The sequence below is a fragment of the Anaeromassilibacillus sp. Marseille-P3371 genome, assembly GCF_900169665.1.
Lineage (GTDB): Bacteria > Bacillota > Clostridia > Oscillospirales > Acutalibacteraceae > Anaeromassilibacillus.
In genome coordinates, this window is the sequence record NZ_LT835157.1 from 1,287,478 (window position 1) to 1,345,148 (window position 57,671).

The window sequence follows — 57,671 nt, forward strand, 5'->3', positions numbered from 1 at the left end:
GCAAGCCAGAGTGCAGCGGCAAGTGTGCGCAGTGATGCGGCAAATGCCATCACGCTGAACAGAGGAAGCATGTACACCTTCAAGATGACCGTGGTCAATGGAAACGGACTGGCGCCGAGCTTCACAGTGGGCAACGGAAGCGTTCTGAAGACGCAGTTTGTGTCCCAGATCGGCAATGACTGCTACTACAGAGTTTATGCAGTTGGCACACCGGGCCAGAGCACAGGCGTTTACACCACACTTCCGGGCCAGAATGCAAAACTGCATTGCACGGTAATGGTAGCTTGAACGATTTTTGAGTGAATACCATAGTTACATAGTAAATGGTAGCTATGTGGAAACTTCTCGCGGGGGAGGTTTCCGGCAAAAGTTGAATAGCAAGTAAAAAGCGCCTCCTGCCGCAGGATTGCCCTGAGGCAGAAGGCGCTTCTTTCTTTCACGACCGGTTACGAAGTAAAATCTGCATAAATATACTCATATTCCGCATTGATATAATAAGTTTCAAAGTTGATTAATTTAGGATTTTTTAGTAAGGCGCTTTGGCGTATTTGAAGAGGTATCAAGGCGGCGTCTTCTAACAAGATCGTTTCAGCTTGTGCAAGTAGACTCATCCGGCTCTGCGGGTCCATTTGGCGATTAGCCGTTTGAAAACATTCGTCGTATTCTTCACTTGAATAACTGGCACAGTTATAGGAGGAATCCGATGTCCAAAGTTCCAGATAGGTTGCCGGGTCCGCGTATTCAGGAATCCAACCGGAGAGTGACATTTCAAATTTATGAATGGTATCCAAATTCATATGTGTGTTGTAGGGAACAGACAAGATATCAATTTGAATCCCGAGCGTTTCTTCCAACTGCTTTTCAATAATTTGTGCTTCTGTTACGGACCAATAATCGTCTGTAACCAATAATTCCAATTGAATATCCTCTGCTCTTTCAAGATCCAGTTCTTGTAGAGCCGTTTTTAGATAATTTCGTGCCTTTTGTGTATCTCCATTCAATGGAAATGCTTCCAAGGGGTATTCTTCTCCAAAGGTTTTGTGAGCGCCAGGGAGAATAGGGAGAACATAGCGTGCGCTGGCAGTTACATCGTCAGAACCAAGAGAATCAACGTAGTCGTTTCGATTAAGTGCATAGTTGAGAGCTAAACGTAGATTTTTGTTGTTTAAGGGGCAGCTTCCGTCCATATTTAAGCGAATAAAATCATTCGCACCATTAAAGTAGTAATGAATATAAGGGGTCATATCTGGGGATACGTCGGTGGTAGCGACAGGCATAACGTCCAGTTTTTGATCGAGAAACATCTGATAAAGCTTGTTAAAGTCAGTGGAAATAACAATCTCGACTTGATCCAATTGAATCTTATCGGCATCCCAATAATAAGGATTCTTTTCCAAAAGGATAGAATCATTTTGCTTCCACTCCTTTAGGCGGAATGGTCCATTGGAAAGAGAGTATTTGCCTATTTCAGAGCTCTCTTTTTCAGAAGGAATCGGACTGAACGTTGGCAATGCCAAAAGTTGTAGGAAATAAGGGGTGGGATTTTCTAAAATAAATTGTAATGTTGCATCATCAATTGCGCGAACTCCTAAATATTCCTCTGAGAGTTCCTTTTTATGAACCTCTGCCGCGTTTTTGATAGGATATGCCATAAAGGGGCGGGTTGAGTTCTCATCTGCCAACATACGTTGAATTGCATAGACAAAATCCTGTGCGCGTACGGGTGTTCCATCGCAGTAAAATGCGTCCCGCAGGTGGAAGGTATATACCAATCCATCTGTGGAGATTTCATAAGATTTTGCAATTCCATAAAGAAGCTGATCTCCGTAAGTGCGCATCAATCCCTCATAAATGTGGTACGCAATGGTTGCTTCAGAAGTGGCGTCCACCTTTTGTGGGTCTAAAGTACTTGGCTCTTGTAATAGCGCATATCGCAAAACTTTGGGATGTGTATTGTCCACAGAAAGGGGTTGTGGAGAGGAACAAGAGGTTAAACCCAAGAGTAAACAGAGAAGTACGGCAAAATAATTCGTTTTTTTCACATATATCACCTGAAATAAATAACACAAATTTGTATATTTTTTAGCATATCATAAACTATTTTTAATAACAAGGCACCTACGAGATATAAAAAAATAAATTCTTAAGAAATTATTGGAAATGATTATTCAGTAGAATTTTGAACTTTACAAACTACGTTAGACTAAAAATAGGGAGGTCCCGTTGAAAAGAGGCACGCACATGAAAGTTTTACGAAGAGAAAATCGAAGGTTTATCTGGACAGCTTGTCTGTGTTTTCTGACCATCGGCGCGATGTTTGTTTTCCATGTCTTGGAACTATCGCGTGGACAAGATGTGCCCCACATCGAAAATAGCACCGTGGACTTGCGCGGAGTCGATTTTAACACGGGAGAACCTATTTTTTTAGATGGCGAATGGGAGTTTTTTTGGCAGAAGCTTTTGGTGACCGATCATTTAGAGGGAGAGGAACCCGATGGTTTGATGTCCGTTCCATCCTATTGGACACAACAAAAACAAGATGGACATTATTTGCCTTCAAAAGGATATGCCAGCTATCGGTTGCGGATGATAAACTGTCCCCCCGAAGCAGATGTGTTAGTGGTTGTCCCAAATCTTCCATCGGCTTACCGAGTGTTTTTAAATGGGGAACCGTTTTCTGGAAGCGGAACTGTTTTGAAAAATCTGCGGAATATTGAAGTTTTTCCAAGTTTAAAGGAAGAAACCACTCTTCCTTTGCGCTCTTCTGAATGTGAATTGGTGATCGAGGTATCAAGCCGGGTGTATCCTGGATTGTGTTTGACCCCTATTTTGATTGATCGTTCTACGTATGAACGAAACGCAGAGCGGGACATGATCTTTAGCTCTCTGCTAATGGGAATTGCGATTGTTTTTATTATTTTCTATGCAATGGATCTCATTCTAAAGCCGCGAAGCGGCTACTCTATATCCATCCTTCTTCTGATGCTATTATTTCTAATAAAGAGTTTTTCCAGGGGACCTATCTTTTCCGCGCTGTGTTCGTGGTCTCCTGTGCCGTTTGATTATATGCTGTTTCCTTTTCACATCTTTGGCGCAGCAGCCTGGGTGATTTTGATTTGTGCCGCCCCCAGGGCGTCAACAGCCCGAAAAAGGAGGCGGCGTGTGTTCTGCGTATCTATGTTGGTTCTTACAGATTATTTCATTACGATCAGTGTTGGATTAATTTTCCACATTACCTGGTGGTGGGTGATATTCGATTTACTATTAGCGCCGATCTTTTTCGCTGTAATGGTGGTGCCAATTCTTCAGGAGGACCGCTCCGCCAATCCTTATTTTTTCCCGTATTATATTGGTTGCCTCTGTGTGTATGTGGGAAGTTTCCTGGGAGATATGGCTTTGTCAGGGCTCTTTTTGATCGACGACAGCTTTGCATTTCCCATCGGGTTAGTCTGCTTAACAATCGCGATCAAATATATGGATGGAAAACGTTTGAACGCCATCCAAAATGAGGCATTAAAGGTAGCCGAGATGCGTGTTGAGTTGCAAAAGGCTCAGATCAACCTTGCTTTGCATCAAATACAGCCCCACTTTCTCTATAATGCGCTTCTGGCAATCAAGGTGCTCTGTCGAAAAGAACCGGAAAAGGCAGAAAAGGCGGTTTATGATTTTTCGACCTATTTGCGTGGCAACATGGATTCCATTGAAAGTACCGAACCGATTTTATTTGAAGAGGAATTACAGAATATACGCGCTTATCTAAATATTGAACAAATGCGCTTTGGTGAACGTTTGCACGTTCATTGGGATATTCGATGCAGCAATTTTATGGTGCCGCCGTTGACAGTCCAACCCTTGGTAGAAAATGCAGTGCGGCATGGAATCTGTAAAAAAGTAGAGGGGGGAACCGTTTCGCTGATTACCTATCAAAAGGATGGCTTTATCTGGATTGAAATTCTGGACGATGGGGTGGGATTTGAGATGGAACACCTACAATCGCCTTCTTTTGGTGGAATTGGGATTAAGAACCTTCGTTATCGTTTGAAAACCTTATTGAATGCGGAGCTGGACATTCAAAGTGTGGTGAATCAAGGGACAAGGCAGGTCATTCAAATACCAGAACAGGAGGCGCGGCTCTTTGATGAGGACGATGATTGTTGATGATGAACCGTTGGCAGTGGAAGAACTGGCAGATACCTGCGAGCAATTTGAGGATGTACAGATTGTTGGACGTTTTTTGCATGCAGCGGAGGCTTTAGCGTATGCAGAAAGTCATCCAATCGATTTGGCATTTTTGGATATCGAGATGCCGGGGATTCGAGGTCTGGATCTGGCTCATCGGCTGCATGCGATCAACGATCGGATTGCCGTCGTTTTTGTGACGGGTTATAAGCAGTATGCATTAGATGCTTTCAATGAGGATGCTTATGGTTACATCTTGAAACCCTTTGAGCCCAAAGCGGTGAGAAAGGCGATTGACAAAGTGAGCCGAATCGTGAGACCTGTTGAAAAGAAAAAGGCCTTTATTCGCACGTTTGGACGTTTTGGTTTGTTTGTTGATGACAAGCCGGTGGACTTTCGAAGCAGTAAGGCAAAGGAACTTTTTGCTTTTTTGGTGAGCCAGGATGGGGCGCTGGTGGATATGGATTCAATTATAGGGACCCTGTGGGAAGAAGAACAGTACGACAGTAAGGTCAAAGCAAAATATCGGAAAGCGTGTATGTACCTGCGACAGGCATTGGAGAAAGTCGGACTGGGAGAAGCGCTTATATCCGTTCGAGGAAAAATTGGTATCAATTGTGAGCGATTTGACTGCGATTATTTTCGATTGGTAGATGGAGATCTTCAAACCGCAGCATCTTTTGCAGGAGAGTATTTGTTTGAGTACTCGTGGGCGGAAGAGATGTTACCGAGTGTGCAGAGAATGGCTGAAACCGTCTTGGCTTCAGGCCAGAAACAGGACTCTTCGTATAAATGATTTAAGCAGAAAAGAGGACAGTCTTGTTCTTTTGCTTCTAAATTCTGCTTGAAAGGAGCAGCGCATGCAGACAAATCGACTCTTTACGATTTTATATCTGTTGATGGAACATAAAAGCATGACGGCGGCCCAATTGGCAGAACGATTTGAAGTTTCTCCAAGAACGATTTATCGTGATATTGATTTATTGTCTGGCGCGGGGATTCCGATCTATGCCAGTAAGGGTAGGGGCGGTGGAATTCGCTTGCTACCCCATTTTGTATTAGAGCGTTCCCTTTTATCCTCTGAAGAGCAGGATGAGATTTTATTTGCCTTACAAAGCCTGCGGGCTGCCAATATGCAAGACACACAGGTTTTAACGCGCCTAAATGGCTTGTTTCAAAAACATGGGACGGACTGGATCGATGTAGATTTTTCAACATGGAATGGGGGACCGGCAGAACGGGAAATTTTTAGCCAGATCAAGACGGGAATCCTGGAGCACCGAGAATTGGAGTTTTGTTATTCAAATAGCTTGGGCGAGACAACACAGCGTTGTGTTGAGCCCTTAAAACTGCATTTTCGAAATAGCAGCTGGTACTTGCAGGCATTTTGTCTGAGCAAAAATAATTTCCGGACATTTAAGATTTCTCGAATGCGTCAAGTTCGCTTAACCGACCGTCGCTTTGTAAGGGAACGAACGGTACTCCCGGAGATTGCTGTTCCTTCTTATGAACCAGGAGCGCAGATTTCTTTGACGCTAAGGTTTTCTCCAGCGATGGCGTTTCGTGTATACGATGAATTTCTGCCGGAACAAATTTGTCGGGATAAAGATGGCTTTTTCTTGGTAAATCTACAGCATCCGGAAGACCCCTGGCTTTGTGGGTATCTGTTATCTTTTGGTGCTCATGTCGAGGTTCTCTCTCCAACGAGACTGCGAGAGCAGATGGCGAATATCGCTCACAAGGTTGCAGAATTGTATCAAAAATAATTGCTGACCGCTTTTTAATATGACATACTCCTGTCCTATTTTGTTGGATATACTGATTCCAACAAAAACGGGGGATTCCCCGAGAAAGAAGGATATTGTCATGAAATATGAGGTTGTGGCCCTACAGGAAAAGATCATCGCTGGAATTGCGACACGGACCAGTAACGCCGATCCGGAAATGAAGCAAAAAATCGGAAATCTTTGGGAGCGTTATTATCAGGAGATTGATACTTCTCTTGCCGAAAAGAAGAATCAAACGGTCTATGGCCTATATACCCATTACGAAAATGGTGTAAGTGGATCTTATGAAGCTTGGGTGGGCAAACAAGTCCAAGACGGCGACTCAATGCAGGAGGGAACTCGATATGTGACCATTCCTGCCGGGCAGTATGCAAAGTTTTCTTTTCATGGGTGTGCAGAAAAAGATGTAGAACGCTTTTGGCAAGAGATTTGGAAGGAAGGACTCCCGCGTAAATTTACGTGTGATTTTGAGGAATACGCTTTTGTGGAGGGAAGCGATTGCCACGAAGCGGATATTGCTATTTATGTAGCGTTGGCCGATTTTTGTCAAAGCTGTGGGATGCCAATGACAGAGGATAGCCACCGAGGGACAAATGCGGATGGAAGCAAAAGCAAAGAGTATTGTTGCTACTGTTATGCAAACGGCGCTTTCGTTGCAGATTGTACAATGGAGCAAATGATTGATTTTTGCTTGGATATAGAAAAGGATGCAGGGAGGTATCAAGATCGTGCGGAAGCCAAAAGAGCGATGATGGCGTATTTTCCTCTGTTGAAGCGGTGGAGCCAGAGATGACAGGGGGATTGCCTTTTCCACGATGAGTATGATAAGATGGAAAAAACGTGAAAAGAGGCATGAACAATGAAATCTTATCGGAAAGAGCTGTGGTTCCATGTCCCGAGGCGCAGAGGGCTGGTAAATATCACGCCACAAGTGGAGGAAGCACTACGCGAGAGTGGAATTCAAGAGGGTTTGATTCTTGTGAACGCAATGAACATTACAGCAAGCGTTTTTATCAATGACGATGAAGCGGGGCTCCACCACGATTATGAGGTTTGGTTGGAAAAGCTTGCTCCAGAGAAGCCGTATGACCAATATCAACACAACGGTTTTGAGGACAATGCGGATGCCCATTTAAAGAGAACCGTTATGGGACGCGAGGTGGTGGTAGCTGTTACAAATGGCCGCTTGGATTTTGGAACGTGGGAGCAAATTTTCTATTTTGAGTTTGATGGAAAGCGCGATAAACATGCTTTGATTAAAATCATTGGAGAATGAATTTGAGAAAAAGGAGGACCGCCCCAAAGATTTCTTTGGGGCGGTCCTCCTTTTTGAACTTATCTGCGTTTTACATGGCGAACTTCATTGGGAGATTCACCAAAGTGCTTCTTAAAGCAGAAGCTGAAATAATGGGGATCGGTATAGCCGACCGCATGTGCGATTTCCAAGATCTTTTTATTGCTGGATAAGAGAAGTTCTTTCGCATGCTCCATTCGAATTTGATTCAGCACATTGGTGAAAGAATCCCCCATAGCTTTTTTAAAAATACTGCTAAAGTAATTGGAACTGATATGTAAGTGCTCGCTGACTGTTTTTAAGGATAGATCCGGATCTGCATAATGCTTCTTCAGATAGTTATATCCGCGGGAGGAGAGAGAGGCATCGTTATCACAGAGCTGATAGGCGACATAATCCATCACATTGTGGCAGAGCCGCCGGAGCCACGCCTGAATTTCTTCGGGCGATTCTTCACTGAAGATCTGCATAATTAGAGTCAAATTGCGTTCAACATTTAGATCAAACTCTGGAATTAATTTTTTAGCCGTGCGCGCAATGATAAAGTACAGCTGAATCACCTGCATTTGACATTCTGATAAAGAGACGCCCGGCGCAGACATATTTAAAAAGATCTCATCAATAAAGGCAGAGGCTGCTGCTTTATCGCCCGAACGAATGATGGAGTAAAGCGCTTCATCGCGCTGTCCGTTAAAGAGGGAGTTGAGAATCTCCCGACGGCTTAAAGGGCGTGCATCCAGCGATTCTCGGACCTTGCGCATGGTTTCTTCCAGTTCTCCTGCTTGGACAGGTTTTAATAAATAGCGTTCTACATGGTAAGTAATGGCCTCTTGTGCATAACGAAAGTCGTGTTCGGCGGTTAAAATGATAAGCTTTGTCAGTGGATTTCCTTCTCGAAGCGCTTTTGCCAGAGAGAGGCCATCCAAAGAAGGGAGGTGTATGTCTGTGATGAGTACATCCGGTTTTAAGATTGCTGCCGCTTCGCGCGCTTCTTGCCCATCGGTAATACTGCTGATGATTTCAAAACCAAGATCTTTCCAAGGGAGGAGCTGTTGAAGTGTTTTACTGAAATTGCGGTCAGCGTCTACGATCATGAGAGAATACATGCTGGTTTCCTCCTTGATGTGATGAATAAGATAGAAAATAGAGGATTTTTTTGATAAATATTGTGTATAAAATACATTATATCACTTTATTAAAATCAGTCAATTATAAAACAAAAAGTATCAAAGGAATGTAGGTTATTGCAAATATAGCCTCTATAATGCGACTCTCGAATCGATTCGGCAATAACTGTTCCAATAAAGGAGCGGATGACTGCTTGCTTTTGCCCTTAAACGCGTTATAATAAACAAGAGATGGAATGGGGAGAGGATGACGATTGCCAAAGTTATATTTCAAGTATGGAGCGATGAATAGTTCGAAGTCCGCCAATGCCCTAATGGTAAAATTCAATTATGAAGAACAAGGGTACCGTGTCGCGTTATTGAAGCCCAGCTTAGACGACCGCGATGGGGTAGATATTGTTAAATCACGCATAGGACTGGAACAAAAGTGTTATGTGATTGATCGGACGGTCAACCTGTTGGAGTGGTATAGAGCGCATCGTGATTATCAAGTGATGATTGTGGATGAGGCACAGTTTCTCACGCCAGAGCAGGTTGAACAGCTGAAGGATCTTGCCGTGGATGCTATTCCTGTGTTGTGCTTTGGATTAAAGACCGATTTCCAGACAAAAATGTTTCCAGCAAGTAAACGCTTATTTGAACTAGCGGATTCTCTTTCTGAGATCAAATCAGTGTGCCGCTGTGGCAGAAAGGCTGAAGTGAATGCCCGTATCCACAATGGAAAAATTGTCAAGGAAGGGGAACAAATTTTTATTGGCGGAAATGAGAGCTATATCGGCATGTGTTATAAGTGTTGGAGAGATAACCAGCTGTCTGTACTTATGGATTCGCAAAATTCATCTAGCTTGTAAAAGAGAAACCCCGCAGAATCCACTGGGATTCTTGCGGGGTTTTTGTTCACACAAATACGGAAATCCTTCAAAACGCAATAGAGTCAGTAGGATTTCAAACAAAACAGCAAACATTATCGATCCTGAGGACATTCCTCATCTGTTTCAAGAGAAGTTGTTTTTGGGGTATGGTCAGAGCGCTTTTCCAGAGAACCACGAAATTGCATCTGTTCCTTTGTAAAACCCTTTTTATACAGACGTCTGCGGACCGATTCGCGCAGAAGCGTGTACAGGACGGAAAAGGTCGGAATTCCTAAAAGGATACCGACGATCCCAAACAAATTGCCACATAGAATAATTGAAAGCAGAACCCAGATGGGCGGCAGGCCAATCGAAGTACCTACCACGCGGGGATAAATCAAATTGCCCTCGATCTGTTGAAGAATCAGGAAAAAGACAATATAGGTAACAGTGTACCAGGGATTCACCAACAGGAGAATAAAACCAGCAGTAAACATGGAAATATAAGGACCAATGATGGGGATTAAGCTGCACAGAGCAACGATTGAACTAATCAATATGGCATAGGGGAGACGTAGAATGCTCAAACCAATATACACCAGGAAAAACCAAATGCAGGCCTCTGTAAGCTGTCCTCGCACAAAATTGGAAAAAATACGATTGGCCATACTGGATATTTCGATGGTACGCCTGGCGGCGCGGTTGGGAAGGAAAGCATATAAAAGTCGTTTTAAGTGTGTCGTAAGCTTTTCCTTGCCAAACAGCATATACATACAGAATATGAAACTCATTGCCATAGTGAAAATGCCATTCGCTACACTGGCCGTAATATTGAAGATCGACCCCATAAAGTTCGAGGTGACCTCCGTTGCCTTGGATAAAAGGGAGGCCCAATCGATGGAGATGGAATTAATCTGTTCCTGTGTAACATTGTACTTTTGCAGCAGGCGAATAATCTCGTTGGAAAGGCGATTGATATATGTCGGAGCATTTTTCACGAGGACTTCCAGAGATGATACGAGCTCCGGAACCACAAATAGGATAATTGCCCCGAGAATGACGATTAATGTTAAAAAAGAGAGCACGACACATACTGCGCGGCGGCATTTGTTCCACAGTTTCAGATCTTTTTTGTTTAAAAATAGAAAGACCTTTTCTTCGTAGAACTTTAGAATAACATTGACCACAAAGGCAATTGCAATACCAATAAAAAATGGGGATGCAAGCGAAAAGATCGAGAGGATAAAGCCAAAAAGCTTGTCCAAATGGAACAGCGCGAAGATCAATAAAACGGTATAGGTAACGACCAAAATGACTCGCTTGGTCAATTTAGAATCTTCTACGAGCTGTTTGAAATTCATATCGTTCACTCCTCAAGCCCATTATAATACGCGCCGCGAGCGAAGTAAAGAAAAGACCGTTTTGTTTTATCTATCATTTAACCGAACAAACGCCGGATGCCATAGGATGCCCATGGTATCCGGCGTTATACACTTGTTCTAATAAATTTATTGGAACAAGGAGCATATGGATTGCCACAATTGCTTAAAAATGTTTACCACGCGGTCCCAAAAGTTGGTGGGCTGCTCATCTGGATCGAGGTCTTCGATGGATTCTTCTGTATCATCGACGGAGATCTCTTCCGTCCGCAAAATCACTTGGATGCTCGAGGGCGTGGGATTTTTACGGGAGGTGAAGGAGATCATTTCTTCTTCTGCATCCAAATTTAGGAATTTGCTGTCATTTTCGTACTGATCTAACTGATCATCCACAGCTTCCTTGATTGAACCATTTGCATTACGAAGGTCGGTGGTGCTGTCCGAGGCATTCAATGCTTGGGAAAGTGCGCCGATTAATCCATCCAGAGTCTGTTGCGTTCCGGAATTCAAATGTTCTCCACTTTCTTTCATCAAGGTTTTCAGATCCTGTAGGAACGCAGAGGTGCTGGTCAGTGTTGAACTGAGCTGTGCCGTCAGTTCGGAACAGTCCGATAGAAGAGAGCGCGTTCCTTCCTTGTATTGATTCAGCGTCTCATTTAAAGTCGCAACCGTAGAAAGAAAAGAGGAGCAAGTATCAATGGCTGCTTTTAATGAAGTGCCAGAACGGTTGAGTTCACCGATGACATCGGCAGCAGAATCCAAGTCAGATAGCCCTTTTAAGTCCTCCAAAAGATCGTCTATAGAACGGCCGAGTCCATCTAAAGAACCAATTGTGTTACGGATATTTTCAAAAAGATCGCTCAGCTTCTTACGGGTTTGATCTAGCTTTGCGATATTTTGTCCCAATTGGTCGCGATACTTTTTCAGCGGAGCCAAAAGCGTATCGGAAACTCCTTGTTGCGTGAGATCTTCGATTACCTGATTCAGTTGATCGTAAGCGCCTTGAAGGCTGGCTTGAAGCTTTCCAAGGGGGTCCTCCTGTTGATCGATGGCATCCTGTAAGTCATTCAGATCATCTTCAAATGGGAGAACCGAACCCGTTACATCTTCAATGGCATCCTGGAGGTTAGAAAGGTGCTTACGGCTGATGGTAGCGTTGTTCAATGCCTCCTGTAAGTCTTCCATGCGGTTTTGTAACTGGGAGAGTGATTGGTATAGACTGTCTAGGTCGGTGCGAAGGAAGTCCGTGGTTTTTACCATGGAATTGATGTCTGCATTGACATCGTTGACCAGCTGTTCCCCGTTTTGTAAATGGGGGACTAACGCTACGATTTTTTGAGAGAGTGCGTCCAAATTGTTTAAAGAGGCGTCCGCTTCCTCATATAGATCCCCTTTGGCGGACTGGATGGATGCACGGGCCTGTTGAAGCGATTGCAAACCCTCCTGTGTCATTTTTAAGCTGCCAGACATATCATCCAGGACTTCCAATATGCGATCCAGGCTGGTATAGATGGAATCGGCCGAATCGCCGATGGTGTCTTTGGCTTCCTTTAATGTCTTAATCTCCTTCATTTGCTCTAGGGTTCCGGGAATCATCAACATGACTATGCCGGGGGTTTCAAAACAATCTGTACCAATACGAATGGTAAAAGTGGTATGCTCACCGGGAAGCGCTGCGAACAGGATAGCCTTATACGTACCAATGGATTGGGTTTGCGAACCCGGCGCCTCTATACTGAGAACATCTTCGACGTTGACCATCGTAGCAGCTTGCAGGAGCATGTTATTTTGATAGTAAGCTTCCGCACTGCCGTTAGGGATACACTCAACGTTAATTTCAACGAGTCCGGATGCGCCAGCCAGCTTGGGTGCTTCCGTGGGGACGCCATTGAGCTTATACGAGACTTTGAACGTCCACGGAAGGACGATGCTGTTCTGTTTCGGCGTACATTCATAGAAGAAGTGTTCCTTTGTGTCTGGAGACAACTTCCAAACAACGCCGTCATCTGTCAATTCCGGTTGATCATACCCCGACATGTTCGTAACCTTTGTATAAGAACCATAGTCGGTGAATTCCCGATTGCCATTGAGACTACATCCTTTGACAACACTCGTTCCAGTGATAGCACCATAGTAGTCCATGTTGACATAGACAGCTTCGTCCGTTGTGACCGGTATATTGGCCGCATGTGCAGGAACCGTTGCAATGGGAAGTAGCATGGTCAAACTCAAAATATAGGCGAGAAAACGGTTACTTTTCTTCATGATGGGAATCCTCCTTCCAAGCTTCGTTCGCGTGTTCAAGCGATTTTTGCGATTTCTTTTGTTTGCGTTTTTCTAGCCAAGCTTTTCGTTTACGAAAACGCATCGCTTTCCGAATGGCACGTCGGCGCATCCGGCGTTTCGATTCCAACGTAAGCTGTACTTTGCGCATTTTTGCTGCTCGTAGTTTTTCGTATTGTGCGCGGCGATACATTTGATTAAATACAAGTTGATCGCTTAATACCAACAAAACCGGGAGAAGGAATAGCACTAACGTTAGGCTCAAAAGGGCGCCTCGTCCAACGAGATGTCCCATATCGGCAATAGCGGATACAGTTGAAATATAGTACAAACCATATCCTACAATCGTCAGAATAGAGCCCGAGGTGAGGATGGACAATGCACTTTGTGCAATTGCATGAATCGCCGCCTCTTTTTTGGGGAGATTCGTACGCGCATCCAAGTAGTTGTTGGTCATCAGAATGGAGTAGTCCACCGTTGCACCCAGCTGCAAGCAACTTACGATAATATAACCCATATAAATCATGGTATCGCCGGTCAAATACGGCATAGCCATATTGAAAAAAATGGCCACTTCAATGGGAATCATCACGACAATTGGAATAATCGCAGAATGGAACGTAAAAAGAATCACAATGGCGACGCCTAACAAGGAAAGAACGTTGACAAAATTGTAGTCATTCGTGATGATGGATTGGATATCCTGCGTGGAAGGCGTCATACCAACCAGGTAGGAATCTTCTGGATAATAGGATTCAACAATGGATCGAACTTCATCGGTACACTGGTAAGCATATGTACTTTCGTCCTTCGTCTTTAGGTAGATCAGCATACGGCTGTAGTGATCCGTATGGAGCTGACTGGTGAGGGACTCAGGGAGAAAATCCTCAGGAACTCCTTCGGGCAAGGTGCCGGCCAACGATGTGACGGATTTGACATATTTTAAATCCTGTAATTCTTGGGTGAGGGCACGTTCCGTCACATTATTGGTGTTGGGAATCAATGCGAGTACAAGATTGCTGCGCCCAAAGCGTGTGTTGATTGCTTGTTCGTCTTCATAAACTTTTGTCCCAGGGCTGGAACCCAACGCACCATTTCCATAGCGGAATTGGTTCATATTTTGGGCTGTGAATGCTGGAACAACAAGTAGAGCGACTAGAATCAAGACTCCATAGCGAACCTTAAAGACGACTTTGCCAAGCCCTTCAAAAGAGGGCATAAAAGAACGATGTGCGGTTCGTTCGATTTTGTCGCCCCAGCGGAGCAACAGGGCTGGCATCAGCAATAAAACAGTCAACAGGCTGATGACAATCCCTTTTGCAAGTACCAGCCCCATATCGAACCCGATTTTAAACCGCATTAGCATCAGGACAAGGAATCCTACAATTGTGGTTGCTCCGCTGGACAGAATGGACGTTACAGAACTTCTCACCGCATTTGCAACTGCTTGCACCGGTTCAATCCCCGCATGCCGCTCTCTTGTGAAGGAGTGCAGCAGAAAGACCGAGTAATCCATAGCAATGGCCAACTGTAAAATAGCGGCTGTACTGAATGTAAGAAAGGAGATTTCGCCTAAAAAGATATTGGTTCCCATATTGATGATGATGGCAACCCCCATAATGAACAGGAAGAGGAACGGCTCAAACCAGGATGTTGTGGTCAAACAGAGAATGACTGCGATCATGATGACGCCCATTACCATAGCAATCGCAATTTCCCGTGTCAAAGTCTCATCCAGGGATTTGTTTTGTACAGCCGACCCCATCAAGTATCCTTTGTCGCCAGTGATGTCCTCAATCTCTTGGATGGCATCATGCGTTTTGGGGTCGGAATCCCCCTCGTCAAAAATGATGTCCATGACAGCATAACCGTCTTTGTAGTAGTCTTCGATATTGTCATAATTGACGAATAGGTTGGACTGATAGACATCGGTTGCCGTATCGGCCCAAGAAACCATGTTAACGCCGTCGATGTCAGCAATACGGTCTTTATACAGTTTTGCTTCATAGAGTGAAACCTCTCCAACCATCACGCGAGCGGTACCAGGATAACCGAATTCCTCTTCCATGACATTAAGGCCGGCCTTTGACGGCGCATCGTCGGGGAGATATTTGCTTAGGTCATAATTAACCTTGACAAAGCAGAAAGCGATGGCACTGAGGATCACGGCAATCGCAAAAATACGTTCAATCCAGTTGCGCTTGTTGATGATGAAGTCGATTAGATTATGGGAAGTGTGCTTTTTCTTTTCCAATTCCGATCGCCTCCAATGAAAAAGTACTAGGAATGTTTTAGGATGGTTCTGCCTTCATAGGAAAAGAACGTTAACCTGTATTCCGTTGGGCAATGCCAATGATACTGGATAAAAATCAGACTTGTATATAATAAAAATACATAATATATAAAATATTCCATCTGAAATTGAAAAGAAAGTTTGAAACAAACATACAAATTGGGAAGGTTAACCGAGGCGGTTTGCTTTGGACAACCGCTGGCCGCGCTTGCGATACTGCTGCGGAGTCATACCTGTATAGCGCTTAAAGATCTGGATGAAATAGCTTTGGGATACAAAGTGCAAAAAATTGCTGATCTCCAAAAAGCTCTGATCGGACAACAGAAGCAGATTTTGTGCTTCACGTACGCGTGCCTGTTGGATATAGGAGGTTATCGTAGAACCTGTTTCCTGTTTAAAGAGGTGGGATAGGTATCGAGGACTCAGCTGAACCTGTTCGGCAAGAATCGATAGGGAGAGATCTTCATGTAGGTGATCTGTGATATGTTGAATGCACTGTGTAACCGGTTCGGAATAAGTATTCTGCTTTTGTAGATTGGCCACTCGTTCGGTCAGATCAAATACTAAGCGTGCACACAACATATAAACGTCTTTGACCTCCGTACAAGATTCCACTTGCTGTACATAGACATCGCTGAGGCGACAGGCGGATTCTGCACTCATCCCGCCGGCGATTGCAGCGCGAGCGATAACAGCGGCAATGGCGATGCAGGTATCCTTGCTTTGCCGCAGTGGATTGGAGGAAAGTGTTCCGGCGGTCCCCGAAATGTAAGAGTCCAACAATCGCTTCAATTCGGCGGTATTCCCAGTCTTAACACATTCTGTAAACATCTGCTCATGTTCAAAAGAGACCGGCATATTCGTCAGCTCTTTCTGGGAAAAATAGCTGGATTCCAGCGCGCGGTCGATGGCTTCTTGCGGAAGTTGTTCTTGTTGAGCAATGAAAAAATCGGAGAGGCCGATTCCCTCTCCGAGTATCGTTAGATGCAACATCTGCGTGTACCGAATAAACTGTACGGTATTGTGAATGGGCAGTTGCTTTGCCGCATTGTAGAGCCGGTGTGTGTCCTGACAGGTATACAGTGGGGCAACACTGCTGATCTTACTCTGGGAGATTTCTCCCAAAAGCGCTGGCCCTAAAATGAGATAATAAGGGCGGTTGTCCCGGAAAAAAGAAATACAAGCATACGATAAAATGGAATGATACGTTTGTAGGACGGGGCACTGCTTGGCATGGGCAATCAAATTTTCTGCGATGGATTGGGAAAGGCCAATTCCTTGAAATTCCGGTAAAGAAGGACAGAAGAAGCGCGAGGAACCGCACTCGTCGAGAATAAGAATGGGGATTTGCGATACTTCATAAAGTAATTTGCAGAATTCGCAGATTCGCTCCCAGTCATTATGAAATTTCATGTCGATCTCCATTTCCCGCTTTTTCAAAAGCGTCAAGAAAAGTTCAAAAACTGGTAACATATTTTGTGCTGCAAAAGTCTATAGTGAATATACTATATAGAATATATTATATATAAATGAAAACTATTTGAACAAATTATTGCCAACGGAGGTGCAGCATGGAGATCATTGCGTTTAAAAATATGGTATGGGATCTGACGCGACAGATTTCCGATGGTATGGACGAATTGTTTCGCCCGATCAGCGCCCATTATGGGTTAACACATATGCAACTTCGTATTTTGCTGGAACTCTGGGCCGAGCCGGAGTCGCAAACAATCGGCAGCCTTGGACGTGCGCTGGGAGTGACCAGCGGGAATATGTCCTCTATGTGTAAGCGTTTGGAACAGGAAGGATTCCTCATCCGATTTCGTGATATAAAGGACGAACGCGTGGTAAAGGTTGCCCTATCTGAAAAAGGACAGGACGCGGCTCTGGAAATTGACCGGCTAGCAGAAGAACGATATGCTTCCTGCCTACAGAGGCTTGGAAAAGAGCGAATGGAAGTGATCGCTTCTGATTTGCAGGAAATCAACGCATTGCTGCATGAGATGTTGGCGAGTCATCAGAAAGGAAATGTAGAATGAAGGAACAAAAATCACCTAAGAAGCCACTTGTATACTATTATGTGATTGTAGTGGTGGTGCTTCTCCTCTTGAATGCATTGGTTTTTCCGAGCCTCTTTGGGACACGTGTCACAGAGGTCACTTATGATGCATTTCTGTCCCAGTTGGATGATGGAAAAATCACGCAAGTGGAGGACCAGGAAGACAAGATTGCCTTTATCGGCCAGGATGAAAAAGGCAAAGAAGCTGTTTTTGTCACAGGAAAGATGGAGGATGGAGACACCTTAAGCAAACGGTTGCAGGAAGCTGGCGTGCAATATGGCAAAGAGATTCCAAAGGAGGAATCTCCACTGCTGACCTTTATCCTTTCCTGGGTATTCCCGATCCTCATGTTTGTTATTTTGGGACAGCTTCTTACGCGATACATGCAGAAGAAACTGGGCGGTCCGAATGCCATGACTTTCGGAAAGAGCAATGCAAAAATATATGTAGAGGCCAAGACCGGCAAAACCTTTGCCGATGTGGCTGGACAGGATGAAGCAAAGGAAGCGCTTTCCGAAATCGTAGATTTTCTACACAATCCCTCTAAGTATGCCGATATTGGCGCAGCTTTGCCAAAGGGCGCTTTGCTAGTGGGCCCTCCCGGAACCGGTAAAACCCTTTTGGCACAGGCGGTGGCAGGAGAGGCAAATGTGCCGTTTTTTTCGATTTCCGGCTCAGAGTTTGTGGAGATGTTTGTCGGAATGGGTGCAGCAAAAGTGAGAGACTTATTTAAACAGGCCCAGGAAAAAGCGCCCTGTATTGTGTTCATCGATGAAATCGATACCATTGGAAAGAAACGCGAGAGCGGTGGCATAGGTGGAAATGATGAACGAGAACAAACCTTAAATCAGTTGTTGACAGAGATGGACGGTTTCGATGGAAAGAAAGGCGTTGTGATCTTGGCAGCCACCAACCGGCCCGACTCTCTGGATAGTGCACTCCTGCGTCCGGGGCGTTTTGACCGCCGGATTCCAGTGGAACTGCCCGATTTGGCTGGACGAGAAGCAATTCTAAAAGTCCATTCCAAAAAGATCAAGGTAGCGCCGGACATCGACTACAATGCAATTGCCCGTGCAACAGCGGGAGCTTCTGGTGCAGAGTTAGCCAATATCATCAATGAGGCGGCCCTGCGTGCAGTACGTTGCGGCCATTTCAGTGTGACACAAGCGGATCTGGAAGAGAGTGTAGAGGTTGTGATTGCCGGTTATCAACGTAAAGGTGCAGTGATTTCCCCGAGAGAAAAAGAGATTGTCGCTTACCATGAAATTGGACATGCGTTGGTCGCCGCCATGCAAAGCGATTCAGCCCCTGTGCATAAGATCACAATCATCCCTCGAACTTCGGGAGCCCTGGGCTACACCATGCAGGTGGAAGAGGGAGAAAGGGTTCTGATGTCCCGTGAAGAGGCGTTTAATAAGATTGCTACGTTGACGGGAGGCCGCGCGGCGGAGGAGTTGATCTTTGGTTCCTATACCTCCGGGGCGTCCAATGATATTGAGCAGGCCACAAAGCTTGCTCGTTCCATGGTGACCCGGCTTGGTATGAGCAAGACTTTTGATATGATGGCACTTGAAACCGTAAGCAATCAATATTTAGGGGGGGACGCCTCTTTGACCTGTTCGCCAGAAACTGCCGCAAAGATCGACCAGGAGGTCTTAGAGTTGATTCGCTCTGCCCATGAAAAAGCGATTGCTATTTTGAAAGAACACACAGAGAAGCTCCATGCATTGGCACATTATCTATTGGAAAAGGAAACGATTACGGGCGACGAATTTATGGAGATCCTAAAAAAATAACCGAACAGGACGGCCGAGCGATTCCTTTGGGGATTGTTCGGCCGTCAGTCGTGTTGATTCCATTTTGCTTTTATCAGGGGCCTGTGTTATAATCAAACTCGGCTGATATGTGGAATGGTTTTTGTGGCGGAAAAAGGTGTGATCATTGCCAAACAGGCGAGGTCTATTCTTGTAGAGTAAAAATGTAAGTAGTCAAAAAAACGGGTACTTCCCGGGAAATAGGAGCGTATCTATGGCAGAACAGTGGAAAATGGTGATCCCATGTCTACTCGGCGTTGAGGGCTTGGTAGGGGACGAATTGCGTGCAATGGAGGTACAAAATGTGGAGCCGCAAAATGGCCGTGTCTTTTTTACCGGTGATGCAGCGACACTTGTACGCACAAATCTTGGCTCGCGATATGGGGAACGTGTTTTGGTCGAGCTGGGAAATTTTGAAGCGCGCAGCTTTGAAGAACTCTTTCAAGGGGTCAAAGCATTGCCATGGGAACAATGGCTCGAAAAGGATGATGCGTTTCCAGTCAAGGGCCGCTCGCTCAATTCAAAGTTGGCCAGCGTTCCGGATTGTCAATCCATTGTCAAAAAGGCGGTGGTGGAGAGACTAAAGGGAAAGTACCATTTAAATTGGTTTGAAGAGACCGGCGCATTACATCAGATTCAGTTTTTGATTATGAAGGACCATGTCAGTGTGATGCTGGATACTTCGGGAGCGGGACTTCACAAACGCGGATACCGGGCGAACGCCACGGAAGCGCCGATCAAGGAAACGTTGGCGGCGGCGATGGCGTACCTTGCCCGCGTGCGTCGTGACGGTATCGTCATCGATCCATTCTGCGGTTCAGGGACAATTCTGATAGAAGCCGCGCTCTATGCAAAAAATATTGCTCCGGGTTTGCAACGTACATTCACAGCGGAGCGTTGGAGGAATATTCCATCTGCGGTTTGGAAACAGGAGCGTGCACGCGCGCAGGACTTGGTGCGCCGGGATGCGGATTTTAGCGCATATGGGTATGATATTGATGGGGCTGCGGTTCATCTAACCTTAGAGAATGCACGAAAGGCAGGTGTGATTTCTTGCGTTCATGCGGAAAAGCGGGATGTGGCCTCTTTCCAGCCTTTGGGAGAACGCGGCGATGTGATCTGTAATCCACCCTACGGGGAACGCTTGTTGGACATCCGGGCGGCAGAAGAATTCTATCGGATAATGGGGAAGGTATTTACCCCAAAGAAAAAGTGGAGTTACAATATCATAAGCCCCGATGAGACCTTTGAAGAATGTTATGGTAGAAAGGCAGACCGGCGCAGAAAATTATACAACGGTATGATTAAATGCCAGTTTTATCAGTACTATAAAATGGGATTTAGCAAATAGGGAATTCGTTCGCTATGGTGAAAAGACGGGGTATACCGTGTAAAGAGACAAAAAGGACCGGACCAAAAGGGAGCGCGGATTGGTACAAAGCAACTTATTCGCCAGTGCCAAGACATAATGGCCGGAATTGCATGTGCAGTTCATCAAGCTCTCCTGGAAATCCGGCCCTTTTTTGCATATTTCTGGACGAATTGTAAATAATTTATGAAATTGCATTTTTTCGGGAAAAACCCCTTGATTTTTCAGCAGCAAGTGGCTAAAATAGTCTTAGCACTCAAAGATAAGGAGTGCTAAGATCATATCGTTTCAAGCGGCGCGATCAGAATACCGAGCAGTTTGAAAGGGTACGCATTGATTTTGTATGATATATTTCTGAAGGAGGAAATTTAAATGACAATCAAACCGTTGGCAGACAGAGTTCTGATTAAGATGGAAGAAGCAGAAGAGACCACAAAGAGCGGGATTATCCTGGCAGGTTCTGCAAAGGAAAAGCCGCAGGTCGCGGATGTCATCGCAGTGGGCCCCGGCGGTATGGTAGATGGCAAGGAAGTTGTCATGAATGTCAAGGTGGGAGATCGCGTAATTACCAGTCAGTACGCTGGCACAGCGGTCAAGATGGACGGCGAGGAATACACCATCGTTCGCCAGAGCGACATCCTTGCAGTGGTTGAATAAGTTATATTCGAACATTCATATCATCATATTTGGAGGAATGGATTATGGCAAAGCAGATCATCTATGGCGAAGAAGCAAGAAAAGCTCTGCTGAGCGGTATCAACCAGCTCGCAGATACGGTTAAGATTACATTGGGACCGAAGGGCCGCAACGTTGTGTTGGATAAGAAGTTTGGTGCTCCGCTCATCACAAACGATGGCGTGACCATCGCAAAAGAAATCGAACTCGACGACCCGTTCGAGAACATGGGCGCACAGCTGGTGAAGGAAGTTGCGACTAAGACAAACGACGTTGCTGGTGACGGCACAACGACGGCAACCTTGCTGGCACAGGCGTTGATCCGTGAGGGAATGAAAAATGTCGCGGCTGGTGCGAACCCGATGGTTCTGCGCAAAGGCGTACAGGATGCAGTGGACGCTGCTGTAGGCGCTCTGCGTGAGCATTCGAATAAGGTCACCTGCTCTGACGATATTGCCCGTGTTGCAACGGTTTCCGCTTCGAATGAAGAAGTCGGTAAGCTGATTGCAGATGCAATGGAGAAGGTTACCTCCGACGGTGTAATCACCGTTGAAGAGAGCAAGACAGCGGTCACCGACTGCGATGTTGTAGAAGGCATGATGTTCGATCGTGGTTACATCAGCCCCTATATGGCAACGGATACCGACAAGATGGAAGCGGTTCTGGATGATGCTTACATCCTGATTACCGATAAAAAGATCTCCAATATTCAGGAAGTTCTGCCGCTGCTCGAACAGATTGTACAGGGTGGTAAGAAGTTGCTGATCGTCGCAGAGGACGTTGAGGGCGAGGCGCTCACTACGCTGATCCTGAATAAGCTGCGCGGCACCTTCAATTGTGTTGCTGTCAAGGCCCCGGGCTTTGGTGATCGCCGCAAGGAGATGTTGCAGGATATTGCCGTATTGACCGGCGGCCAGGTGATTTCTTCCGAGCTGGGTTTGGAATTGAAGGATACCACCATGAGCCAGCTGGGCCGTGCACGCCAGGTAAAGGTTGACAAGGAGAACACGATCATTGTCGATGGCGCGGGCAATCCGGACGACATCAAGGCGAGAGTGCATCAGATCCGCAGCCAGATTGAGACCACCACGTCCGACTTCGACCGTGAGAAGTTGCAGGAGCGCCTGGCAAAGCTGGCCGGTGGCGTAGCAGTCATTCGCGTTGGCGCTGCAACCGAGATCGAAATGAAGGAAAAGAAACTCCGCATCGAAGATGCTCTGGCAGCAACAAAAGCAGCTGTCGAAGAGGGCATCGTAGCGGGCGGCGGTGTTGCATTGATTGACACCATCCCGGCGGTGACGAAACTGTTGGAGAGCGCAGAGGGTGATGCAAAGACCGGCGTGCAGATTGTTTTGAAGGCATTGGAAGAGCCGGTCCGCCAAATTGCAGCAAATGCGGGCGTAGAGGGTTCCGTGATTGTGGAGAACCTCAAGAAGGAAGCAAAGGTTGGCTATGGCTACAATGCTCTGAGCGGCGAATATGGCGACATGATTTCCTTTGGTATTGTCGATCCGACCAAGGTTACCCGTTCTGCCTTGCAGAACGCAGCTTCTGTTGCACAGACCGTCCTCACCACCGAGAGCCTGGTGGCAGACAAGAAAGAGCCGGTTCCGCCGGCAGCACCGGCAGATCCGGGCATGGGTGGAATGTATTAATTGTAAATACCGTGGATGTTTCAAAGGACTTGGATTCCAAAAATCGGAATCCAAGTTCTTTTTTGCGTTTTTTCCAGTTTTTACCGAATAATAATTACAAATTTGTAAGCAATCTATGAAAAGCGCCTTTTTTCGCGATTGCGGAAGCCTGGATTCCCCTCAGAACGTCCTGCTTAGGAGAAATGAGTAGCTTTTCTAAAGACGCCGAAATCCGCCTTCTCTGTCTTTTTCCGCGGTTTGAGGAATTCGACGGGGTATGATAAGATAGGCACATCACCAGAAAGGAGGTGCGACAATGGGAATGAGTTCTATTTTCTGGCTGGTGGTCATCGTCATCGCTGTCGTTGTAGAAGCTTGTACCGTTCAATTGGTTTCTATTTGGATGGTAGCCGGCGGCATTGGGGCGTTGATCGCCGATCTGTGTGGAGCGCCATTTTGGATTCAAACAGCTATTTTTGCCGGCGTGACAGCTTTGGCGCTCGTGATAAGCCGCCCCATGGTCAAAAAGGTGATGCACTTTCAAAAGGTGGACACCAATGCGGGTCGATACATAGGGAAAACTGGTATCGTAACCGCGCAAATTGACAACACAGAAGGTGTAGGTCAGGTGACTGTGCTCGGCAGTGTCTGGACAGCGCGCTCTTTGGACGGCTCCATACTTCTCGAAGGAGAAAACGTCGTAATCAAAGCGATTGAAGGGGTTAAACTGATTGTAGAGCCGGAACACCGGCGTCCTGAGGCCGAATAACAACTGAGTTGAGAAGAATAAAGGAGAATTGTTTATGCCATATGTCATTATTATCCTTGTCTTGTTGTTGGTCGTAATTGTTATCGCCAACATCAAAATTGTTCCACAGGCCCACGCATACGTTATGGAACGGTTGGGCGCTTATCATGTAACGTGGGAAACCGGGCTTCATGTCAAAATTCCATTTTTGGATAAAATTGCAAAGAAGGTCTCCTTAAAGGAACAGGTGATCGATTTTCCACCCCAGCCGGTTATCACAAAGGATAACGTTACCATGCAGATCGATACAGTGGTCTATTTCCAGATCACAGATCCGAAGCTCTATGCCTACGGCGTAGAAAGCCCAATTTCTGCAATTGAGAATTTGAGCGCGACTACACTGCGTAACATCATTGGCGATTTGGAACTCGATCATACGTTGACCTCTCGCGATGTGATTAACACAAAAATCCGTCAGATTCTGGATGAGGCGACCGATGCATGGGGGATCAAGGTCAACCGTGTGGAGCTGAAGAATATCTTGCCTCCGGCAGAAATTCAAGATTCCATGGAGAAGCAAATGAAGGCAGAGCGTGAACGCCGCGCCCGCATTTTGGATGCAGAGGGACAAAAACGCAGTGCAATTTTGATTGCAGAAGGCGAAAAGGAATCTGCAATTCTGCATGCAGATGCACTGAAAGAGGCTAAAATCCGGGAGGCGCAAGGCGAGGCAGAGGCTATCCTTTCTGTGCAGAGGGCTCTTGCGGACAGTATTAAAATGCTGAATGAGGCCAATCCCGGAGAAGGGGTCATTGCGATCAAGAGTTTGGAGGCATTCGAAAAGGCTGCGGACGGCAAAGCAACCAAGATTATTATCCCGTCCAATTTGCAATCTCTTGCAGGATTAGCAACGTCTTTCAAAGAATTCGTATCGGATGACTCGAAGCTCGCAAAATAATCCGCTCCTGTGTTAGAATATACAAAATACAGGATAAAAAGAAGGAAACGTCGTCCGAACTGGACGAAAACACGAATTCCCTGGAAATCGCTTGCTTTTGTACGAAAAATATCCTAAAATAGAGGTAGAAATTTGCCGTGCCGGCCGTGGCGTCCGGAAAAGCCGGAGGCAGAAAGCAGCGGAGGAATGGCAATGAAGAGGATTTTCGTTCGTAAAGGGGCATTCATGGGAATGGTTGACGGGATGGGTGTATCCTTATCCCTTTCTATATAAAAATTTAGGCTGCGTCGTTTTGCCGTCGCAGCCTTGTTTTTATGTCCGCTTCGAAACGAAAATTTTCTGACTACTAAGAAACAGGAGCGTGTAAAAGTATGGCAGTCAAAAAAGTGGCAGTGATTATGGGCAGTGACAGCGACTTTCCAACGGTGTCTGCGGCGATTAAACGGCTGAAAGCGCTTGCAATTCCGGTGGAGGTGCACGTGATGTCCGCACACAGAACGCCCCATGCGGCGGCGGACTTTGCACAGAATGCTGTGAAGAATGGCTTCGGTGTCATCATTGCGGCAGCCGGCAAAGCGGCACATCTGGGCGGTGTATTGGCAGCTCATACCACCCTTCCAGTGATTGGTATTCCGATTAAGTCTTCCACCTTGGATGGTTTAGACGCTCTATTGGCAACCGTACAGATGCCGAGTGGGATTCCGGTGGCAACCGTTGCCATCGACGGCGCCGACAATGCAGCGATTTTGGCAGCACAGATGCTGGCACTTTCGGATGAAACGTTGGCAGCAAAACTCCTAGAGATGAAGCAGCAGATGGCGGATGGCGTTGCAAAGAAGGATGCTGCGATTCAGGAAAAGGTAGCGGAATTATAATTTTGTGTGACCGGCTCTGCCGGAGAGGAGAAACGTATGAACAATAACAGCTATAGTGATCGTTATAAAGAGGCGGGCGTGGATGTGACTGCTGGCTATAAGGCAGTCGAATTGATGAAAAGCCATGTGGCGCGCACTGAAATCCCAGGGGTAGTTTCTGGAATTGGCGGTTTTGGCGGTCTCTTCCAGCCAGATCTCGGAGGGATGAAAGAACCAGTGCTTGTGAGTGGCACGGACGGTGTGGGAACAAAGTTAAAAATCGCTTTCCTGATGGACAAACACGACACCGTAGGAATTGACTGTGTTGCCATGTGCGCCAATGACGTTGTTTGCTGCGGCGCGAAACCGTTGTTTTTCTTGGATTATGTAGCCGTGGGAAAAAACGTGCCAGAAAAAGTGGCTGAGATTGTCGCTGGCGTAGCAGAAGGCTGTGTCCAATCCGGCTGCGCGCTGATTGGCGGCGAGACAGCGGAGATGCCGGGCTTTTATCCAGTGGACGAGTACGATCTGGCAGGTTTCTGCGTGGGAATGGTAGACCGTGAAAAGATCATTGATGGCTCAAATTTGAAGGCGGGCGACGTTTTAATTGGCCTTCCTTCGTCCGGTGTCCATTCCAATGGATTTTCATTGGTTCGTAAGCTCTTTGCGATTGACGAGGAAAATATAAAACTCTATGTTCCAGAATTGGGCGCGACCCTTGGGGAGACGCTGCTGACTCCGACAAAGCTTTATGTAAAGCCTGTGCTTGCCCTGTTGGACCGCTGTGAAGTAAAGGCGATTTCTCATATCACAGGCGGTGGATTCTTTGAAAATATTCCACGCATGTTGAAGAGCGGATTGACTGCCAAGGTGGAAATTGCTTCCATTCCGAAGCTTCCGATCTTCGACCTGATGCAGAAGAAGGGCGACATCCCCACCCGCGAAATGTACAATACCTTTAATATGGGTGTGGGAATGTGTATAGCTGTGGCAAAGGAGCAGGTGGATATAGCGCTGTCAGCCCTTAAAGAGGCGGATACCAATGCGTTCGTCATGGGTGAAGTCGTTCCTGGCGAGGAGGGCGTCATCCTATGTTAAATATTGCCGTTCTGGTTTCTGGAGGCGGCACCAATCTACAGGCGTTAATCGATGCACAGACCGCGGGGCAAATTCAAAACGGTACCATTTCATTGGTGATTTCCAGCAGGGCGGATGCTTTTGCTTTGGAGCGCGCCCAGAAGGCTGGAATCCCGACACGTGTTTTGCTGCGCAAGGAGTTTGCACAGCAGGCGGATTACGATGCGGCTTTGCTTGCATTGTTGAAAGAATTCCAGATTGAGCTGGTGGTGCTGGCTGGCTTTATGACCATTATCAGCGAAGAAGTCATCCGGCAATATGAGAATAAGATCATCAATGTACATCCAGCTTTGATCCCGTCTTTTTGTGGGCCGGGTTATTATGGATTGCATGTCCATGAGGCGGCCTTAGAAAAAGGGGTCAAAGTAAGCGGCGCGACGGTCCACTTTGTAAATGAAGTTTGTGATGGAGGGCCGATTATTCTACAGAAAGCAGTGGATGTATTTCCGGATGACACACCGGAAACCTTGCAGCGCCGGATTATGGAACAGGCGGAGTGGAAACTTTTGCCGCGAGCGGTGGAACTGTTCTGTGCAGGAAAGATTGCAGTAGAGAATGGTAAGGCCAGCATTATGGAGTAAGGGAAAGGGCGGAATCGATATGGTAACGAAGAATCTGGCGGAGGAATTGTCCTCCAATTCTTATCCGGGGCGCGGCATTGTTCTGGGCCGCAGTGCAGATGGGAAGAACGCGGTGATTGCTTATTTCATCATGGGTCGTAGCGAGAACAGCCGAAACCGTGTATTCGTCACAGATGGCGCAGGGATCAAAACCAAGGCTTTTGACGAGAGTAAGATGGTAGACCCATCCCTCATCATTTATTCCCCCGTTCGCGTTTTGGACAAAACGACCGTTGTGACCAACGGCGACCAGACGGATACGATTTATGATTTTTTGCAGAAGGGCAAGAGCTTCGAGGACGCGCTTCGCACGCGCACATTTGAACCGGACGGCCCCAATTTTACCCCGCGTATTTCCGGTGTGGTGGAGTTGGAAAACAACTGCTACAAGCTCTCCATATTAAAGAGCGCGGATGGAGATGAATCCTCGACCCGGCGTTATTTCTTTGATTACGATGCCCCGCGTGCTGGCGAGGGCCATTTCATCCATACTTATGAGGGAGATGGCAATCCGCTTCCGTCGTTTGAAGGAGAACCGACTCAGGTGAAGTTGGATGGGGACATCGACGCCTTTACGGCGTTGGTGTGGAACGCGCTCAATGAGGACAATAAGGTATCCCTGTTTACCCGGTATATTGACTTAGAGTCAGGGGAGACAGAAACCCGAATCGTAAACAAAAATCAGGAATAGGGGGAGTATAAAATGGCAAGCGAACTCTTGTTGAAATATGGATGTAATCCAAATCAAAAGCCTTCCCGCATTTTTATGAAGGATGGCGGCGTGTTGCCAATTGAAGTTCTGAACGGGAAGCCCGGTTATATCAACTTTTTGGATGCGTTCAACAGTTGGCAATTGGTTAAAGAGTTAAAAGAGGCGACGGGGCTTCCCGCCGCAGCTTCTTTTAAGCATGTCAGTCCTGCTGGCGCGGCGGTGGGGCTGCCGCTGAGCGATGTGGAAAAAAAGATCTATTTTGTGGACGATTTGGAGCTCTCTCCGGTCGCTAGCGCTTATGCACGCGCCCGAGGAGCGGACCGCATGTCCTCTTATGGCGATTGGGCGGCACTTTCCGATGTTTGTGACAAAGAGACGGCAACATTGTTGGCCCGTGAAGTGTCCGACGGCATTATTGCGCCCGGTTACACCGAAGAGGCGCTGGAAATCCTCAAGGCAAAGCGTAAAGGTAGCTATAATGTCGTCAAAATCGATCCGGACTACAAGCCTGCCCCAGTGGAGTGCAAGGATGTATATGGCGTAACTTTTGAGCAGGGACGCAATGAAGTGAAGATCGACGAATCGATGCTCGCCAATGTGGTAACGGACAACAAAGAAATCCCAGAGGATGCAAAGCGGGACCTGTTGATTTCCCTGATTGCGCTTAAGTATACACAGTCCAACTCGGTTTGCTATGCAAAGGGAGGTCAAGTGATCGGTGTGGGTGCCGGTCAGCAGTCCCGTATCCATTGTACGCGCTTAGCTGGCAACAAGGCGGACATCTGGTTCCTGCGCCAGCATCCGAAGGTGCTCGGATTGAAATTTAAAGAAGGAATCCGGCGTCCTGACCGCGACAATACCATCGATGTCTATATTTCGGATGAGTATATGGATGTATTGGCAGATGGAGTTTGGGAGAATCTTTTTGAGGAGAAGCCCGAGCCATTGACCTGTGAAGAAAAACGTGCTTGGCTGGATACATTGACTGGCGTTTCTCTGGGTTCCGATGCGTTTTTCCCGTTTGGAGATAACATTGAGCGTGCTCATAAGACGGGCGTACAGTATATTGCAGAGCCGGGCGGTTCGATCCGTGACGATCATGTGATTGAAACCTGTAATAAGTATGGCATTGCGATGGCCTTCACCGGACTGCGTTTGTTCCACCATTGATGCAAGCGGGAGGATGACGATGAAAGTATTGGTCATTGGCGGAGGCGGGCGTGAGCACGCGATCATCCGCAAACTAAAGGAAAGTCCAAAAGTGGATAAAATCTATTGTGCTCCCGGCAATGGAGGAATTGCCAAGGACGCAGAATGTGTTGCAATTTCTGCGATGGACTTGGACGGAGCAGTTACTTTTGCAAAAGAAAAACAGATCGATCTGGTCTTTGTTGCGCCGGATGATCCACTTGCAGCAGGAATGGTAGATCGATTTGAGGAAGCCGGAATTCCGGCGTTTGGCCCGAATGCAGCGGCGGCACAGATTGAAAGCAGCAAGGTTTTCTCGAAAAATCTGATGAAGAAATATCGGATTCCCACAGCCAAATATGAGGTGTTCAGCGATCCCAAAGAGGCGGTCGCCTATATTGAAAAGAATAACCAGTTTCCGATTGTTGTAAAAGCGGATGGTCTTGCCCTCGGCAAAGGGGTACTGATTGCGGCCGATTTAACGGAGGCTAAGGATGCTGTCAAGAAGATTATGGAGGACAAGGCATTTGGTGCTTCTGGAAACCAGGTGGTGATCGAAGAGTTCCTGACAGGCCCAGAAGTGTCCGTATTGGCGTTTACAGACGGCAAAAGCGTCAAGCCGATGGTATCCAGCAAAGATCACAAACGCGCCTTAGACAATGACCAGGGCTTAAATACAGGTGGTATGGGGACCATCAGCCCGAATCCACATTATACGGAGGCCATGGCGCAGACGTGTATGGAGACAATTTTTGTTCCAACCATTCGTGCGATGCAAGAAGAGGGCCGTCCTTTTAAAGGGTGCCTTTATTTTGGCTTGATGCTGACACCGGATGGTCCAAAGGTAATTGAGTATAATTCACGTTTTGGTGACCCGGAGGCCCAAGTGGTACTCCCACGGATGAAGACCGATTTGGTGGATGTGATGCAGGCGGTCATTGAAGAACGTTTGGAGGAACAACCCATCGAGTGGCACGATGGAGCGGCAGCCTGTGTAGTTATGGCGTCGGGAGGTTATCCGGCGTCCTATCCCAAGGGGCTGGAAATCACTGGATTGGACGAAAATGGCCAAGTCGCTGATGCGGTAGTCTATCACGCGGGAACGAAGTTGGAGAATGGCAAATTCTACACCAACGGCGGTCGTGTTCTTGGAGTTACTGCAAAGGGCGCTACTCTTGAGGAAGCCTTAAAAAAGGCGTACGCCGCTGTGGATAAAATCCACTTCGACGGTGCGCACTATCGCCATGATATTGGTAAAATCACGAAATAATCCATGAAAAGGAAAGCCCGTTTTGTCTGAGAGAATCGGACAAAACGGGCTTTTTTGAATGCGATTTTCAAAACCCTGGAGTTAAAACAAACCTCTCCAAAGAAGGCGCCTCTTTCTCTGGAGTGTCTGCCCCGATCGTTTTTTAAAATGGCTGTGTATGAGAATCACCACATGATGCTTGCGGTTAACCACAGGCCAGGGATTTAGCAGCAGGGAAATGCAGCATTTTTTCTGGAAATCCTTGTACAAAGCGGACGATCTGTTTTGCAATTGTAGTATGCCCCTTTTCATTGGGATGAATGCCGTCGTCACAAAAACAGGACTGGTAATGACACATTTCCAGAAAATCCGATGTGATGTCGATCACTGGGACCTTTTCAGCACTTGCTACGCGGTATACCGCCATATTATACATCTCATGCCAGCGATAGATGTGTTCCTCATCACCTAAAAAGCGGAGAATCGCATCGGCATCCAATCCTTGAGAAATCCACTGGAAGTACCGTTCTGCGTCGATGGGAGGAAGGGAGAGCATCAGAGGCGTACCGCCATTTTGGCGGATGAGCTGAACCATCCTTTGATACGTATCCACAAAGGTATTCAGCGGGGTTTTACACAATTGGGGCGCAGCTGGCGCTTCAGCCACTTTGGCCCAATCAAAATCACAGTCGTTTCCGCCAAATTCCAGAACAATATAGTCGTAGTTGCGAATTTGGTCCAAATGTTTTTCTAATATTGCCAACCCTTTGGTTACCGTGCAACCGAATTTGGCGTAGTTTGTCACGGAAATGGAAAGTATTTCAGCTAATTGGTCAGCAAAATTATTTTTTAATAAGCTATATCGATTTTTTACGTTGTCCAGTACAACCCCTTTAGCGACGGAATCACCGAACACACAGATTTTATCGGTCATTAAAAACACCTCTAAACAACATCTAGTTTTTAATACTATATATCATGTTTATTATAATGTCAATAATAAGATGATAGAATTAGAAGATTGTTTACAAATCTAAAGGTGTTTATATTTTTAACGAGGATACCGGATGGTATACATAAAATCATTATTTTGTGAGAGATTCCATTTTTCCGACCAATGAAGCGTTCCGTGTAGCAGAGACATTGTTCAAGAACAGGACATCCTGAATGTTGTTGGACTTGACAAATTCAGGAATGTTTCCATTCCAATAGCGATAGTCAATCACGTGAACGGTCTGATAGTTTGCTGCAAGATATGGGATAAACGCATTGCCAAAGGATTCCTTGATAACCAGACAGGAAGAACCATCCGTCAGATCGGCATTTTGAATGACCGTATAGGGATTGTCTCCACCAATAAAAGTACTGTATTTGGAGGATGCTGCCCAGTTAGAGACATCGGAAATCAGTGGCCAGTCGAAGGTATTGCCTTCTCTGTCGGTATACTGCATTTTAATTGTTCCAGGCGGGACATAGGCTACAACAGTATCTGGATTCTGTGTTAGGGCCGGGTTCTTATTGGTATCCGAATAAAAGGCCCCTAAAAATCCACTGAATTCTTTCTTTTCGCACTGGGAAAGTTCCACTGGGGAAATCCCTTTCAACTCGGCAAACGACCGATAGGCGTAATATGCGCCCAATGCGGTCCAGTGATGATCGGTTCGGAAATAGATGTATTCGTCTGCATGGGCTTTCAATGTGTCATAGATGGGAACCGATTGGATCGAGGGGGAAAGAGAGCCGCTGATATAGGCGATGGCATCTTTCTGAGAAGAGGTATTCAAATTTTGACGGAAGCTCTCCGGTAGGATAATGTCCATACTGGTTGGAACCACCATGTCGTAAACCTGCGCGGACCCTTCTAATTTTTGTGCTGTATGGTTGAGCATACCGATGTATTGATCCGCTACCTCTCTGGAGAAGTTGTAATATTCATACCCACTATCTCCAACAATCAATACGGCTCCAAGGCTTTGTGTCACTTCGCCGGTTACATCTATTTCAGGCGCAGGCGACTCCGAGGAGGTCTGCGAGGAAGAAGCTGTTTCCTCTGGGGTGGAAGAAAGCCCGTCATCCGTTTCGGAAGAGGTTGCCTGCGAAGAAACAGGCGGCTGCATAGGCGCGGAAGGAATCGCGTCGCCCTCTTCAACGTCTCCGCTTACCTGCACAGGCTGTATTCCGTACAGTTTTTTCAAGTAGCTATTACCAGTAATCAGTGCATCGCGGAAAGGAAACGTATCCGAGAACCAGAGATCAATATTGTCAAAGTAACTGCCGTCTGAAAGGGCCTGTATACTGAATGTGGGAAATTTGGTCAGCTCCCGTTTTTCAAACTCAGAATAGGTCGGCCGCAACGGTACGATCCAGGAGACTATCGAGAGCAGTCCCAGAGAAATGGTAAAGAGTAAAATTTTACGCGCATCAAAAGAGTGGTTTTTTTTCATCAAAATGCCTCACTTTAAAACTGGAAGTACAGGAACGGGTTATAACTGTTGCCCACCAACGCTGCTGTAGAGAGCAGTAGCAGCAGGGGAGGCACAAATAGCTGCACAGCATTATAAACATACGTGGTTCGAAGGTTATTGGAACATCTTTCTCCCAGCTTTTTGAGCAAAGGCGTGGTTGCAATTGCCGCAGCAAGAAGAAAGAAGATATGGTTAAGAAAAATCGTGTTAAATTCAAAGCTGGTAAGAGGGTTTCCGTTTGCGCCAAACATTCCCCCTAGCACGGTATTCAACAAGACCGGCTGGCGGAAGCGGAAAATCGCCCAACCAAAAAAGACAATGATCAAAAGATAAAGATGGGAGAATACGGCGGGAATCCGTTCCAGAAGTTTTCCCAAGAAGAGGCGTTCAACTGCAATAAAAACAAAGAAATATAAGCCCCACAGGACAAAATTCCAGCTGGCGCCATGCCACAGGCCGGTTAAAAACCAGACGATAAATAGATTTGCAATGGTTCGGGGCAATCCACGCCGGTTACCTCCCAACGGGATATAAACATAATCGCGGAAGAAGGAACCCAGAGAAATATGCCAACGGCGCCAGAATTCAGATACGGAACGGGAAAGGTACGGATAATTGAAGTTTTCTTTATAATGAAATCCGATCATTAAGCCCATACCGATCGCCATATCGGAGTAAGCGGAAAAATCCAGATAGATCTGAAACATAAAGGCAAGGACACCCAACCATAGAGAGAGGACTGGACGTGCCTGCAACGTCGCCAGATTTTGAGAAAGGGAAGCAGCATTTGAAGCGACTGCATCGGAGAGAAGAAGCGTGTCTGCTAAGGCTCCACAACTATTGGCAAGCAGCGCCTTCTTGGCAAGACCGGTACAGAACCGGCTAATGCCGCGGCTGATTTCCTCCCGTGAGGCTTTACGGCAGAGAATTTCGCGACTGACATCCTGATAGCGAACAATTGGTCCAGCAATGCATTGGTGGAATAGACTGACATACATGAGCAGAAGCCAAAACTTTTTCTGTGCTTCCACCTCTCCACGATAAACATCGACTACATAAGAGATTAATTGGAAGGTATAAAACGAGATACCAATCGGCAAAGCGATTTGTGGAATGACAGATGGAAATCCAGTCAACTGATGGAATGTTTCAGCAAGAAATCCTGTGTATTTAAAGGTTCCCAGAAGGCCTAAACTGACAATTAGCGCGCCAATTAACCCGACTTTGGAAAGGAACATTTTGCCGTCGTCTCTCCCTTTTTGAATCAAACGGGCGAAGAACCAATCTGCAAGCGCCATTCCAACCAGAAGAAATACATATACTGGTTCTCCCCAAGCGTAAAAAAACAGAGAGAACATCAGCATAATGATGTTTCTTGTTCGAATCGTCTTTGCCAGGGAATAACACAACAAGTTGAGCGGGAGAAACACAAACAAGAAGAACAGATTGGAAAAGACCATAAACCACAACTCTTTCTCTTAAATTGGAGGATATATTTTAGATGACTTTGGAATGAAAAAAGACGGAGATTTCCAAATTTTTTCGTTTCTTTGACAGGGGAAATATCTTTTATTATTGTACCATGTTTCCACGGGATGAACAGCCCGTAGATCATCATTTTAAAAAAATCAGGCTGGAAACCATTTTTTGCAATCTTAATAGGAAATTTATGTATCTTTTGGCAAATTGTATGTTTAGCGAAAACGGGCTTCCGCAACGGATTATGAAGTACTTTATAAAATATTTAGGGTCAATCCCTATAGGGACCTCATAATAGCAAGCTTCCGCGAGAGATAACAAATATATCGACTTGCCCCACAGCCTATAAAAGGATGTTTCCTATACCAATGCTAACGTCCGTTTGCATTACCGGTAGTAATCTAAACAAATCAGGCCCGTGGATTTATCAAAAAGGGAAAATCATGTTTCATATGACCTTTCCCTATAGTGAAGCGTGTGATTCAGATAAGTATAGCGTTCTCGTTTTCTTGCAATCGAAGCTCTCTGATTCTCCACCACAGAGGAGAAACCCCATTTTGCTAAATCAAACAAAAAAGAAATGCGACAGACAGAAACTTTCTGACTGTCGCTTTATATACGCACGAAATAATCGATTAAATATTTACACCAGCCCTTTGTAAAGCGCTATAAAGCGCTTGCACATCGGATTGGTATTGATAGGCATACATTCCACATTGTCTGGCTGCCTCTACATTTTCTGCGCGATCGTCTATAAAGAAGCATTCTTCCGGTTCTAACTGATACCGCTTACATAGCAGTTGGTAGATTGCCACGTTAGGTTTGACCAACTTTTCATCGGCGGACACGATATATCCGTTTAATAGTGGAAACAGGGGAATCTTATGAGCGTATTGGTGAAAGCTGTATGCTGCGTTCGACAATATATAAAGACCGTACCCTTTTTGTTTTAATCGCTGTCCTAACTCGTTGGTTTCAGGGATGATCGTCAATTGATCGAACCAATGGTGGAATAGCTCTTTTGCACGTTCCTGCAAATTCTTTGGAAGCCGGCCACAGACTTGGGCGAGCGCTACTTCCGGTTCAATTTTTCCTTCATCCAATAACGGCCATTCGGGACCATCAAAGAGTTCCCGACAGACAAGCGTTGCTTCCGCTGGATCGGAGAAAAATCGCTGGGTATATTCCATGGGTCGATAATCCACCAGAACATTTCCCATGTCAAAAACAATGTGATGAATCAATCTTTATTCCTCCTTTGTAATGGCTTTAAACGTTCTGACAACCTTTATAGAATCATTCTGAAGAGTTTATGATAGAGCCTTTTGGGAAGAAGCATTGGAAAATCAAAACGGTCAAAAAGTTAATTTCATTATATCATGCTCTTCTTCGAAAGCGAAGTTTTTCTGGCATTTTTTAGGGATGTATGGAGCGCTCATTTAAGAAGGATGAAATATTGCGAACGGTTCGCTCATCAATAAAATGTTCTATCCGTTCAACTTGCTCAAGTTCATTTTCAGAATGGTTAATATAACAGAGAAATTGGTTCAGTAGATTGTGCCGGTAAAGGAGGTAATCTCCGAGAGCAACCCCTTCCGCAGTGGGACTGATACAACCATATCGTTCCGCTTGAACAAGGCCGGAGTCCTTTAAATGGTCCACCATTTTGGATGCGGATGATGGCTTGACATTGAGGTGCTCTGCCAAGAGGTGGACACGAGTGTATCCATGGTCCCGGCTCAACCGGCAAATCATTTCTAAATAGTCCTCCATGGCGGCTGTCAACTTGCTTTGTGCTGCAAGCTCATATCCTTTTTGAGTATGAAACTTTGATGGCATTTCCATATCCGCGTCTCCCCTCTGGAACACATCCATTCATAACGCATATATTAGCAGCAGGAAAGAAAGTTTCCACATCCTAATACTTATTTTGAGGTGAACACACTTATGTATAAGATAGATTCCCTGATGAATTTAAAAGAGGGAGAACGTGCGCGTGTATCCTCGCTGTTGTCCAGGGGGAGCATGCGTAGAAGATTGCAGGATATTGGTTTGATTGAAGGGACAGAAGTGGAATGTGTGCAAAAAAGTCCCGCAGGGGACCCGGTTGCTTACCGGATTCGCGGTGCATTAATTGCCCTGCGGTCGGAGGATTCTTCTAATATCTTAGTAGCGTGCAATGGGTGACCTTTTGTGGACTGAATTCTTGCCGGGAGGCGGGGAAGTGCTTCCCGCCTCCTTTGTACTGCCAATTTTTAAAATGGGGTGATGAGTTTGGGCTTGACCAGTGGTTCTACAGGAATAAAGGCTGTAGATATGGGATTAGTGGTAAAAAGACAGAGTGAAAACGACCGAGTAATCGCTTTAGCGGGAAATCCAAATGTGGGGAAGAGTACCGTTTTTAACGAATTGACGGGAATGAATCAACATACCGGAAACTGGCCGGGAAAGACCGTGACCAATGCACAGGGAACCTGTACATATCAGGGTCGCCCCTTCATTATGGTGGATATTCCTGGTTGTTATTCTTTGATGGCGCATTCTGCCGAGGAAGAAGTCGCCCGCGATTTCCTTTGTTTTGGAAAGCCGGATGCAGTTGTGGTCGTCTGCGATGCCACCTGTTTAGAACGCAACCTGAATCTAGTACTGCAAGCTTTAGAGATCACCAGCAATGTGGTCGTCTGCGTCAACCTGATGGATGAAGCGGAACGCAAGGGAATCCGGTTGGACTTTGAACGCATCGCAATGAGGCTCGGGGTTCCAGTCATTCCGGCTGCAGCCCGAAGCCGAAAAGGATTAGACGCCCTTATGCATGCCGTTTGTGAACAGTTGGATTGTCCCCCTAAGCCCTCGATTCCGGTATCTTATATTCGTCCGATTGAAGATGCTATATCCCTCTTACAACCTGCCGTTGCAGCAGCTTGTGGAGAAGATTATAACGCGCGTTGGATCTCACTGCGTTTGCTAGACTATGATACCGCTCTGATCCGTTCATTGAACGATGCCCTGGGGTTCGACCTGATAGCAGAAGAAGATGTGGCTGAAAAATTACAGGAGGCGAAAAACTGCCTGCGAAACAGGGGAGTTTCACAAGAGGATTTACGGGATCAAATTGTATCCTGTATTGTTCGCAAGGCGGAAGAGATTTGCGACGGTGTAGTGGTACATGAAAAAACAAAACGTGAATTGCGCGATCAGAAGATCGATCGAATCCTCACCAGCAAATGGACAGGATTTCCCGTGATGTTGCTTCTTTTAGGTGTGATCTTCTGGTTGACAATTACAGGCGCCAATTATCCATCTCAGCTTCTCTCAGACGGCCTATTTTGGATTCAGGACCGCCTAATGGATTGGTTTATTGCCATAGGTGCCCCGGTATGGCTACGAAGTATGCTGGTGGAAGGCGTTTACCGTGTTTTGGCATGGGTTGTATCTGTGATGTTGCCTCCGATGGCAATTTTTTTCCCTTTGTTTACACTTTTAGAAGATCTAGGTTATCTACCTCGTGTCGCGTTTAATCTGGATAAATATTTCAAAAAAGCGCATGCCTGTGGAAAGCAGGCATTGACAATGTGTATGGGGTTTGGTTGTAATGCTGCTGGAATAGTGGGCTGCCGGATCATTGATTCTCCTCGGGAACGGTTGATCGCCATGATTACCAACTCCTTTGTCCCCTGTAATGGGAGATTCCCTACTATGATTGCCATCATTACAATGTTCTTTATTGGGACAGCCGGGATGGGAGGTTCTATACTTTCAACATTGATTTTGACGGGAGTCATCGTTCTGGGAATTGTGATGACTTTTTTCGTGTCGCGCCTTTTATCCGGGACCATTTTAAAGGGAATTCCATCTTCCTTTACATTGGAGCTTCCACCTTATCGCCGGCCACAGATCGGAAAGGTGATTGTCCGCTCTATATTTGATCGAACGCTTTTTGTTCTTGGAAGAGCCGTGGTAGTAGCCGCTCCGGCTGGATTGATTATTTGGATATTAGCAAATGTTCAATATGGAGATGCCAGCCTTCTTGCACACTGTGCTGCCTTTTTGGACCCCTTTGCCCAATTACTCGGCCTGGACGGAGTCATTCTGCTTGCGTTCATTTTAGGTTTTCCGGCGAATGAGATCGTAGTCCCAATTATCATTATGACTTATATGGCGACGGGGAGCCTAACGGATATGAGCGACTTGACGCAGTTGCATACACTCTTGGTGGATAATGGGTGGACTTGGCTGACAGCGGTATGTACGATGTTGTTTTCTCTAATGCACTGGCCATGTTCCACGACCTGTATGACGATTGCAAAAGAAACCAAAAGTTTCAAATGGACAGCGGTTTCATTTGCCGTTCCAACGGTGGTTGGAATGCTGGTCTGTTTTTTGGTCGCTGGAACAGCTCGCATGCTGGGATGGGCATAAAGCACAATGAATAAAAAGCCTCTGTTGGTTCCCAATGCACGATTGAGAACCAACAGAGGCACCTGTATTTTCTTCGAGACTGTTGCTCATTCACTTGTGATACTTTCCGTGGTTTAAAATTTGAAATGCACGATAGGTCTGTTCACATAACATCACACGGGCCATTTGATGCGGAAAAGTCATCGGAGACATGGACAAGCGCAATACAGCGGCATTTTTTATAGATTCGCTTAATCCGAACGAACTTCCGATTACAAAACAAAGCCGGCTGGCTCCATTGACCGCCATGGAACCAATTTTCTCCGCAAGCTGTTCTGAGGAAAGCATTTTTCCCTCAATACAGAGAGCAATAAAAGGCGAGTTTCCAACAGAAGAAACAATCTTATCTGCTTCGATTTGTAGAGCAGCTTCGATTTGTGCGCGGGAAGGAGTTTCAGGAAGACGGCTCTCTGGCAGTTCTAAAATCGAAAACCGGCAAAAAGCAGAAAGCCGTTTTGCATATTCTGCGCAGGCCTCCCGCCAATAGGCTTCTTTCAATTTTCCAATACAAATTAGTTGGATGTTGAGCATAAATCCCTCAGAATAGAATGGTTTTCCCCATGCTGTTTTCACGGGGAGCAACGTGGAGTGTATAGTCGGCTCCTTCTTTCATCCCGCAGAGAGCGAGTGAACATACGGAGGTTTGATACGCGAGTTCTGGCGTATTGTTCTCTGCGCTGAGATGCGCTAGAACAAATCGTGTGGTCCCCTGTTCTGCAAAATGATATAATTCATCAGCACAAGCCAAGTTGCTTAAATGGCCAGTTTGGGAGAGGATTCTTCGTTTAAGCGGATAGGGATAGGGGCCGTTGCGCAGCATACCCACATCGTGATTGGATTCAATCGCAATTAGATCAGAGCCGCAAAGGGCGCTGCGCACGGTATCGGTCATATATCCCAAGTCCGTAGAGACCGCAGCACTGCGGCCATCTGCTGTAAATACACGGTATCCAACGCTTTCTGCGCTGTCGTGCGGGGTTCGGAAAGGCTGAATCAGCATACCGGCACATTCGATCCCGTTGGGCGTAATCTCTTCCACGGGAAAATCTCCTTTTAAGCAACCCATTTCCAAGAGAGCGGTCAACGTCCCTCTTGACGAATAAACAGGAATATGAAAACGGGATGCAAACACACGCAATCCCTTGATATGATCGGAATGTTCATGAGTAATAAATATGGCCTGAATAGCCTTTTGGTCAATCCCGCATGTGTCCAGCATATGTACCATTTGTTTGGCAGAACGCCCAACATCGATTAAAACGCCCGCATGGGAGGACCCTATATAATAAGCATTGCCACTGCTTCCGCTAAAAAGCGGACAAAATCTTGCCAAGGGGAGAGCCAACCGCCCTTTCTATAGCAAAATGGACGGTCCACTTTAGCGGACCGCCACTCTGGTCTTTTTAAATCGCCCGTGCAATCACAGGTTCTGACATATGAACACGCTTGATGTCAGCACCAAGATGGCACAATTTCTCTTCAATATTTTCATAGCCACGTTCAATGTGCTGAATGTCTTCCACTTGGGAAGTCCCTTGCGCACAGAGTGCCGCGATCATCATAGCAGCCCCTGCACGGAGATCGGTTGCTTTCACCGGTGCTGCCGATAGATGCTCCACACCTTCGATTACTGCCAGCCGACCGTCTACAGAGATCTGCGCCCCCATCCGTTTCAGCTCTTCCACATAGCGGAAACGATTGTCCCACACACTCTCGTTGATGATACTTGTGCCGTTTGCGATGGATAGCAAGACTGCAATTTGTGGCTGCATATCGGTGGGAAAGCCTGGATGAGGCATCGTCTTAATATTACACTTGTTGAGAGCTCCTTCACGGCGGACACGGATGGAATCGTCGTATTCGGTGACTTCAACACCCATTTCTTCCAACTTCGCAGTGATGGATTCCAAATGCTTGGGAATCACATTTTTAATCAAAACGTCGCCGCTGGTTGCTGCTGCAGCAACCATATAGGTTCCAGCCTCAATTTGATCGGGAATGATGGAATACGTGGTTCCATTTAAACGATCGACGCCATAGATCTTGATGACATCCGTACCAGCGCCGCGGATATCTGCGCCCATGGAATTTAAGAAATTGGCAAGATCCACGATGTGCGGCTCTTTTGCCGCATTTTCAATTACAGTCATGCCCTTCGCGCGCACCGCCGCCAAAATAATATTGACGGTCGCGCCCACGGAGACCACGTCGAGATAGATATGGCTGCCCTTGAGCTGTTCAGCTTGCACATCCACCATACCGCCATCCAATTTGTAGGAAGCGCCCAGAGCAGCAAATCCCTTCAGGTGCTGGTCGATCGGGCGAACCCCAAAATCACAACCGCCAGGCATCGTAACGACCGCGTGAGAAAAGCGCCCCAAAAGAGCACCGAGCAGATAATACGATCCGCGAATATGCTTGGCGAGCTCATAGGACGCTACGCAAGTGTGAATTTTACGGGGGTCAATCTCAATCGTTGTTTTGTCAATGGTGCGAACTTGTGCGCCCATGTCATAAAGAATACGGGTGATGGAACTTACATCCGTAATATTGGGTATATTTTCAATCCGGCATACGCCGTCTGAAAGAATTGCTGCAGGAATGATTGCAATCGCGGCATTCTTTGCACCGCTGATCGTTACCTCTCCGGTAAGCCGATTGCCACCAGTAATAACAAATTTATCCAATGCGGCACGCTCCAATCTTATAATCGACATACGTCTATCCCACGGCATATGAAAATAGATTCCATATGCTGCCTTGCCCAATGCTATACACAAAAGAAAAGCATCACTAGCTTTTACCGAAATAGCAGATTTAATGATAGGGCAGGCTGTTAATATTTACAAATTTTCAAAGAAAAATTCTCCTTAAATCACAAAGAAAAAGGGCAAGTCTTGCACCTTCACTCCTAAAGATCATAATACACCCCGCGTTAAAAGTCAAGGGAAGGGATTCATTCTGCCAAAGTTTGTGAATGTAAATAAAAATTGGAGGAAGAGGGAATCTTCGTTGTACCAAAAAATGTAAGTTTTTTTGAGATTTACATAATTTTGTTTGATAAATACGGGCTGCTTATAAAAAAATAAGAAAAAAGCGGCATTTCATCCCTGTTTTAGATGAAATGTCGCTTAAGTGATTACTTTACATAATTAAATGGATTCACACGAGTGCCGTTTTTGTAGACTTCAAAGTGGCAGTGTGGTCCAGTGGAATTACCAGTGCTTCCCACAAGTGCAATTGCCTGTCCTTTCGCCACTTTCTGCCCGGGTGAGACAAGAAGTTTGCTGCAGTGCCCATATAAAGTCTGCAAACCATTTCCATGATTGATCTGAACACGCAGGCCATAGCTTCCCGAATATCCGGCCGCTGTAACCGTCCCGCCATCTGCTGCAACGATTGTCTTTCCATAGGCGCCACTTCCAGAAATATCAATACCGCTGTGGAAGCTGCCCCATCGATATTCGAAACCGGTTGTGATGGTGTGCAGGGAAGGAACCGGCCACATCATACTGCCGGTGCTGACACCGGGCTCTGCGGTCTTTGGACGTTTTTTCGTTCCTGTCACAACGACCTTGTCCACGGGTTCTTCCAGGACAGTTGTACTCAAATTTTCACGCCCAACTTCCACACCGTTGAGATAGGTGACCTTATCCACACAGTGCTGTAACCCATTGACACCTTCCGTAAGAACCTTAGAATAGTCTGTATATTGCCCGTCATCCTTTTGCGTAATGGTTTTGTAAGGAATTTCTACATCATAGGATTGCTCCTTCATGATATTGACGCTGAGCTTGGGAACAGCCATTTCAATGTTAATCAGATCTCCCTCATGGAGAACGTCGATATCGCTCAGCTGGTTGATACTGGCAAGCTCTGTTAAAGACAGATTGTGGGTTTGTGCAATTGAAGTTGCAGTGTCGCCAGCTTTGACGGTATAAAGGACTGCATCCTTTTCGGTACCAGTCAATAGGCTCTCCATCTGCTCTGTGGTCATAATGCTGTTGGTAGGGAATAGACCACTGACGGTTTCTACATTCTGCGCAAAGGCGGCTTCTGCCTGAGTGTCGTCCCCTTTTGCATCGTTCAAAATATTTTGTAGAATGTATCGCAAATCGGCGCTGCTTTTTACGGCGCCAATCAACTCGCCGTCCACATAAAGTCCACTGGCCTCTTCAATGATACCGTCCGACTGTTTAATAATCAAATCACAAACAGCGCTGGCAGCTGAATAACGGTTTTCATCCACAACAGAAAGCTTAAAAGTCGGTGTAATCTCCACCTGTGTGTCTTCTCCCTCTACATCGTGGATCATACGTTGATTGACCATTTCAGTAGCCTGTTCGAATATATTCTCATCTTGAATGGTAGCAATTTCCTGCCCATCATAGGTTAAGACTAAGCCGTAGTTTAATCCGTTCCAATACTGGACCGTAAAAATTAGTAAGGCCAGTGCGCCCAGAGGAGCGGCAATATTTAAAATTCCACATACGAATTTTTTGTGCCGTACAAGGCTTTTCCCCGTCACTTTGACGGATTCCTTCAAAGCCTGTCCCATACTTTGGCGCTTGGCCTCTCGGAGACGCTTTCCCGCAATGGTGAACCCCTCGCGAATAGAATGCAGTTCTTTCAAAAGTCTTGCCAACTGCCGTCCTAGCGTCTTAGCGTAGATTTGTTTTATCAAATTCGTAGCCGGTAAAAAGAACCGATGTATTCGGCGGCGCAAGCGCTTTAAAATGCGAATCGATTGGATGCCAACAATATAAAGAAACGCATAACCTGTAGCCCTAAAGGACTGTATATGCTGTTTGATCAGCCCATGATAATGCGCAATACGCTGCTCTGCGGCTCCTTTCCCAGTGACGATTTTGGGGAATCGCATAGCTATTTCCTTTCATGTTCATAAATTGGTTACAAGTTTGTAATGTGGTTGCGCTTATCATACACGAAAAGTTACAAATTTGCAACCCTTTTTTCGAATTATCGCAAACCTGTCAAAAAACCTTCAATTTTTTGCAAAGAATGCTTGACAATTTGTTTTTCAATATGCTATACTAACCGAGCAGTCGAGAGAGACTGGAACAAAAGTGGAATAAATGCGAGAGTGGCGGAATTGGCAGACGCGCTAGATTCAGGTTCTAGTGAGCGCTTAGCTCATGGGGGTTCAAGTCCCCCCCCTCGCACCACATTAGGACGTCGTCTATGGATATCGCATAGCGGCGCAAAGTTATGGGACACCCCTGTGAATAACAGGGGTGTCCCGCTTTTTTATGTTCGTTTTTGATTGCTCTGGATTTCACTTAGAGATAACGCTGCACCATTTTTGTGAGCGGAAGAAAAAGGCCGATCTTGACGATGAACCTATCGCACCACTTCTGACACGGATGTTTTTCTCTGCACCACTTTTTCTGATGCTGCACCAATTTATGATGGCCCCAAAGCAAGCAAGGACTGTAGCGGGGAGGCTACAGTCCTTGCTTGCTTTACTATTCTACTCTCTCCAGAGTTGTCACCGTTTGCCCGCTTGTGATTACAATATAGTCTTCGGAAACGGTATTGACGGTAAAGGTCAGCGTGTCTGCGAACAGGTAGCTGGTCACATCCAGCTTGTATGTATCCCCGTCTTGGTAGAGCGCATAGGTGTCCTTGGGACTGAAGAAGTTGCAGTTTGTGCCGTCAAAGGCCACAATCGCTCCCGGCTGGGCTTGCCCAAAGCCGGAATCGCCGACGCTCTTCCATTTGCCCTCGATGGAGAAATCGCTGATAAACATAAAACCATATTCTTCGGGATTATAGTCAGGGTTGCCGCTGGCCTCTGCGGAAACGGATAAACTGCCCACATCATAAACCGAATCCCCAGCGGCTGCGGCCTCCTTAACAGGATAATAACTCATGTACTCGGTATCCCCTGAAGTATATGTAACTATGAGGTAGCCCTCGCTGTAATAGCCTATATGGACTATCTCACAGTTCGGGAAGTCATCTGCGATCGAATGGACAATGTCGCCATTCAGATCCATCATGGCATAAGATCCGGTGGGATCCATAAGTACGATGTAGCCATCATAGACTCGGGAAATCACATATTCTTCGGAGCTATCTCCATTAACCACTAGGTCGTAGGGTTCAAATTGGATTTTTCCCTGCCGATCTATAGCCGTTACATAAGTGTCATCGTCCGCTCCCTTAATGCAGATCACGGCATAGTCGCCATAAAAGGTTCCGCACAATTTTCTTAGCTCTGGATAATCGGTGACACTGCAAATATGGTTTCCCCAATAATCGTAATATTCAAATACCCCCGGTTTGTACACGCCTGACTCAAGGTCTTCTAAATACAATAGCGTGTCCGAAGCATAGTTTATTAACGCTCCAAAGTCGTATTCGCGTACTACCTCAAGATCGGTGTTCAAGATACACTGTCCATCAACGTTATAGAAAGTGGTCAGGCTGGGGATTTCTCCGTTCACAAACTCTCCAGCTAAAACGCCAACCGCCCGTTCCTGCCCGATAAGCACTCTTTGCTTATCAAAGTTAAAGTATGTGATGTGGGGAGTCCCCACGACATTATAGTATTCGCCAGCACTATACCAACCTTCTCCATAATATTCGACCTCGCCAAATGCCTCAACAGAGTTCGTCCATAGCGGAGAGGTTGAACCGCACGAGCAGCTGCTAATTTGTGTGCCATCCGGTTGCATGAGTGTAAAGATAAACTCGATGTCTTCTAATCCGTTTTTCTCTACAAGACAAATATACTGACCGTCATGCTGGCCAATGATATGCTCCCAACTTTTAGCGTCGTCGGAGTTGCTTGTCCGATAGTATTCATTACCATCTTGGTCTATTGCTACTTCATAAGAAGACGTATAGGAATCGCCGACCCGATAGAAAGAATATCCATCAACAAACGGCGCCATGTAACTAGGTTCAACACCATCGGGCAGAGAGAAGCAAATTGTGCCGTCCGTATTGATGACAGAAGTAACGAGGCTGCCGGTTTCATCCTCATACTGCACCCAAGCGAGCCCCTCAGAAAACTTCTGGGCATGAAGCAGCTGTAGATTAAAAGCATTAACGCCTGACTCCGCAGAGGAAGAAAAATCGTAATCCTCCAAATCACCAGCAAAAAGCGGCTCATTCTCTGTAGAGCCGTCCGAGGGTGCTGCTTCCGGCGTGCTTGACGAAGGCGCAGCAGCAGTGCTGTCACCTTTTGCACAGCCGCCAAGTAAAGATAAACTCAGGCATAGAGCCAAAAATAGAGCTATTTTTCTCATAGCACCGCCTCCTATTTGTACCGATCAGACAGGTTTTCTGTCGTGTCGCCTTTTTTCTCGTTCATGCGGCGCTTGATGGCGTTGTCAATGGCGTCGCCGCCTTTTCTGACGATCACGCGGCGAAGAATCCCGACAACGGCAAAGAATGCGATGAGTCCGATGATAATCAAAGTTTCCATAGTGTGTTCCTCCTGTTATTTACCATATCTCGGTTTTGGTCTGCATTGCCTTTGAGCGTACCTGCGTCTTGGGATCGAGGCTTAAAAACATTTTCTCAATTGCGGTTTGGAGCATATTCATCTTGTAGTATCCAAGCGGTGCGCCAAGCTTATTGGCTGTCCAGCGGTTAAACTTGAACACATATACACTCTTCTCCGCATCGTTGGCGACACGGGCGAGCTGGGCTTCAAAGGTTGAATGGGTGAAACGGAAAATCTGCTTGGCGCTGTCGCCGTTCATGGCGACGTTCATATCGGAATACGGCAAAGCTTTGAGTTTCTGCGTCAGCAGATCAGGATCAACGGGAGCCAGCGTAAACTCTTGCATCTGCTCGTGGAAGCCGCCCTTCCGCTCAATAATCTTGCCTTCCGCAGCCATTTTGGCGGTTTTTTGCTTATTGTAATAATAGCTCGCGCCAATCAGCACCGCAGCGATAACAAAAACAAGAAAAATAGTCATTGGTCACACCTCTTATCACATCATACCGGATTTATCTGCTTTTCAGCCTGATGGCCTTATCTGCCGATACTTTGGAACTGCGGCTCAATCAGCCAATTCCCCTCGCCATCAATGAACCCCCAGAGGCCGTTATACTTAACCTTGGCATAGCTGGAATCAAGAGAGAAGGACATCGCGTCCTCAAACATAAGGTCTGTAATGAAGTTCCCATCATGATCGACAAAGCTGTAATGTTGGTTGACCGTGTCGTAATCGCTATCGCGGAGTCTCACCTGCAAAATGTCTCGGTAGCCTCCGGAAAATACGACATCAGGGTTCACAGAATCCAGCACGACATTTCCGTCTGAATCAATATATTTATAGTCTGAGGTAGACATATTACCAACGAGATAGACACCGTTTACGGGGATAGCTATTGTTTCATATTGAGGCGATACAGTCCAATTTCCGTTCCTGTCAATGATGCCCCATTTGGTGGTATCTGCATCTAGGGCGGTGGCATATCCTTCTCGGAACTGATCAATGCTGCGAATATGCTTATTATCGGTGGGGAATATGATTTCTCCATCTGTGTTGATGGCATAATAGCAAATCATCGTACTTCCGTCTGCCAGTTGTGTCTCCATACCGACAAAGCAAATGCCGTCATACCATCTGGCAGCACCCTTGCCGCCACCAAGGGAGTTGGACATTGGTACATCGTCAAACTCGGTATCCGTGACATACTCCAAGTTCTCATCAATCAGCTTATATTTACCGTTTGCCAGTTGTACAAACGCCCGCCCGTTATTGAACCCAAAGACATCTTTTACATCGCTAAATATACGGTGCTCACCTTCAGTGCTGATATAGCCGAGGAAGCCTCGGTGATTTACTACCGCCCAACCATCAACAAAATCATAGGCTTCTTGGAAGTTGAGAGAAAACTGCACCTCTCCAGATTCGTTGAGATAGTATTGGTAGCCAGACGATCCGGCCACCACAAAGCCCTCAGAGAAGCTGCCAATCCCCCCGTAATGCTCCGGTTCGATCACATACTCGCCCGATTCGTTGATAATTCCGCCGCATTTGGTTTGGGCGACAACAACAGAGGCGTATCCGTTCTCATCGAATTGAGTGGCATCCGAGAATTGCGGCTCTATGACGTACTCGCCGGAGGTATTGATGTAACCCCACATTTTAGTCTCAAGGTCATTAACCAATGCTAACCCATTCTCCTGGAACTCATAGGCAAGGTTGAACTTAGGTTCAATCGCATAATTACCAGTGGCGTCGATATACCCCCAGCCATATCCATCGGGGTCTTGCACGAGCAGTGGGCCGTCATCAAACAGTTTCTCAAAAGATGTCCTTGTATCTTCGGGTTGTGCCTGCTCGGTGGTGGATGGAGAATTAACCGCCTGTCCGCCATTTGCTTCGTTGGCATCCCCACTGCCAGCCCCAGCTTCATCATGTGAGGCGCAGCCGCCCAAAAGCAGCATTCCGGCGCACAGCGCCAGTGCGATTATTCTATTCTTCATATGGTTGTCCCCCTTGGCTTTGTCTGATTAGAAGAGCTGTTATCACTGCCGGTATAGGTGGAGCGGAAAAGGCAACTTTCTAACAAAAATCCCGCCTCTACAGCCGGATGTAACACAATAAATCAAGCGTTACCTTTTTACCGGGAGAAACAACGGTAGCAGCCATCTCTGTTGGTTCAATTACCAAAATCATTATGAAAAACTTGCCATAAGGGGTCGATTTTCCGTTGAATCTCATCGCATTTAATGGTAGAATGGTATCTGTAGATTTAGAATGATACATAGCCCCCTTGCCAAAGGATACGCTATACTGGAACGTATCTTTGACAAGGGGGCTTAATTTATAATTATGGCAGCTACAGAACCAATTAGAGACAAGAAACAGCTAAAGGCTCTGGCCGACTACTTCCTGAAACGCGGCCAGCTTCGGAACTATACGCTCATCGTTATAGGAACGAGCACGGCGCTCCGCATCAGCGATCTGCTCCGGCTCAGATGGTCGGACGTGTATGACGAGTTACATAGCACCTTTCGCACCCACATCACCATCATTGAGAAGAAAACCAAGAAGACCAAAACCATCGCCCTAAACAAACAGGTTCTCCAAGCGCTGCGCCTGTATTTTCCGCACAGGCGTGGCGATTTTATTTTTGTGAGCAACCGCAAGGAGGGCAAGGCCATCAGCCGGGTACAAGCGTGGCGGATCATCCATGCGGCAGTAATGGCGGTGGGTGTAGAGGGCAAAATCTCCTGTCACAGCCTGAGAAAAACATGGGGTTACCACGCTTGGACGAGTAAGGAAATCTCGCCGGTAGTTATCATGCATATCTACAACCACAGCAATTATGAGGTAACGAGGCGATACTTAGGTGTGGCGCAGGACGATCTGGATCGGGCGTATCTGAGGATGGAATTGTTCTAGCGAGAGAACTGCAACCTTGTCCCTGTGGCCTGTGGAAAACTCGCTCATGTTTATAAAGTCAATTCTACCCAAAAAGCAAAAATTGTGCTACGATAGTAGTGTCTTGCTAATATAATTCACGCTTTTATGCGATGTTCGTAAAACGGCACCGCATAAACACAGGAGCATTGCTTTAGTGTGAATTTGGCAAGACACCCATGCGGTGTCGTTTTTATCATAGCACCGCAGCACTAAGAAATAGGAGGTAGCGGTGTTAAGGATACACGGAAATAAGTTCAGCCAAAGTAAGCTCAGCCGGATGTCGTGGCCAGGGTTGGCAGGTACAATCAGCTGCTGTGCTCTGGCTTTTGCAATTGGCCTAATGTTGTTTCCATCGTTGCCACAACACACCTCTGCCTATGATTATGACCCTGACCCAGGTCCCGGGGGAGTTGTGTCCGGCACGGGCGCTTCTGTTGGCATTAGTCTACCGACTTCCATTGATTTTGCCGACGTTTTGCCCACTCCCTCTGGCGCTACCACTACCGCTACTGCCAACCTTACTATCACCACGTCTGACAGCGCTGGCTACAGCCTCTACCTTTACTCTTCTGATGGCGATAACAGCCTCAGACCCAAAATCTCTTCTCTTGCCAACATCTCCACTATTAACGCTACCGCAGGAGATGTTGGCCTAACCCTCAGTAGCCTCAAGCCTAACACTTGGGGCTACAACCTAGGAACAGAAGCACCAACTGACGCTACGACCTATACTGCCGTCCCTACCGACAAATCCACCCCCATCCAAACCAAGGACACTTCCGCCACCAACTCTGCCAACGATACCTACACGCTTTCCTTCGGCGCAAAAGTAGATAGCACCATCGCCTCCGGTGCCTATTCCAACGCCCTCACCGTGGCAGTGGTAGCGGAACCAAGAGCTATTATCTACATCCAAGACCTTACCCTTGCCGACTGCCAGTCACGCGCCTCCGATGCCGACTTCACCGTCACAGACCGGCGGGACGATAATGACTACACTGTCCGTTACATCAATGGCGCTTGCTGGATGACGCAGAATCTAAGGCTCTCCGGCGGGCAAACGCTGACTTCGGCTGATTCCAACGTCGCTAGTAGCTGGTCTTTTCCAAGCACCCCACTGGCAAACAGTAGCTATTCTTACACTGAACCGCAAGTGACAATTAGTAGTAATACGTCCTATGGAGGTTACTATAACTTCTGTGCTGCATCCGCCGGAACTAACTGCCAATCTTCCAGCAATTTCAATACCACTTATGACATCTGCCCGAGGGGCTGGAGATTACCGACCAATGGTGAGATGAGCAGCGTTACTAGCTATACCTCCGCTTTCTCACCTGTCTATAGTGGGCGCTACTACAATGGCTCGATCTACGATACCGGCTCCTATGGCATCTGGTGGTCGGCTACCGCGAGCAGTAGCAGTAACCAGCACCGTCTGAACTACTACAGTGGTAGCTTGGGTGCCAGCAACATCGACAAGTACTACGGATTGTCGGTGCGCTGTATCCGCTCCAATCCCGGCACGCTCACCATTAACTTCAACGGTAACGGCTCTACTGGCGGCAGCACCGCTTCCCAGCAAATCGCGGCAGGGAACACCGCCTCCCTGAGCGCCAATGGCTTCACCCGCACCGGGTATGCGTTCACGGGCTGGAACACCGCAGCAGACGGCTCCGGTACTAGTTACGCCGATGGTGCCGACTACACCGTAACTCCTGCGACTGGTGATGCTACGATTACGCTCTATGCGCAGTGGGGGCCAAGCATCCAAGACTTCACAAACGCACAGTGCCAATCTCTAGCAAGCAATGGTAACTATACCGTCTACGACATTCGCGACGGCAGTGATTATACCGTCCGCTACATCAACGGCGCTTGCTGGATGACGCAGAATTTGCGACTCTCGGGTAGTCGTACCCTCACTCCGTCAGATTCCGACGTTGACAGCAACTGGACCTTCCCCAACAACAGCTTAACTTCTGGTGATAGCTACACTGAGGCTCGCTATGCTATCAGCGATGACTCTCAACACGCTACTGAGTATGGTGGCTACTACAACTACTGCGCAGCATCGGCTGGGTCAGTCTGCGAGCGGACCAAGATGGACGCCACCCAATCCATCTGTCCCAAAGGCTGGAAACTACCAACCGGCGGCTCCGATAGTCAGCAGAGTGGCATTGCTGGAACCAGTTATGTGGACGCTTTCTCGCCTGTCTATAGTGGCTACTACCGCGATGGCTCGCTCTACAGTCCCGGCTCCAGCGGCTACTGGTGGTCGGCTACCGCGCACAATAGTTTCAACCAGTACTACCTGTACTACAATGGTAGTAGCTTGGATACCAGCGGCGACTACAACAGGAACAATGGGTACTCGGTGCGGTGTATCCGCTCTAGCTAGTAACTTGTATGGCTCTCCTGACCTCCACGGAGAGCGTGTGCCGCGACCTGGGGGGCGGGGGCAGGAAAAAATTAAGAGCAACGCCCAAAAGCGTTGCTCTTAGCCGAGGCCAATATTGAGAGATCTCACCTCTCTGCTTCCATTTGTTCCCGCAGCATCTGGAGGGCTCGGTTTTTCCTTTGATGCACCCCGTTTTGTGACATTCCTACGATGGAAGCTGCCTGACGCTCTGTATAATCACAGAAGAAAATCAGCCAGATGATCTCCCGGCTGAGTTCGTCCAAAGTCTGGAATGCAGAGCAGAGGGCCTGTATTTCCAGCCGTTCCTCTACATCTCTTTCTAGGGAATATCCACTGGCAAGCGGGACTCCGGTGTCCGTGAGGGCTTCTAGTGACACTGGCTTGCCGGAGCAGCTTTTACCGCAGACACTGCACTTCCCTTGGCAGCGCACACCACGAGCATCCCGGCAGCGTTCTTCCCGGCGCTCCCGGTGTTCCTGCGCCCAAAGCATCCGCAGATACTCACGCATAATCTGTGGATTGGTTTCATCTATCATGGCCTTCGTAATAATGAGGTCTTCTTCATCCAGATGGACAATATAACTGCCATCCGGCCTTTTCCGGTTTCTGTACATATTCGGCTCCTTTCGCGGGATCCGCGAGGAGCCGTCAAATGATCCGTAAAACAGAACTGACGGCGGCACAGGACACTGGACTTTATCCAATGTTCCCGTGCTGCCGTCAGAGCGGTCTCGCGGATCGGTTGTTTAGTTGGTTTGGTTAATGGGCGGCATCACCACCTTCGGCTGCTGTGGTTTTGGTGTGGATCAGATACTAACAGGTCTTATTTCTCATCACCCCCTTTGCAGCGGATCGGGCCAGCCGCTTATGCGGCCTGCTCAGGATGGATGATCTCAATCTCTCCGTTTGGCAGGACGCGGATAATGGTCACCTCCCCCTTATGCACGATCTCGAACTCCCTGTCCTTCTGGTTGTACTTGGCGAGCAAATGCTGCTCGGCGCTGCGGATGTCGATGATGCTGGTATTGTCCATGCGGTGTTCCTCCTTCATGTTTTTTGAGCACTTCCTTGGCTCGATTCCAGCATATCACATAGCTATTGCGCCTGTTCAAAAAGGAAGAAAAAGGACTTGAGCGGAATATAACGGAAAACTCCGGAAAGCCTTTTTGGTACGTTCAAGGCTTGACAAAGCTGTGTGTAAAGGCCATATCATTGACAAAAATGTAATTGTATGCTATTATTAAATAGATAGGTTAGCAATAACTAACCCGCTGGCACATTAACGGCTTAGAGCATTGATGCCTCAGATTATCGCCGATTTCGCCTTTCTTCGCAGAAGAAGCGCGATGGAGCGATAATCACGAATCAAAGATTTGGAGGTATCAATATGCGTGTAGAACATTATTGTCATGAACTGCCAGAGTTCGGCATTACGGTTTATGGAGGTCTTGCCGCCCTGGGCTCCGTTTCAACAGAGGAACTGGACGACCGCATGGCTAATTGGCGTCCAGCGCTGATGTCTTGTGATGAACTGGTGGGTTCACTCGGTTGGTTGGATTATGCCCCCATCCGGATGACCCATTCCCCTCGTAACAATCAGTTAGAACCCTATCCCGATCTGAGCAGGCTGTTGCCCTATATCCGTCCCGTTGAGGAGCGCCTCGATGCTGATGACCCCGTACAGTCTGATTTTACCCTGCATCATCAGGAAATCTTTCTCGGTGAACGCCCAGACTGGAAACTGGTGGGATTCCAGGTTTACCCGGAGGCTATATTCCTACTCTACAATCTGACAAATGGTGCGGAATGGTATACCAAACAATGGCTTGTCATCGACAACGATCCAGTACTCATGCCCGAACTGCACCTCACTTTCCGCCTCCAGAAAACCGCACAGGGAATTGAGCCGGTCTACCACGTTCACACCATGTCCATAGACGACAGAATGGTGACAGTAGTTCGGGAACAGCGCGGATCGACCCAGCGCGACATGGTCATCTACAAGGTAAAAGGCAAAACTTTTGCCGACGTTACGGAATACGTTGATCTCTAAGCCCAATTGGAAACGGTCACGCCAAGCGTGGCCGTTTTTCTATGTGAATATTCAGGAGTAGAAACTTCAAATCCGTGGCTGTTCATGTTATAATTATGTCAGTTTCTGAAGGGGGTGAACCCGCTGAGTGAGAACAAAACGCTGAGTGCAACTTCACTTAATGGCGCTATTGGCGCTTGCCGACTTAACATTGATGCCGTTGACGAACTAATGCAGCTACTGGAAGGCTGTGATTGGCGGACTTATATTAAGATGAATTTGCCGGATGGGAAACAGGTACATCTTGACGGCGATCAGATTACGGTTCTCCGGAAAGCGTATTTCATTACACTTTTACAACAATATGGCCCTTCCGATGAAGACCGCGACCTGTTATTAGCTGCGGCGGGTTTGCTGGCTGGTTATGAGAGTATTGACTCCACAGAAACCGACAAGAGCAGTAAAATCACGCCTCGCTTGACAAAGTATAAAGAGGAGACTCAATATGCAAAATCGATTGGGACATTGAGTAAGAATGAGCGGAACAAGCTTGATAAGTTTAGCAACGCGCTTTATACAAAACGACAAACTGGGACAATTAATCTTTGGAATGATGTCCTGCATTATTTAGGTGTGGAAGGTTTTGAAAGCATCCCTAAAAACATCACACTTCCTACCCCAAGCTACCTAAATAGAACTCTGGCATCGCAGCCGGATCCTGCTTCCAACCAAGAACCAGAACAGGCAGAAAGTACCGGCACGGTGTCAGAACAAGAACCAGAGCAGACAGAAAGCACCGACACGGTGTCAGAGACAGAACAAGAAACAGAACAGGCGGAAACTGTCAGCGCTAAAGCAGCCGCAGATCAAAATACGGCCACCCCTGCTCCCGATCCGGACTCTCACTCCCAGTCAGGTACACAGCCGCAGCCCGATCCGGCACCGCAACCGCAGCCTGCTTCCATCCCTAACACAGTTACAGAAAATGCGGTTCAGCAGAATGCATTTTTAGTGCGAGCCTTGGGTGTGGTCAGTATTATTGCTGTAGCCTGCCTTGCTTTTGTGCTTATTTGGCAGAGCCTATCCCAACGGGCAGCATACAGCTCCCTGTCGGACACCATGACCCTGCCGGAGATTGAGTCCATCAGCTTTGCAGAGCTTGACGAGCCTCCCACACTGGCTCCGGGAGAAAGCGTGGTTCTGGAGCTGGAAATTGAGCCCAAGGTCTATCTCCCGGAAGATCTGGACTATAACAGCGATAAGGTCTGGGCCGCTTACACGAACAAGAATGAAGTTATAGCCAATCCCGAGCTGGCTTCTACCGTTGACGAAGTGGTCGCCATTACTGCTCAAAAAGGCCCCGTTGAGGATACGATCAATGTCTTGGTGCGGGGAACGGACGCAGCAGGATCAGGCGGCATAGGAAACGGAGCAAATGGGCCGGACAGTTCCATGGAAGGGGGCGAATGAGATGGCCAAAAAACAATCTGCTTTTATATTGACGGTCATGCTCGCCTTTGCCCTGCTCATGCCCATGCCAGCCTATGCTTGGGGTGACAACATCGGCGACAGAGACACCTACTCGCTCCAAGAGGTCAATGAAGGCGCTCTCGGCGACACCATTACCTTCAACTCAATTTCCTTCCAAGATTCCGATTACACTTGGTACAAAGAGGCCACAGGCGATGACCTGCCCTCCGGCATCATCACCGAGGAAGTCAACTTCGTGGGCGCTCGCATTGTAGGAGAAAATCAGGGGGCGCAGAATGTCTGGAACGGCAATGAGATTGAGGCGGTAGATGGCGGGTTTTATTACATCCGGCTTTATGCCCACAACAATAATCCGGGCGGTTATGACGCTGTTGCTGATGACACGAAGGTTGCTTTCAATATCCCGCAGGAATCCGCTGCCAGCATCCGGGTCAACGGTTATCTTACTTCTTCCAATGCCTATCCTTCTGAGTATGTAGACTATGTGGATTTCGTAGCGGAGCAGCCGTTCCATCTGGAGTACGTCTATGGCTCCGCCCTGTTAGAGAATAACGGAATCGGAGCAGACGGCGGCATCCAGCTGAGTGACGATATTGCAGCATCAGAATCCGGCGGTGTGCTTATCGGTTATGACGAGCTCGACGGCAGGGTACCGGGCTGCTATCAGTATGCCAACTACATCACGATCATGGTCAAAGTTGTCTATGACGGCCAGTTTACCGTAGATCAGCAGGTTCGCCTCAAAGACAGCGAGGATGGAGCTTGGCAGGACTCAGTCGAAGCCAAGATTGGCGACGAGGTCGAGTTCAAGATCACCTACACCAACACCAGTGCGCCAGATATCGAACAGCACCCAGTGCTGCGCGATGTGCTGCCTGCCAACCTAGAGTATGTGCCGGGAACCACCATGATCTATAATGCCACGTATCCCAACGGCGCAACGCTTGATGACGGCCAGCTCACCTCAGAAGGCGGCGTCAAGCTCGGTTATTACAGCGGCCAGTCAAACGTGATCGTGGTGTTTACCGCCAAGGTGGTGGACGAGGATCTCGCTTGGGGCTCCAACACGCTGGTAAACTGGGGCCGCGCTTCTGTAGGGGAAACACTGCAGCAAGACGCCGCCAGCGTGATTGTCCAAAACAATACTCCCTTCCACATCCTAATCGTGATCTTTTTGGGCATCGCAATCCTGAGCGGCAGCGCGTTTATCATCCTGCGGATCAAGATCCATAAGAAAAAGCGTTATCTCTAATATCCCTCTATAAACACTTTTGGCACCTCTTCGGAGGTGCCTTTTTTTGTTGCCCGGAAATAATTTTATAGAAAATTGTCAGGATCAGGTGTCAAGCAGGCGGAATGTGTCTTTTTGGCGGTAGAGGGGCAAACAAACTACACTCTACCCCCTCAGAAAGGAGCACATTCCCATGAGCAGAAATTACATCAACCCCGGGGAACCCTACACCGCCGAAGTGGTGGAGATGGTTCCCACCGCCCCGAGGTACAGCCTCCGGGCGCAGCGGCAGGCCGTCCAGCTGATGGAGGACGCCTACCTCGCCTGTGGCCGTGACCGCTGTTCCGCCGTCCTGCACCGCTGTGCGCTGGAGAATCTCGGCTCACTGTCGGTCACAGCAGAGAAGCTGGCCCAGCTTACCCCAGAGGCATCGGAAGAATACTGGCGGATCGTCAGGTCTTATGCCGATCAGGCCATCCGGCACCTAGAAAGCTGGTGATCCCGATGATAATCGTAATTCTCATCCTCTCGGTCATTCTGGCGGTGGTGCTTCTGGCTGCGGCAGTCGTGTCCTTTATGGAGTACCGCAGCCGGAGCCGCCCGAGGGACGCCTGCAGCCTGCTGGACAAGCAGCTGCGGCTGGAGGAGCAGGCACTGGACGCCCAGCGCGAGATGCTTCGCACCTACTATGGTCAGCAAAAATCCCGCAAATAGCCGATTTTACGCCACAAAACGGACTTTTTTACAAGATTTTTTCGGCGTGTTCGTTTGACAAAACGGCCATCGCCTCTATCTGTAAACGGCCACAAGAAGTGTCCTATCGGTCAATTTAAGGGCATTTTTGGCCTCAGAAAACCCCTTGACGGTTTGTCAATGTGTGGTGTAATCGGAGTATAAAGCAACTAATTTTTACAAGAAAGGACGCCATGGAATATGGATAAATTACAAAATAACAAATATAAGACTATCCTCGCCGACCCGCCTTGGGATATCAACCAGAAGGGCAAGCGCGGAGCCGCACGTCACTATCCGCTCATGACCTTAGACCAGATTAAGGCTATGCCGGTTAAAGACCTCAGCGAGGAGAACGCCCACCTGTACCTGTGGATTCCTAATGGGCTCTTGCAGGAGGGCTTGGACGTGATCAAGGCGTGGGGGTTTACCTACCGCAGTATGCTGACCTGGACCAAGTCAAGGCTCGGGCTTGGAAATTTCATCCGCAATTCATCTGAGACAATTTTGTTCGCCACCCGTGGACGCGCACCTGTCAAGTTCCACGGACAGGGCAGCTGGTTGTTCGCTCCCGTGCAGGAGCACTCCCACAAACCGGAGGAGCAGTTCGCCATCATTGAGCGGCTCTCGGATGGGCCGTATCTGGAGCTGTTTGCCCGACGCCGTCAGCCCGGCTGGGACGTATGGGGCAACGAGATCGACAGCGACCTCGTCATCCCCGGCTACCCGGTGCCG

Annotated in this window: 51 protein-coding genes and 1 tRNA gene (1 of these 52 running past the window's edge); 31 read left to right on the top strand and 21 right to left on the bottom strand. The window is 47.3% G+C overall.

The window, feature by feature from the left end; genetic code table 11:
* A partial coding sequence (locus B9Y59_RS04500; RefSeq protein WP_158088950.1) for a hypothetical protein occupies positions 1-288 on the top strand: 288 nt, incomplete at its 5' end.
* A 158-nt stretch (positions 289-446) separates the two neighbouring features.
* Here B9Y59_RS04500 and B9Y59_RS04505 read toward each other — a convergent pair.
* Positions 447-2,042 (bottom strand): peptide ABC transporter substrate-binding protein, encoded by a 1,596-nt coding sequence (locus B9Y59_RS04505; RefSeq protein WP_054324139.1) that lies wholly within the window; start codon positions 2,040-2,042, stop codon positions 447-449.
* Between the two features lie 199 nt (positions 2,043-2,241).
* Here B9Y59_RS04505 and B9Y59_RS04510 point away from each other — a divergent pair, with 199 nt between their 5' ends.
* The 5 genes from B9Y59_RS04510 (at position 2,242) to B9Y59_RS04530 (ending at position 7,242) form a co-directional block, all read left to right on the top strand.
* Entirely contained in the window at positions 2,242-4,158 is a 1,917-nt protein-coding gene (locus B9Y59_RS04510) for a sensor histidine kinase (protein WP_085532033.1), read from the top strand.
* Positions 4,139-4,975: a response regulator gene (locus B9Y59_RS04515; RefSeq protein ID WP_082402204.1), complete on the top strand. Its 837-nt coding sequence runs from the start codon at positions 4,139-4,141 to the stop codon at positions 4,973-4,975. Before B9Y59_RS04510 ends, B9Y59_RS04515 begins: the two co-directional genes overlap by 20 nt.
* 64 nt (positions 4,976-5,039) lie before the next feature.
* Positions 5,040-5,945, top strand: coding sequence for a helix-turn-helix transcriptional regulator (locus B9Y59_RS04520; RefSeq protein WP_054324134.1), 906 nt, complete (start codon positions 5,040-5,042; stop codon positions 5,943-5,945).
* A gap of 100 nt (positions 5,946-6,045) precedes the next feature.
* Positions 6,046-6,759, top strand: coding sequence for a zinc ribbon domain-containing protein (locus B9Y59_RS04525; protein ID WP_054324133.1), 714 nt, complete (start codon positions 6,046-6,048; stop codon positions 6,757-6,759).
* A gap of 66 nt (positions 6,760-6,825) precedes the next feature.
* Positions 6,826-7,242: a secondary thiamine-phosphate synthase enzyme YjbQ gene (locus tag B9Y59_RS04530; RefSeq protein ID WP_085532035.1), complete on the top strand. Its 417-nt coding sequence runs from the start codon at positions 6,826-6,828 to the stop codon at positions 7,240-7,242.
* A 59-nt stretch (positions 7,243-7,301) separates the two neighbouring features.
* Here B9Y59_RS04530 and B9Y59_RS04535 read toward each other — a convergent pair whose 3' ends face one another.
* Positions 7,302-8,366 carry a response regulator transcription factor gene (locus B9Y59_RS04535; protein ID WP_054324132.1) on the bottom strand — a complete coding sequence of 355 codons (1,065 nt, stop codon included), beginning with the start codon at positions 8,364-8,366 and terminating at the stop codon, positions 7,302-7,304.
* A 275-nt stretch (positions 8,367-8,641) separates the two neighbouring features.
* Between B9Y59_RS04535 and B9Y59_RS04540 the strand changes: the two genes are divergently transcribed.
* On the top strand, positions 8,642-9,238 hold the full coding sequence (locus B9Y59_RS04540; RefSeq protein ID WP_054324131.1) for a thymidine kinase: 597 nt from the start codon (positions 8,642-8,644) through the stop codon (positions 9,236-9,238).
* 113 nt (positions 9,239-9,351) lie between these two features.
* Here B9Y59_RS04540 and B9Y59_RS04545 read toward each other — a convergent pair whose 3' ends face one another.
* From B9Y59_RS04545 to B9Y59_RS04560, 4 genes are all read right to left on the bottom strand, one after another.
* Positions 9,352-10,599, bottom strand: coding sequence for an AI-2E family transporter (locus tag B9Y59_RS04545; RefSeq protein WP_054324130.1), 1,248 nt, complete (start codon positions 10,597-10,599; stop codon positions 9,352-9,354).
* Between the two features lie 147 nt (positions 10,600-10,746).
* Positions 10,747-12,882 carry a hypothetical protein gene (locus B9Y59_RS04550; protein WP_085532037.1) on the bottom strand — a complete coding sequence of 712 codons (2,136 nt, stop codon included), beginning with the start codon at positions 12,880-12,882 and terminating at the stop codon, positions 10,747-10,749.
* Positions 12,869-15,154 (bottom strand): efflux RND transporter permease subunit, encoded by a 2,286-nt coding sequence (locus B9Y59_RS04555; RefSeq protein WP_085532039.1) that lies wholly within the window; start codon positions 15,152-15,154, stop codon positions 12,869-12,871. Before B9Y59_RS04555 ends, B9Y59_RS04550 begins: the two co-directional genes overlap by 14 nt.
* A gap of 207 nt (positions 15,155-15,361) precedes the next feature.
* Positions 15,362-16,606: an AraC family transcriptional regulator gene (locus tag B9Y59_RS04560; protein ID WP_158088951.1), complete on the bottom strand. Its 1,245-nt coding sequence runs from the start codon at positions 16,604-16,606 to the stop codon at positions 15,362-15,364.
* A gap of 158 nt (positions 16,607-16,764) precedes the next feature.
* On the opposite strand from B9Y59_RS04560, the gene B9Y59_RS04565 reads away from it, so the two are divergent.
* The 13 genes from B9Y59_RS04565 (at position 16,765) to purD (ending at position 30,232) form a co-directional block, all read left to right on the top strand.
* Complete coding sequence (locus B9Y59_RS04565; protein WP_085532041.1) at positions 16,765-17,232, top strand: MarR family winged helix-turn-helix transcriptional regulator; 468 nt, start codon at positions 16,765-16,767, stop codon at positions 17,230-17,232.
* Positions 17,229-19,049: an ATP-dependent zinc metalloprotease FtsH gene (gene ftsH, locus B9Y59_RS04570; protein WP_085532043.1), complete on the top strand. Its 1,821-nt coding sequence runs from the start codon at positions 17,229-17,231 to the stop codon at positions 19,047-19,049. Before B9Y59_RS04565 ends, ftsH begins: the two co-directional genes overlap by 4 nt.
* Positions 19,050-19,281: 232 nt before the next feature.
* Positions 19,282-20,418, top strand: a complete 1,137-nt coding sequence (locus B9Y59_RS04575; protein WP_085532045.1) for a THUMP domain-containing class I SAM-dependent RNA methyltransferase — start codon at positions 19,282-19,284, stop codon at positions 20,416-20,418.
* 390 nt (positions 20,419-20,808) lie between these two features.
* Positions 20,809-21,093, top strand: coding sequence for a co-chaperone GroES (locus tag B9Y59_RS04580; protein ID WP_054324123.1), 285 nt, complete (start codon positions 20,809-20,811; stop codon positions 21,091-21,093).
* Between the two features lie 44 nt (positions 21,094-21,137).
* Positions 21,138-22,766: a chaperonin GroEL gene (gene groL, locus B9Y59_RS04585; protein ID WP_085532047.1), complete on the top strand. Its 1,629-nt coding sequence runs from the start codon at positions 21,138-21,140 to the stop codon at positions 22,764-22,766.
* A 295-nt stretch (positions 22,767-23,061) separates the two neighbouring features.
* Entirely contained in the window at positions 23,062-23,514 is a 453-nt protein-coding gene (locus B9Y59_RS04590) for an NfeD family protein (RefSeq protein ID WP_242967244.1), read from the top strand.
* A gap of 34 nt (positions 23,515-23,548) precedes the next feature.
* Positions 23,549-24,451, top strand: a complete 903-nt coding sequence (locus B9Y59_RS04595; protein ID WP_054324121.1) for an SPFH domain-containing protein — start codon at positions 23,549-23,551, stop codon at positions 24,449-24,451.
* Between the two features lie 371 nt (positions 24,452-24,822).
* Entirely contained in the window at positions 24,823-25,326 is a 504-nt protein-coding gene (gene purE, locus B9Y59_RS04600; RefSeq protein WP_054324120.1) for a 5-(carboxyamino)imidazole ribonucleotide mutase, read from the top strand.
* Between the two features lie 36 nt (positions 25,327-25,362).
* On the top strand, positions 25,363-26,403 hold the full coding sequence (gene purM, locus B9Y59_RS04605; protein ID WP_054324119.1) for a phosphoribosylformylglycinamidine cyclo-ligase: 1,041 nt from the start codon (positions 25,363-25,365) through the stop codon (positions 26,401-26,403).
* Positions 26,397-27,023 carry a phosphoribosylglycinamide formyltransferase gene (gene purN, locus B9Y59_RS04610; protein WP_054324118.1) on the top strand — a complete coding sequence of 209 codons (627 nt, stop codon included), beginning with the start codon at positions 26,397-26,399 and terminating at the stop codon, positions 27,021-27,023. Before purM ends, purN begins: the two co-directional genes overlap by 7 nt.
* Before the next feature lie 19 nt (positions 27,024-27,042).
* Positions 27,043-27,753: an IMP cyclohydrolase gene (locus B9Y59_RS04615; protein WP_054324117.1), complete on the top strand. Its 711-nt coding sequence runs from the start codon at positions 27,043-27,045 to the stop codon at positions 27,751-27,753.
* Between the two features lie 12 nt (positions 27,754-27,765).
* Entirely contained in the window at positions 27,766-28,944 is a 1,179-nt protein-coding gene (locus B9Y59_RS04620) for a phosphoribosylaminoimidazolecarboxamide formyltransferase (protein WP_085532049.1), read from the top strand.
* Positions 28,945-28,963: 19 nt separating this feature from the next.
* Positions 28,964-30,232, top strand: a complete 1,269-nt coding sequence (purD, locus tag B9Y59_RS04625; protein WP_085532051.1) for a phosphoribosylamine--glycine ligase — start codon at positions 28,964-28,966, stop codon at positions 30,230-30,232.
* A gap of 184 nt (positions 30,233-30,416) precedes the next feature.
* Here purD and B9Y59_RS04630 read toward each other — a convergent pair whose 3' ends face one another.
* The 5 genes from B9Y59_RS04630 to B9Y59_RS04650 all read right to left on the bottom strand — a co-directional run bounded on the left by B9Y59_RS04630 (position 30,417) and on the right by B9Y59_RS04650 (position 36,000).
* Positions 30,417-31,145 carry an SGNH/GDSL hydrolase family protein gene (locus tag B9Y59_RS04630; RefSeq protein ID WP_085532053.1) on the bottom strand — a complete coding sequence of 243 codons (729 nt, stop codon included), beginning with the start codon at positions 31,143-31,145 and terminating at the stop codon, positions 30,417-30,419.
* Between the two features lie 151 nt (positions 31,146-31,296).
* The gene (locus tag B9Y59_RS04635; RefSeq protein ID WP_085532055.1) at positions 31,297-32,655 is read right to left on the bottom strand and encodes a DHHW family protein; all 1,359 of its coding nucleotides are present in this window, start codon (positions 32,653-32,655) and stop codon (positions 31,297-31,299) included.
* A gap of 14 nt (positions 32,656-32,669) precedes the next feature.
* Entirely contained in the window at positions 32,670-34,136 is a 1,467-nt protein-coding gene (locus tag B9Y59_RS04640) for an MBOAT family O-acyltransferase (RefSeq protein WP_085532057.1), read from the bottom strand.
* A 654-nt stretch (positions 34,137-34,790) separates the two neighbouring features.
* A complete protein-coding gene (locus B9Y59_RS04645) occupies positions 34,791-35,399 on the bottom strand; it encodes an HAD family hydrolase (RefSeq protein WP_085532059.1) in 609 nt (202 codons plus the stop codon).
* Positions 35,400-35,571: 172 nt separating this feature from the next.
* Entirely contained in the window at positions 35,572-36,000 is a 429-nt protein-coding gene (locus B9Y59_RS04650; RefSeq protein WP_085532061.1) for a metal-dependent transcriptional regulator, read from the bottom strand.
* Positions 36,001-36,102: 102 nt separating this feature from the next.
* Between B9Y59_RS04650 and B9Y59_RS04655 the strand changes: the two genes are divergently transcribed.
* A complete protein-coding gene (locus B9Y59_RS04655) occupies positions 36,103-36,342 on the top strand; it encodes a FeoA family protein (protein ID WP_054324112.1) in 240 nt (79 codons plus the stop codon).
* 87 nt (positions 36,343-36,429) lie between these two features.
* Positions 36,430-38,574, top strand: a complete 2,145-nt coding sequence (gene feoB / locus B9Y59_RS04660) for a ferrous iron transport protein B (protein WP_085532063.1) — start codon at positions 36,430-36,432, stop codon at positions 38,572-38,574.
* A 90-nt stretch (positions 38,575-38,664) separates the two neighbouring features.
* On the opposite strand, the gene rlmH is transcribed toward feoB, so the two are convergent.
* From rlmH to B9Y59_RS04680, 4 genes are all read right to left on the bottom strand, one after another.
* Positions 38,665-39,144 carry a 23S rRNA (pseudouridine(1915)-N(3))-methyltransferase RlmH gene (rlmH, locus tag B9Y59_RS04665; RefSeq protein WP_054324149.1) on the bottom strand — a complete coding sequence of 160 codons (480 nt, stop codon included), beginning with the start codon at positions 39,142-39,144 and terminating at the stop codon, positions 38,665-38,667.
* Positions 39,145-39,151: 7 nt separating this feature from the next.
* Positions 39,152-39,946, bottom strand: coding sequence for an MBL fold metallo-hydrolase (locus tag B9Y59_RS04670; protein ID WP_054324148.1), 795 nt, complete (start codon positions 39,944-39,946; stop codon positions 39,152-39,154).
* A gap of 70 nt (positions 39,947-40,016) precedes the next feature.
* The gene (locus tag B9Y59_RS04675) at positions 40,017-41,300 is read right to left on the bottom strand and encodes a UDP-N-acetylglucosamine 1-carboxyvinyltransferase (protein ID WP_054324111.1); all 1,284 of its coding nucleotides are present in this window, start codon (positions 41,298-41,300) and stop codon (positions 40,017-40,019) included.
* 452 nt (positions 41,301-41,752) lie between these two features.
* The gene (locus B9Y59_RS04680) at positions 41,753-43,495 is read right to left on the bottom strand and encodes a M23 family metallopeptidase (RefSeq protein ID WP_082402202.1); all 1,743 of its coding nucleotides are present in this window, start codon (positions 43,493-43,495) and stop codon (positions 41,753-41,755) included.
* Between the two features lie 216 nt (positions 43,496-43,711).
* On the opposite strand from B9Y59_RS04680, the gene B9Y59_RS04685 reads away from it, so the two are divergent.
* Positions 43,712-43,799 (top strand) — tRNA-Leu (locus B9Y59_RS04685).
* A 300-nt stretch (positions 43,800-44,099) separates the two neighbouring features.
* Here the strand turns inward: B9Y59_RS04685 and B9Y59_RS04690 are convergent.
* The 4 genes from B9Y59_RS04690 to B9Y59_RS04700 are packed head-to-tail and all read right to left on the bottom strand — an operon-like array spanning position 44,100 to position 48,088.
* Positions 44,100-45,890, bottom strand: coding sequence for a hypothetical protein (locus B9Y59_RS04690; RefSeq protein WP_085532065.1), 1,791 nt, complete (start codon positions 45,888-45,890; stop codon positions 44,100-44,102).
* Between the two features lie 11 nt (positions 45,891-45,901).
* Positions 45,902-46,069 carry a hypothetical protein gene (locus tag B9Y59_RS15655; RefSeq protein ID WP_158088952.1) on the bottom strand — a complete coding sequence of 56 codons (168 nt, stop codon included), beginning with the start codon at positions 46,067-46,069 and terminating at the stop codon, positions 45,902-45,904.
* 19 nt (positions 46,070-46,088) lie between these two features.
* Positions 46,089-46,568 carry a hypothetical protein gene (locus B9Y59_RS04695; RefSeq protein WP_085532067.1) on the bottom strand — a complete coding sequence of 160 codons (480 nt, stop codon included), beginning with the start codon at positions 46,566-46,568 and terminating at the stop codon, positions 46,089-46,091.
* A 56-nt stretch (positions 46,569-46,624) separates the two neighbouring features.
* Entirely contained in the window at positions 46,625-48,088 is a 1,464-nt protein-coding gene (locus tag B9Y59_RS04700) for a WG repeat-containing protein (protein WP_085532069.1), read from the bottom strand.
* Positions 48,089-48,437: 349 nt separating this feature from the next.
* On the opposite strand from B9Y59_RS04700, the gene B9Y59_RS04705 reads away from it, so the two are divergent.
* Together B9Y59_RS04705 and B9Y59_RS15660 are read left to right on the top strand one after the other, a co-directional pair.
* The gene (locus B9Y59_RS04705; RefSeq protein WP_085532071.1) at positions 48,438-49,010 is read left to right on the top strand and encodes a tyrosine-type recombinase/integrase; all 573 of its coding nucleotides are present in this window, start codon (positions 48,438-48,440) and stop codon (positions 49,008-49,010) included.
* 250 nt (positions 49,011-49,260) lie between these two features.
* Positions 49,261-51,429 carry an FISUMP domain-containing protein gene (locus B9Y59_RS15660; RefSeq protein WP_085532073.1) on the top strand — a complete coding sequence of 723 codons (2,169 nt, stop codon included), beginning with the start codon at positions 49,261-49,263 and terminating at the stop codon, positions 51,427-51,429.
* 125 nt (positions 51,430-51,554) lie between these two features.
* On the opposite strand, the gene B9Y59_RS04715 is transcribed toward B9Y59_RS15660, so the two are convergent.
* Positions 51,555-52,064, bottom strand: a complete 510-nt coding sequence (locus B9Y59_RS04715) for an RNA polymerase sigma factor (RefSeq protein WP_085532075.1) — start codon at positions 52,062-52,064, stop codon at positions 51,555-51,557.
* A gap of 251 nt (positions 52,065-52,315) precedes the next feature.
* Positions 52,316-52,483: a hypothetical protein gene (locus tag B9Y59_RS15665; RefSeq protein ID WP_158088953.1), complete on the bottom strand. Its 168-nt coding sequence runs from the start codon at positions 52,481-52,483 to the stop codon at positions 52,316-52,318.
* 354 nt (positions 52,484-52,837) lie between these two features.
* Between B9Y59_RS15665 and B9Y59_RS04720 the strand changes: the two genes are divergently transcribed.
* The 6 genes from B9Y59_RS04720 to B9Y59_RS04745 form a co-directional block, all read left to right on the top strand.
* Positions 52,838-53,503 carry a hypothetical protein gene (locus tag B9Y59_RS04720; protein WP_085532077.1) on the top strand — a complete coding sequence of 222 codons (666 nt, stop codon included), beginning with the start codon at positions 52,838-52,840 and terminating at the stop codon, positions 53,501-53,503.
* Between the two features lie 210 nt (positions 53,504-53,713).
* Positions 53,714-54,952, top strand: a complete 1,239-nt coding sequence (locus B9Y59_RS04725) for a hypothetical protein (RefSeq protein ID WP_143255240.1) — start codon at positions 53,714-53,716, stop codon at positions 54,950-54,952.
* Positions 54,918-56,225 carry an isopeptide-forming domain-containing fimbrial protein gene (locus B9Y59_RS04730; RefSeq protein WP_085532082.1) on the top strand — a complete coding sequence of 436 codons (1,308 nt, stop codon included), beginning with the start codon at positions 54,918-54,920 and terminating at the stop codon, positions 56,223-56,225. Before B9Y59_RS04725 ends, B9Y59_RS04730 begins: the two co-directional genes overlap by 35 nt.
* Before the next feature lie 172 nt (positions 56,226-56,397).
* A complete protein-coding gene (locus B9Y59_RS04735; protein WP_085532084.1) occupies positions 56,398-56,703 on the top strand; it encodes a hypothetical protein in 306 nt (101 codons plus the stop codon).
* 5 nt (positions 56,704-56,708) lie between these two features.
* A complete protein-coding gene (locus tag B9Y59_RS04740) occupies positions 56,709-56,918 on the top strand; it encodes a hypothetical protein (RefSeq protein WP_085532086.1) in 210 nt (69 codons plus the stop codon).
* A gap of 219 nt (positions 56,919-57,137) precedes the next feature.
* Positions 57,138-57,671 carry the 5' portion of an MT-A70 family methyltransferase gene (locus tag B9Y59_RS04745; RefSeq protein ID WP_085532088.1) on the top strand. It continues 39 nt past the right edge of the window, so 534 of the gene's 573 nt are visible here — the first part of the coding sequence; its start codon is at positions 57,138-57,140; its stop codon lies off the right edge, out of view.

Coding starts and splice junctions, on each gene's coding strand:
- B9Y59_RS04590 (WP_242967244.1), top strand. CDS start 23,062: ATGGGAATGAGTTCTATTTTCTGGCTGGTGGTCATCGTCATCGCTGTC.
- B9Y59_RS04715 (WP_085532075.1), bottom strand. CDS start 52,064: ATGTACAGAAACCGGAAAAGGCCGGATGGCAGTTATATTGTCCATCTG.
- B9Y59_RS04595 (WP_054324121.1), top strand. CDS start 23,549: ATGCCATATGTCATTATTATCCTTGTCTTGTTGTTGGTCGTAATTGTT.
- ftsH (WP_085532043.1), top strand. CDS start 17,229: ATGAAGGAACAAAAATCACCTAAGAAGCCACTTGTATACTATTATGTG.
- B9Y59_RS04630 (WP_085532053.1), bottom strand. CDS start 31,145: ATGACCGATAAAATCTGTGTGTTCGGTGATTCCGTCGCTAAAGGGGTT.
- B9Y59_RS04615 (WP_054324117.1), top strand. CDS start 27,043: ATGGTAACGAAGAATCTGGCGGAGGAATTGTCCTCCAATTCTTATCCG.
- B9Y59_RS04580 (WP_054324123.1), top strand. CDS start 20,809: ATGACAATCAAACCGTTGGCAGACAGAGTTCTGATTAAGATGGAAGAA.
- B9Y59_RS04640 (WP_085532057.1), bottom strand. CDS start 34,136: ATGGTCTTTTCCAATCTGTTCTTCTTGTTTGTGTTTCTCCCGCTCAAC.
- B9Y59_RS04655 (WP_054324112.1), top strand. CDS start 36,103: ATGTATAAGATAGATTCCCTGATGAATTTAAAAGAGGGAGAACGTGCG.
- purE (WP_054324120.1), top strand. CDS start 24,823: ATGGCAGTCAAAAAAGTGGCAGTGATTATGGGCAGTGACAGCGACTTT.
- B9Y59_RS04560 (WP_158088951.1), bottom strand. CDS start 16,606: ATGAAATTTCATAATGACTGGGAGCGAATCTGCGAATTCTGCAAATTA.
- B9Y59_RS04575 (WP_085532045.1), top strand. CDS start 19,282: ATGGCAGAACAGTGGAAAATGGTGATCCCATGTCTACTCGGCGTTGAG.
- B9Y59_RS04545 (WP_054324130.1), bottom strand. CDS start 10,599: ATGAATTTCAAACAGCTCGTAGAAGATTCTAAATTGACCAAGCGAGTC.
- B9Y59_RS04725 (WP_143255240.1), top strand. CDS start 53,714: ATGCAGCTACTGGAAGGCTGTGATTGGCGGACTTATATTAAGATGAAT.
- purD (WP_085532051.1), top strand. CDS start 28,964: ATGAAAGTATTGGTCATTGGCGGAGGCGGGCGTGAGCACGCGATCATC.
- B9Y59_RS04735 (WP_085532084.1), top strand. CDS start 56,398: ATGAGCAGAAATTACATCAACCCCGGGGAACCCTACACCGCCGAAGTG.
- B9Y59_RS04530 (WP_085532035.1), top strand. CDS start 6,826: ATGAAATCTTATCGGAAAGAGCTGTGGTTCCATGTCCCGAGGCGCAGA.
- B9Y59_RS15655 (WP_158088952.1), bottom strand. CDS start 46,069: ATGGAAACTTTGATTATCATCGGACTCATCGCATTCTTTGCCGTTGTC.
- B9Y59_RS04695 (WP_085532067.1), bottom strand. CDS start 46,568: ATGACTATTTTTCTTGTTTTTGTTATCGCTGCGGTGCTGATTGGCGCG.
- B9Y59_RS04700 (WP_085532069.1), bottom strand. CDS start 48,088: ATGAAGAATAGAATAATCGCACTGGCGCTGTGCGCCGGAATGCTGCTT.
- purM (WP_054324119.1), top strand. CDS start 25,363: ATGAACAATAACAGCTATAGTGATCGTTATAAAGAGGCGGGCGTGGAT.
- B9Y59_RS04740 (WP_085532086.1), top strand. CDS start 56,709: ATGATAATCGTAATTCTCATCCTCTCGGTCATTCTGGCGGTGGTGCTT.
- B9Y59_RS04550 (WP_085532037.1), bottom strand. CDS start 12,882: ATGAAGAAAAGTAACCGTTTTCTCGCCTATATTTTGAGTTTGACCATG.
- B9Y59_RS04525 (WP_054324133.1), top strand. CDS start 6,046: ATGAAATATGAGGTTGTGGCCCTACAGGAAAAGATCATCGCTGGAATT.
- B9Y59_RS04730 (WP_085532082.1), top strand. CDS start 54,918: ATGGGCCGGACAGTTCCATGGAAGGGGGCGAATGAGATGGCCAAAAAA.
- B9Y59_RS04635 (WP_085532055.1), bottom strand. CDS start 32,655: ATGAAAAAAAACCACTCTTTTGATGCGCGTAAAATTTTACTCTTTACC.
- B9Y59_RS04690 (WP_085532065.1), bottom strand. CDS start 45,890: ATGAGAAAAATAGCTCTATTTTTGGCTCTATGCCTGAGTTTATCTTTA.
- B9Y59_RS15665 (WP_158088953.1), bottom strand. CDS start 52,483: ATGGACAATACCAGCATCATCGACATCCGCAGCGCCGAGCAGCATTTG.
- B9Y59_RS04535 (WP_054324132.1), bottom strand. CDS start 8,366: ATGTATTCTCTCATGATCGTAGACGCTGACCGCAATTTCAGTAAAACA.
- B9Y59_RS04620 (WP_085532049.1), top strand. CDS start 27,766: ATGGCAAGCGAACTCTTGTTGAAATATGGATGTAATCCAAATCAAAAG.
- B9Y59_RS04705 (WP_085532071.1), top strand. CDS start 48,438: ATGGCAGCTACAGAACCAATTAGAGACAAGAAACAGCTAAAGGCTCTG.
- rlmH (WP_054324149.1), bottom strand. CDS start 39,144: ATGCTCAACATCCAACTAATTTGTATTGGAAAATTGAAAGAAGCCTAT.
- purN (WP_054324118.1), top strand. CDS start 26,397: ATGTTAAATATTGCCGTTCTGGTTTCTGGAGGCGGCACCAATCTACAG.
- B9Y59_RS04680 (WP_082402202.1), bottom strand. CDS start 43,495: ATGCGATTCCCCAAAATCGTCACTGGGAAAGGAGCCGCAGAGCAGCGT.
- B9Y59_RS04720 (WP_085532077.1), top strand. CDS start 52,838: ATGCGTGTAGAACATTATTGTCATGAACTGCCAGAGTTCGGCATTACG.
- B9Y59_RS04515 (WP_082402204.1), top strand. CDS start 4,139: ATGAGGACGATGATTGTTGATGATGAACCGTTGGCAGTGGAAGAACTG.
- B9Y59_RS04650 (WP_085532061.1), bottom strand. CDS start 36,000: ATGGAAATGCCATCAAAGTTTCATACTCAAAAAGGATATGAGCTTGCA.
- B9Y59_RS04520 (WP_054324134.1), top strand. CDS start 5,040: ATGCAGACAAATCGACTCTTTACGATTTTATATCTGTTGATGGAACAT.
- B9Y59_RS04565 (WP_085532041.1), top strand. CDS start 16,765: ATGGAGATCATTGCGTTTAAAAATATGGTATGGGATCTGACGCGACAG.
- B9Y59_RS04510 (WP_085532033.1), top strand. CDS start 2,242: ATGAAAGTTTTACGAAGAGAAAATCGAAGGTTTATCTGGACAGCTTGT.
- groL (WP_085532047.1), top strand. CDS start 21,138: ATGGCAAAGCAGATCATCTATGGCGAAGAAGCAAGAAAAGCTCTGCTG.